Below are 54,066 nucleotides of genomic sequence, written 5' to 3' on the forward strand. Positions count from 1 at the left end.
CGCCGACCAGGCCCTGTACCAGGCCAAGCGCGACGGTCGTAACCGTTGCGCGGCGACCTGGGAGGATGCCGATGCCTGAGTTGCGGGTCGCCGAGCGGTGCCTGCAAGTCGCGCCAGCCCGTAACCTTCTCGATGCCTTGCTCGATGGCGGGGTCGCCGTGCCCTACAGCTGTCGGGCCGGCAGTTGCCATGCCTGCCTGGTGCGCTGCGTGCGCGGCGAACCCCTGGACGACAAGCCCGAGGCCCTCGATCAGGCCAGCCGCGAGCAGGGCTGGCGGCTGGCCTGCCAGTGCCGGATTGTCGATGATCTGGCGGTCGAGGTGTTCGACCCGCTGCGCGATGGTAGGCCCGCCCGGATCGCCGCATGCGACTGGCTGAGCCCGACGGTGCTGCGCCTGCGCCTGGTTGCGCAGCAGCCGCTGCGTTACCGCGCCGGTCAGCACCTGGTGCTGTGGACGGAGAGCGGGATTGCCCGACCCTATTCGCTGGCCAGCTTGCCGGCGGAAGATCCCTGGCTGGAGTTCCATCTGGACTGCCGGCTGAGCGGGGCCTTTAGCGACGCCGCCCGGCACCTGGTGCCCGGCGCTAGCCTGCGTCTGGGCGAGCTGCGTGGCGGTGCCCTGCACTACGATCCCGACTGGCAACAGCGCCCGCTCTGGCTGATGGCCGCCGGTACCGGCCTGGCCCCGCTCTACGGGGTGCTGCGCGAAGCCTTGCGCCAGGATCACCGGGGCGCTATTCGGGTTATTCATCTGGCCCATGAGGCTGGCGAGCATTACCTGGCCGACAGCCTGGGCGAACTGGCCGCCAGCCATCCCCAGGTGCAGGTCGAGCTGATCGCGGCGGCCGACTTGACGGCGGCTTTGGCCGAACTGCGTCTTGCCTCGCGGCAAACCATCGCCTTACTCTGCGGCCACCCAACGAGCGTCGAAGCCTTTGCGCGCCGCCTTTATCTGGTGGGGTTGCCGCGCAACCAGGTCTTCGCCGATGTGTTTTTGCCCCACGCCCGCTGATGGCGGCGTGGTGGTTCCGCGAGGATAGACGATGAGCGAGCATTTACAGGTTGAGCGCGAGCAGGGGCTGCTGACCCTGCGCATGCACCGCCCGGACAAGAAGAATGCCCTGACCCGCGCCATGTACAGCGGCATGGCCGAAGTGCTGCGGCAGGCCGATCAGGACACGAGCGTACGCGCCGTATTGATTACCGGCGGCGAGCAGTGCTTTACCAGCGGCAACGATGTGGCCGACTTTATCCAGGCCCCGCCCAGCGGTCTGAGTAGCGAAGTGTTCCAGTTCATGCTGGCGCTGTTCGAATTCAGCAAGCCGGTGGTGGCGGCGGTCAATGGTCCAGCGGTGGGTATTGGCACTACCTTGTTGCTGCACTGCGACCTGGTCTATGTCAGCCGCGCCGCGACCCTGAAGATGCCCTTCGTCAACCTCGGCCTGTGCCCCGAATACGGCTCCAGCCTGATCCTGCCGCGCCTGCTCGGCCATGCCCGCGCCGCCGAGCTGTTGCTGCTCGGGCAGAGCTTTACCGGCGAGCAGGCCGCCGCCTGGGGCATCGCCAATCAGGCCCTGGACGATGCGCCCGCGACCCTGGCCAAGGCCCGGGAAATGGCCCTGCGCTTTCAGCAGCTGGCCCCCGCTGCGGTGGCCGACAGCAAGCGCCTGATGCGCGCGCCGGATCGCGCCGAGCTGCGCCGGGTGATCGAGGAAGAGGGCGCGTTGTTTGGCCAGCGCCTGCGTTCGCCGGAGGCCATCGAAGCGCTGAGCGCCTTTATGCAACGGCGCACGCCGGATTTCAGCAAGTTCGCCTAGGGGGCACCGCGCGCACCCTACGGATAGCAAAAGGCCGCTCGATTGAGCGGCCTTTTGCATTGCGGTGCAGCGGTTATACGAGCGCTTCACCGACATGCAGCAGCTTCATGGTGTTGGTGCCGCCGATGGTGTGGTAGCTGTCGCCCTTGGTCAGGATCACCCAGTCGCCGGCCTGCACCACGCCGCGCTTGAGCAGCTCGTCCACCGCTGCCTGGCTGACTTCGCTTGGCTGCAGCGCCGCCGGGTCGAAGGGCACGGTGTAGACGCCGCGGAACATGGCCGCGCGGGCCTGGGTTTCGCGGTGCGGGGAGAAGGCGAAGATCGGCACCGAGGAGCGGATGCGCGACATGATCAGCGGCGTGTAGCCACTTTCGGTGAGGGCGATGATCGCCTTGACGCCGGGGAAGTGGTTGGCGGTGTACATGGCCGCCAGGGCGATGCTTTCGTCGCAACGCTCGAACTCGGTGCCCATGCGGTGGCTGGATTTCTTGCTGGTCGGGTGTTTTTCCGCGCCCAGGCAGATGCGCGCCATGGCTTGCACCGCTTCCAGCGGGTAGGCACCGGCGGCGCTTTCCGCCGAAAGCATCACCGCGTCGGTGTAGTCGAGCACGGCGTTGGCCACATCCGAAACTTCGGCGCGGGTCGGCATCGGGTTCTGGATCATCGACTCCATCATCTGGGTCGCCGTGATCACCGCCTTGTTGTGGCGGCGGGCATGCAGAATGATCTTCTTCTGAATGCCGCACAGTTCGGCGTCGCCGATTTCCACGCCCAGATCGCCACGGGCAACCATCACCGCATCGCTGGCGCGGATCAGGCCGTCGAGGGTCTCGTCATCGGCCACGGCTTCGGCGCGTTCGATCTTGGCCACCAGCCAGGCGCTGCCGCCGGCTTCGTCGCGCAGCTTGCGCGCGTAATGCATGTCTTCGGCATCGCGGGGGAAGGACACGGCCAGGTAATCCAGCTCCATTTCGGCGGCCAGCTTGATATCGGCCTTGTCTTTCTCGGTCAGGGCCGGGGCGGTCAGGCCGCCACCGCGGCGGTTGATGCCCTTGTGATCGGACAGCGGGCCGCCAATCAGCACGGCGCAGTGCAGGGCGTCGCCGGTGGCACTTTCCACGCGCATGACCACGCGACCATCGTCGAGCAGCAACTCGTCACCGACGCCGCAGTCCTTGACCAGGTCCGGGTAGTCGATGCCGACGATGTCCTGGGTGCCGGCCGTCAGCGGGTGGCTGGTGGAAAAGGTGAAGCGGTCGCCGACCTTCAGTTCGATGCGCTTGTCGGCGAACTTGGCGATGCGGATTTTCGGGCCTTGCAGGTCGCCGAGCAGGGCGACATGGCGGCCATGCTTGGCGGCCAGCTCGCGCACCAGCTTGGCGCGGGCCTTGTGTTCGTCGGGGGTGCCGTGGGAGAAGTTCAGGCGGGCCACATCGAGACCGGCGAGAATCAGTTGCTCGAGGACTTCGGGCGAGTTGCTGGCCGGGCCGAGGGTGGCGACGATTTTGGTGCGGCGAATGGTCATGCACTGACTCCTGAGTTGCGAATGAGCACGAGGCTACTATGGCGCAACCCTGTAGTCATTGTTCCTCTGCACTACCTCGGTAACTGGTTTTGTGGGCGGCTAAGTAGTCGGTGTTGTAGGCCGTGGGGTGGGAGCCAGTGCCTACCCGCATAAGCCGCGGGCTCTTGGCAAAGCCCTGTCCCGAGGTGGCATTGCTCAGCAATGCGCAGATTGCTCGGTGCGCACGGCGCACCCTACTGGAGCGGGTTGCTGGGCATTTATGCGCCGGCCGCCTGGGGCTAGAACGTGGCGCGGTTCAGCGCCTGGTCCAGATGGCGGGCGGCCTTGATGTTCAGCTCGCTCTGCGGGTACTGCACCAGCAGCCGGCGCAGGTAGGTGATGGCCTTGTCGCGGTTGGCGTTGGGGTTGTCGGGAGCCAGGAACATCAGGGCGAGCTGGTAGAGAGCCTTTTCCTTGATATCGGCAGGGATGCCGGCGTCGCTCAAGGCCAGAAGATAGAGCTCCTCGGCTTCGTCGACGCGGTTCTTCAATACGGCGCGGCGCGACAGCAGGGTCATGTCCGGGTCGAGACTGGGCTTGTACAGATCGAGTTGCTGGTTGGGTTTCCAGTGGGCGAGCAGCTCGCGTGAAGTTTTTTGCACCGGCTCATTGGCGCGTTGGCGAATTGTCACGATGCGCGCCTCGGCCCGTTCGGCCGCGCGGCTGGCGGGGAATTCGTTAAGTATCTGGGAAAAGTAGTTGAGGGCCTTGCTGTCATCACGCTGTTCGTTAAAGCGGTTCATATAGAGCAGGCCGCTCTGGTACAGGCTGATGGCGCGGACTTCGTTGCTGAGATTCTTGTCGTGGTAGCCGGTCAGGTAGAGTTGTTCGGCCTTTTCGCTTTTGCTATCGCGGATGGCCTGAGCGCTGTAGGTCAGCAGGTCACCTTCCTCTTCGATGGCGGCGAGCATGCGATTATTCTTCAGGGTCTTGTATTCCACCACTTCATGGGTGGCCACCTGGGCGATAAACAGTGGGGTGGTGGGGGAGCAGGCACTGAGCAGGCCGAGGCAGACCAGGGGCAGCAGGCGGTGGGCGATGGGCATGACAACTCCAGGGCGAATAGCCGGGTCGCGACAGTCTAGCCAGGCGCGGGTGACCGGGCCAGTCAGGACGGCCAAGACCCATCGGAGGATATGGGCCTGAAGAATTTTCCCTGGCGGTCGATACATTGCCCATGGAGGAGAAGGCTATGCGAATTCTAGTGATCATGGTGTTGCTGGTCAGTGTGCTGGGGTGCAGTCGCCACCGCTTGGACAGCAATCTGAACAACGCCTACCAGGCCTATGAGCGTGGCGAGTGCGAGGCGGTGATGCTCTATCTGTCCAAGGCCGAGCGCAACAGCCGTTCGCGCAGCTATATGCAGCCGGAAATTTCCCTGCTGCGAGGGCAGTGCCTGGAGCGTCAGGCATTGTTTGTCGATGCGCTGCAGACCTACCGGTTTATCGTCGCCCGCTACCCCTCCAGCGAATATGCCTACCGCGCCCGCGCACGCCTGGAAACCCTGCGCCAGCTTGGGCATGATAGCCCGGTCGAACCGGCCAAGATGTCTGCTGCAACCCCTTGACCGCTGGTCGACGAGTGCCGGAGCCCGCCGGGCCGGGCATTAAGCTTGGGACTTGATCGGGAGGGATTCCATGCGTGCGTTGTTATGCCTGTTGCTCGTGCCGGGGTTGGCGGCTGCGGAAATCTATCGCTGGACCGACGCCAATGGCCAGGTGCACTTCGGCCAGCGCCCCGCTGCGGCCGGTGCCGAGGTTATCGAGGTCAAGCCACAGGTGGTCGAGCGTGACGAGCTGACCCGCGAACGTGAAGCTCGCGCCAGCCGCTTTTATGAGGCGCGGCGCGATGAGCAGGCTCAGGCTTCGGCATCGGCGGCCCAGAGCCGGGCCGAGCGGGCGAACGAGTGCAGTAAGTTGCGCCGCATGCTCGCGGACATGCCCGAAGGTCTACGCTACTACCAGGAAACGGCGGACGGCCAGCGTAGCTACTTCAGCGACGAGGAACTCGATACCACTCGTCGTCAGTTGCGCGACCGGATGTCCGAGCGTTGTTCCTGAAACTGGTTTACCCGCAGTAGTGGGGCCATACTCAATGGCCATCCATAGCGATTTGCCACTATGTCTATGCATGTTCAGCGCCGCATCGAACGCCATCAGTTGCCGTACTACCTGAAGGTGTTCAATCGCATCACCGACAAGCCGATGGGCTACATCGGCAATGTGTCCCTCGACGGCCTGCTGTTGATCAGCCAGCTGCCGCTGCTGATCGGGGCGCGTTTCGACATGCGCCTGAAAATCCCCGGCCAGAACGAGCCGCACTTTATCGACTTTTCCGCTACCTGCCAGTGGTGCCGTGAGGATGTCACTCCGGGTTATTACGACTCGGGTTTTGCTCTGGTTGCGCCCCCCGCCGATTATGTGGAAATGGTCGACGCCCTGCGTCACTACTTCAGCTTCCATCCCCTGGCGGCGTCCGCTTAAGTCAGGCGAATACACACCCTACCCATTGCGGCCTGCGCAAGTAAGGTCATTCGTCCCCAGGCGGCCCGTGCAACACATATCTGCTACACGGCCATAAAAAAACCGCCCTGAGGGGCGGTTTTTTTGAGGGGCAAGCTTAGGCGTTGGCCGGTTGCTCCAGGGGTTCCAGATGCAGCAGCGCATCCGAGCGCGCCTGGACTTCGCGGTAGCGTTCGGCATCGCTGGCCAGCACCTCGCCCATGGCCGGGAAGATCTCGGCCAGCTTGGTCTGCCACTGCTCCGAAGCGAGCTGTTCAGGGAAGCAGCGCTGGATCAGGTCGAGCATGATCGACACAGTGACCGAGGCGCCTGGCGAGGCACCGAGCAGGGCGGCGATGGTGCCATCCTTGGCCGCCACCAGTTCGGTACCGAACTGCAGGATGCCGCCGTTTTTGGCGTCCTTCTTGATGATCTGCACGCGCTGGCCGGCCACCTCCAGGCTCCAGTCCTCGGCCTTGGCCAGGGGGTAGAAACCACGCAGGGTTTCCAGGCGCTGGGCTTCGGATTGCAGCACTTCCTTGACCAGATAGCGGGTCAGGTCGAAGTTGTCGCGGGCCACCGCCAGCATCGGGCCGATATTGTTGAAGCGGATCGACAGCGGCAGATCGAGGAACGAACCGCGCTTGAGGAACTTGGTGGTAAAGCCGGCGTAAGGGCCGAACAGCAGCGAGGTCTTGCCGTCCACCATGCGGGTATCCAGGTGCGGCACCGACATGGGCGGCGAACCGACCGCAGCCTGGCTGTAGACCTTGGACTGGTGCTGCCGAACCACGTCCTGGTTATCGCAGCGCAGCCACATGCCGCTGACCGGGAAGCCGCCGAAGCCCTTACCTTCCGCAATACCGGACATCTGCAGCAGCGGCAGTGCCGCGCCACCTGCGCCGAGGAAGACGAACTTGGCCTGAATTTCCCGGCTGCTGCCGTTTTGCTGATTCTTGATGCTGACTCGCCAGCCCTGGCCGTTGCGGACAAGGCCGACGACTTTCTGGCTGCAGGTGACCTTGGCTTGCGGTTGTTGACCGACATGAGTCAGCAGGCTCTTGGTCAGGTTGCCGAAATTGACGTCGGTACCGGCCAGTACGCGGGTGGCTGCAATCGGCTCTTTGGGATCGCGGCCCGGCATCATCAGCGGCATCCACTCCTGCAGGGTGGCGCGATCTTCGGTGTATTCCATGTCCGCGAAGGCATGGTGCACGGTCAGCGCCTTGAAGCGCTTCTTGAGGAAGTCGATACCTTTCTGGCCGCGGACGAAGCTCAGGTGAGGAATGGGGTTGATAAAGGACTGAGGCGTGCCGAAGCGACCTTTCTCGACCAGGTAAGCCCAGAACTGCTTGGATTCCTCGAACTGGGTGTTGATGGTCACCGACTTCTTGATGTCGAGCGAGCCATCGGCCGCTTCCGGGGTGTAGTTCAGCTCACACAGGCCTGCATGGCCGGTACCGGCATTGTTCCAGGGGTTGGAGCTTTCCAGTGCCCCGGCGTCCATCATCTCGAGCACTTCCAGCTTGATGCCAGGGTCGAGTTCCTTCAACAGCACGGCCAAGGTCGCGCTCATGATGCCGGCTCCCACCAGCACCATATCCATCGTTTCGTAATCGTTCTGCGCCATTACCACTTCTCCGCAAACCAGCACTCAATAGACGTTAGAAGGCCTGTGCATAAAACACGGCCGATCAGAAGTCGCCGAGATGCTCTGGATAAAAGGGAGTAAGGCCCAGGAAGCTGATGCCTGCCGCAAGATCGTTCATTTTCGCCACACTCTTGTGAAGTTTTTAAAACCGTTTTTTTCACGCTCTTTTGGAGCCGTGAACCTCAAAAAGCACGTCTGCGTGGGGTCGCCTTTGCGCCCGCGCAAAGCGGCCGCAGCCATGCTGCAGGCGTTTACGTTATGGGCGAAGGCGGCAACCGGAGGGGCAGCGCGAAGTGGGCGACTCTCTGGGGCGGTGGCCGATCAGTGCGGCATCGGCGCTATGGCAAGGCCCGATCAGGAGGCGTCCTTATAATCGGGGCGAGATTATAAGGGCAAAGCGGGAAAATTGATCGCCTGGCGTGACTTTTCTTCTTCCGCCGGTCAGGCCGGCAGCGCGGCGCGGGGGCGTGCCCGGACCCTGATTGGGGGAATTATGGCGCTGCCCGGCAGGGGCTGATTGAGCCAGCTGAGGTTGACCTGGGTCACCTCGATCCAGCCCGCGCCTAGTGGGACCTGGGCTGACTGGCGCAGGGCGCGGCAGATGCCCTGGCCGTTGAGCAGGGCGAAAGCGCGCAGGGGGCGTGCCGGGGCGAACAGGGCAGACAGTGAAAACATGGCAAATGACTCGCACTGGGGACGACTAAAGTCTTATGCCACGGGCGCATGACAAGGCTGTGACGGGAACCCCTTGCAGCGTAAATGGCTCCAAACAAGCAGCGCTGTCAGGCGTTTGCGCCGCGGTTATACTGCGCGCCACTTTCGCCCCTTTTATTGGAGAGATGAGCATGCATCGTCTACTGCTTGGCCTGATGGCTGTTGTCAGCCTGACTCTGGTTGGCTGCGCCCACAGCCCGCAACAACTCAGCCCGCAACCCAAGATCAACAGCCCACTGACGGCGGTCGGCCAGGGCCAGCCGGTGGTCGTGCGCGTGGCCGACGGGCGGCCCTCGCCGGTGCTGGGGACCCGTGGCGGCCTCTACCCGGAAACCAGCGCCATCAGCGTGACCGGCCAGGACATCCTGCCCAAGCTGCAGGCCCAGGCCGAGGCGGCCGTACGCCTGCTCGGCTTTACCCCCACCGCCAATGCCTACAATGCACCGCAGCTGACCCTGACCCTGGCCGAGTTGAAGTACCAGTCGCCGAAAGAAGGCCTATACGTCACCGAGGCGGATATCACCGCGACCTTCCGCGCCGATGTGCAGAACAGCAGTCGGCGCTACAGCGGCCGCTACGGCGCTTCGCTCAATCAGCGTTTCGGTATGGCCCCGAACCAGGCGACCAATACCAAGCTGATCAGTGACGTGCTGAGCGACGCCCTGACCCGTGCCTTCAAGGACCCGACCATCGGGCAAATGCTCCAGCAATAAAGGCGGCGGTTACGCCCATAAAAAACGCCCGGACTAATCCGGGCGTTTTTTATGGAGCTTGAGTACTGCGCCAGTCTCCTTGGACGGGCTCAGGCGGCCTGGCTGAAAAGCTCTGGCAGGCTGATGCCGGTCTGCTCATCGATTTCCGGCAGGGCGTAGTGTTCGTGCCCACCGAGGGCGCAATACACCAGCCAGTTGTGGTCTTGAACATTGAAGGACAGTTCGTCGATAACGGCGTCCACTTCGTCCAGCGAGTCAATCAGGTAGTCACGATCCTGGGGTTGAGCATGCAGCATGGGCCTGTTCCTCCGTGGCGGGTGTTTTCCGGCTCCGTGCAAGGTGCGCATAGAGCGAGTGTTAGACCATAGACCAGGCTTGTGACAATGTTTAGACCGACTGGTCATATCCTCTGCTGTTCGTCGGAAAGCAGCCCTGGCGCAAAGCCCCTTCGGTAGACTCCGCGCCGTATTTTGGTGGCCCGGGCACCTATTCGGGCGTGATGAATTTCAGCTGCGGTGGATCGCCGCATAGCTGCCGGAAATTGAGGTCGATCATGTCTGTGCAGACACTCTGGTCGTTATTTCTTGGCCAGCCGGGGCAGATGCTCAATGGCCTGGCCCTGTTCTTTGGCCTGGCCGGTGCATGGCTGCTGCTGGCCACCCGCATGCGCGAGCAGCGGGCGGTGGCGCGCCTGATCGCCGGCGGCGAAATCGACGATATGGCCGGGCAGGCCTGCGTCTGCGATGGGCCGACGTTGCGCCTGAATCGCTTCTTCTACGGCTTCGGCTACATCACTCTGGGCCTGGCGCTGCTACTGTCCTGGGTCAGTACAGGTCTTTAGGTCGCCTCGGTCGAGCCTTGCCGCAAGCGGGTGCGCCGGGCGCAGCCATTTACGACAAGGCTCGGTTGATTTAGAGCGGCAGGCCGGCCTTGACTCGGTACTGGTTTCGCACCGGGTTGGCATATTGCAGGATCAGGAAGGGTTGCTGTTCGCTCGGGCAGTTGTCCAGACGCTTGCGCCATTCGGCCTGAGCCGCCGACAGTTCCGCGGCTGAAAACAGCTCCGCGGCGTCGGGCACGTTCAGCTCGGGGTCGCGCTCGGCCCACATGGCGTAGGCCAGGTAGTGCACGGGAAATAGCCGGTAGCCGCCGAGGATCTGGCGATCCATCTCGGCGGCCAGCTGCTTGGTGTCTTCCAGGCCCTGGCTGACCACGCTGCCGAAGTGCACATGCACGCGACCTTTGTAGCCGGTGATGCCCAGGGCGATGCTCTGGTCGTCTTCACCCGTGGCCTTGCTGTAACTGCCGCTGCTGGCGCGGATAAACAGTTCGCGGGCTTTGGCCTGGTCGCAGGGGTCGTATTCGTAGCTGATCGACACCGGCGTCAGGCGCAGCGAGCTGATCACGTCGGCGAAGGGTTCGCCCTTGCGGCTCATATGGAACATCTTGAGGATCGCCGAATCGGTACGGTCGTCGCCGTCCTTGGCCCGGCCCTCGGCCTGGGCAATCCAGATCGACTCGCCGTCCGTGCGGATCGAGTGGTTGATATAGGCCGAGAGCAGCTGATAGGCCGCCAGCTTCTCCCGCCGGGCGCTGATCGAACGGTGCACGATAAAGCTCTTGTTCAGGCGCATCAGGTCGCTGACGAAGGGCTTTTGCAGCAGGTTGTCGCCAATCGCGATGCGCGGGGTCGGCAGCCCGGCGTGGTAGACCGCGTAGTTGACGAACGCCGGGTCCATGACGATATCGCGGTGGTTGGCGAGGAACAGGTAGGCGCTGCCGGCCTGCAGCTGTTCGATGCCGGAGTAAGTCACGCCGTCGGTCGCGCGCTCGATGGTGCGGTCGACATAGGTTTCGATTCGGGTCTGCAGCGCGGCGATCGAGTCGACATCGCGGAACTCAAGGCGCAGGCGATAGGCTATAAGTGGTTTAAGCAGCCAGCCTAATGGAGCCGCCAGGCGCGGGAAGCGGAACTGGGTGAGGATGTCGAGAAACACATCGTCGGCCAGCAGGCGCGCCAGAACGGCAGGGACTTCGGCGTCGGCGTAAGGTCGGATGGCATCGAATTCGCCCATCATGCTCTCTTGTCGTGGTTGGCTGTGGAGGAGCCCAGGCTGCGCTTGATTGAGTCGCGCAGGGCTGCAAGCAATGCTGTTCGCCCGCTGTCGGGCCAGCTATAGACCGGCGATTATACGCCCAAGTCACACGGAGGCTGCGATGCTGGAAAGTCAGGATTATCAATGCCCTTACTGCGGTGAGCAGGTCGAGGCCGTGCTGGATCTGTCGGCCGGTGATCAGGAGTATATTGAGGACTGCCCGGTGTGCTGCCGTCCGATCGTTTTTTCGCTGCACACCGATGGCGATGACTGGACGCTGGATGTGCGTGGGGAGAATGACTGATGCAGCGAGTCTATGAGCCGCAGGACCAGATGGAGGGCGAGTTGCTACTGAGCATGCTGGCCAGCGAGGGCATCGAGGCCCATCTGACGGGACAGCATCTGGCCGGAGCGGTGGGCGAGTTGCCGGCGTGCGGCCTGCTTGGCGTGCTGGTCGAGGATGAGCAGGCGCAGAGCGCACAAGCCCTGATCGCCGCGTACAATGCCGCGCAACCGCTCCCCGGCGAAGAGCCGGAGAGCTTTCAGGGCACGCTGCTCTGCTGAGCGGCCGCTGCCGGCGCGTTTCACCGGCACACCCGGCCCTTTCCCTGACTGCCCCCGAGTTACCTCATGTGTGGACGCTTTGCCCTGTTCCGTTGGACACCCGCCTTCGCGGCCATTCCCGGTTTCCCTGCCGACCAGTCGCCGCACTGGAGCATTTCGCCCAATGCCCAGGTATTGCTGGTGCGCAACGTCGACGGCGCGCGCCAGCTGGCACGGGTGCGCTGGGGGCTGACGCCGCCCTGGCTGACCGATCTGAGCAAGACTCCGGCCCAGGCCCGGGCGGAAACCCTGGCGGATCAGCCGATGTTCCGCCAGGCCTTTCGCCTGCGGCGCGGCCTGTTGCCGGCCAACGGTTTCTACGAATGGCGTGGCACGGCACGCAAGCGTCCCTACTGGCTGACGGGGGAGGCGAGTCCGCTGTATTTCGCGGCCCTGTGGGAAGCCTATCCGGTGGACGGCTGCGTGTACCTGAGCGCGGCGGTGGTGACCCAGGCGGCGGCCAGCCAGCGCCGGCCGTTGATTCTGGATGAAGCGGACCAGGCGGCCTGGCTGGCCGCCGATACGCCGCATGGCGACCTGCTGGCGCTGTTGGCTCGGCCGCAGCCGCAGCTGCGCGAAAGGGTGTTGGCCAATCTGGTCAATGATCCCAAACTCGATGGGCCTGAGTGCCTGACCCCGGCATAGAGCAGAAGAGATAAACCATAGGCCGATGGGCCGGGGTGGAGATAATCCGTAATTGCCGTGTCCAATCAGGGGCTGCTTGCCGACGTAGAGCAAGCGCGTCGTTGTTGGTCTGGCGCGGCGACCGAGGGTTCTGTTGCCGTTTTATCGTGCGCTTGTGCTGAAACTGCAACAGCCCCTAGGATGTAGCGGTTTTTACGAGGAGCTTTACCATGGCCAAATTGTTATCCCTTAGCGCCCTGAGCGTGGCCCTGTTACTGGCGGGATGCCAGGCGGTGAATACCACCAGCGGTGGCGCGGTGGGGGTCGAACGCAAGCAGTACATGTTCAGCATGCTGTCGTCCCAGGAAGTCAATCAGATGTATGCCCAGTCCTATCAGCAGACCCTGGGTGAGGCCTCGAGCAAGGGGGTGCTGGACAAGACCAGCCCGAATGCCAAACGTCTGCAGACGATTGCCAGTCGGCTGATCAAACAGGCACCACGTTTCCGCCCCGATGCCGCGCAGTGGCAGTGGGAAGTCAATCTGATCAAGAGCCCCGAGCTGAACGCCAACTGCGGGCCGGGTGGCAAGATCATCTTCTACAGCGGGATCATCGAGAAGCTGCAACTCACCGACGATGAGATCGCCGCGATCATGGGCCACGAAATGGCCCATGCCCTGCGCGAACACAGCCGCGAGGCGATGTCCCGGGCCTATGGCGTGGCTCTGGCCAAGCAGGGCGCGGGTGCCTTGCTCGGCCTGGGTGAGGGCGGTATGGCCATGGCCGATACGGTGGCGCAGTACAGCCTGACCTTGCCCAATAGCCGCGGTAACGAGAATGAAGCCGATCTGCTGGGGCTGGAACTGGCGGCCCGTGCCGGTTACAACCCCAATGCGGCCGTCAGCCTGTGGCAGAAGATGGCGCGTGCTGGTGGTGGCGCGCCGCCTGAGTTTATGAGCACTCACCCTTCGTCAAGCAGCCGAATCGCCGCCTTGCAGGCCGCCATCCCCAAGGTGATGCCGCTCTACGAACAGGCACGTTAAACCGACCGCAGTAAGCATAAAGCCCTCTGTTGAGGGCTTTATTGTTTGTGCTGTGCGTAGGGTGAACAAGTCGTTGAAAAATGTAGGCGAGGCAGCCGAGCCTGTTTTTAACGCCCCTATCGTTTCAAGAACAGGGGCAGCGTAGGCAGTTTTTCAACGGCCTGTTAGGGCAGGGCCTTGGCGGCAAAGGGCTGCGTGGCCAGGCCGAGCTGCGAGCGGAAGCTCTCCATGTCGAACATGGTGCAGATTTCCTGGATTTCGTTGGCCGGGTTTAGGGTCCAGAAGGCCATGGCCGAGATGCTGAGAATCTTGTCGCTCGGCGGATAACCCAGGGCGGGTTTCTGGATGGTGCCGATCAGGGTGCTCCAGGTGACCACCTTATAGCCTTCGGCAATGCACTCCTCGATGACCACCTGCAGGTCGGGCATGGCGAGGCGGATGTCGAGCACCATCTGGGTGAAGGCCGGGCTGCTGAGCGGGCGGCCGATAAAGGAACTCTTGTAGAGAAAATCCTTGCTGTGCAGCTGTTCCGCCAAGGCCAGGCGGCCTTTGTTCCACGACAGATCGATATGGTGGCGTACCACCTTTTTTCGGTCATCCAGCGACATGTTCGTCTCCCTGACTGCTGGCTATGGTGAGCAACATTCGGCGCACTTTAGCAGCGTCAGGGGCTAATCCTATTGGCCGAAACGCCAGCGGTGTGGCGTCAAGCCGCTGTCATGTCAGGCCGCTGAGGACCAGCGCCTGATAGCCGGCATACACGGCCAGGGCCGCAAAGGCCATGGCTGCCAGCCGACGAATCAGGTTCAGGGGCAGGCGCTCGGCGGCGAAATTTCCGGCCAGTACCACCGGCACGTTGGCGATCAGCATGCCCAGGGTGGTGCCGAGTACCACCAGCAGGAAGTGCGGGTATTGCGCCGCCAGCATCACGGTGGCGATCTGGGTCTTGTCGCCCATTTCCGCCAGGAAGAAGGCGAACAAGGTGGTCAGAAACGGGCCGTAGCGCTTGAGGCTTGAGCTTTCGTCGTCATCCAGCTGGTCGGGGATCAGGGTCCACAGGGCCACCGCGACAAAACTGGCGGCGAGTACCCAACTCAGGGTGGCGGGGGAGAAGAGGCCGGCCACCCAGTTGCCCATCGCACCGGCGAGGAAGTGGTTGGCCAGGGTGGCGACCACGATACCGCTGATGATCGGCCAGGGCTTGCGAAAGCGCGCCGCCAGTAACAGGGCAAGCAACTGCGTCTTGTCGCCGATTTCGGCCAGGGCCACGATCAGGGTGGGAACAAACAGGGATTCGAACATCAGGCTTTCCTAAAGGGGCGGGTCGACATGGCTATGACACGTACAGCCTTCCCGCCCCGGGTAAGGTGTGCGTGTCATAGGTCTGGTCAAACCGCAGGCCCCACTGGGTGGGCCTTGGGTCGCACGCGCCATGCTCTGTGGAGCAAGTATGTTGACGGGTGCCGGGCGAGCTGGCGCTCGCGGGAGACTACTCCCCTAGAACGGGCGCATTCTGCCCGCTAGGTGGGTATTGGGCAAGTCAGTTTTTCACCGCGCGGTAGACGCGAAAGCCCTTGGCTTCGGCCAGGGTCTGGCAGGGGCCGAGGTGTTGCTCGATCAGTGGCGGGTATTTGAGGAAGCTGTTGGCCACCAGACGCAGTTCGCCCTTGGCCTGCAGATGCCGGCTGGCCTGGCGAAGCAGGTGTTCGCTGGCTTGGTAGTGGGTATGCACGCCCTGATGGAAGGGCGGGTTGCTGAGGATGGCGCTCAGGCCCATGGGGGCGGCATCGATGCCGTCGCTGCTGATCACCTCGGCTTGCAGGTCGTTGGCAGCCAGGGTCAGGCGGCTGCTCTCGACGGCAAAGGCGTCCACGTCCAGCAGGCTGATCTGGCTGTCCGGGTAGCGCCGTTTCAGGGTCGCGCCGAGGACCCCGGCCCCGCAGCCGAAGTCCAGCAGGTGCCCACTCGGCAGGCCCTCCAGATGCTCCAGCAGCAGGGCGCTGCCCAGGTCCAGGCGGCCGTGGCTGAACACCCCGGGCAGGCTGATCACCGTCAGCGGCCCGTCGCTGAGCGGCAGTTGATAGCGTTGCGCCAGGCTGTGCAGATCCGGCACCGCCGGTGCCTGGGTCACCCGGACCTGCCAGAGTTGGCAATGGCGGGCGCTGTCGAGCTTGCGTGGCTGGCCGAAGGCGGCCAGGTGTTTGGCGGCGCGCTCGATGCCGGCGCGTTTCTCCCCGACCAGAAACAGCTCGCGACCGTCCAGGTGCGCGGCCAGGGCGTTGAGCAGGTATTCGCTCAGTTCGCGGGATTTGGGCAGAAATACCACCGCGGCCGCGAAGTCGCTCTCAGGCGGGCGGGTGTCGAAGTGGCAGCGTCCGGCGAAACGCGTCTCGAGCAGGCTCTGTTCGCCGGCGTGCCAGCTCCAGCCATGGGCTTCGGGCAGCTGGCCGAGCAGGTCGTCGGCCGGCAGGCCGGCAAGCAATAGCGGGCCCTTGAACAGTTCAGCCTGGCGCAGCAGTACTTCGCTTCGCGGGTCCATGGGTGCTCCTCGAAAAAAGTCGCGTAGCTTAGGGTCTGTTGCCGTTTCAGCGCAAACCGCGTTGAAACGGCCCGCTAGTCGACAACGCGTATGGCTGCGCCGTTGAAAAATGCCAAAGCGTTTTCGCTTATCTGCGCGACGATGCGCTGCCGCGCCTCGCGGCTGCCCCAGGCGCTGTGCGGGGTGATGATCAGGCGCGGGATATCGGCGGCGAGCAACGGGTTGTCGTCCCGCGGCGGCTCGTGGGTCAGTACGTCGGTGGCTGCGCCGCCCAGATGGCCGGCGCGCAGGGCGTCGGCCAGGGCCTGTTCGTTGACCAGGCCGCCGCGGGCGGTATTGATCACGAAGGCGGTGGGTTTCATCAGGCCGAGTTCGCGGGCGCCGATCAGGTTCAGGGTGTCGCGGTTCAGCGGGCAATGCAGGGTCAGGGCATCGACCTGCGGCAGTAGTTTATCCAGCGGCAGGCGGTCAGCCCGTGGCGGCCGGCCCGGCAACTGGCCGAGCAGCACGCGCATGCCGAAGGCTTCGGCCAGCCTGGCCACCGCGCTACCCAGCTCGCCGTGGCCAAGCAGGCCGAGGGTCTTGCCATGCAGTTCGATGATCGGGTGGTCGAGCAGGCAGAACTGTCGCGCCTGCTGCCAGCGGCCGGCGCGGACATCCTGCTGGTAGTCGGGCAGGCGGGTGGCCAGGGCGAGCAGCAGCATCAAGGTGTGCTGAGCCACCGAAGGGGTGCCGTAGCCCTGGCAGTTACACACCACCACGCCATGGGCGCGGGCAGCGGCCAGGTCGAAGGGGTTGGTACCGGTGGCGGCGACCAGTACCAGCTTGAGGTCGGGGCAGGCGGCAAACACCTCGGCGTCGAGGGGCACCTTGTTGCTGATGGCCACCTGAGCACCCTGCAGGCGTTCGATGGCCTCGGCCTTGCTGCTCTGCGGGTACAGCTGCAGTTCGGCAAAGCACTGCTTGAGGTTCGAAAGGTCGAGGTCGCCCAGGTCGAGGGAGCTGTGGTCGAGAAATACCGCACGGGGACTGTTGCTCATCAGCTGTATCTATCCTGCAAGTATGGGCTGGGAGTATGGTGGCGAGCCTAGCAGAATCATTTCGACGCGCGGAGCCGCTTATGTACTGGAGCGAATTTTTAGCTGTGGCCCTGATCCACTTGCTGGCGGTGGCCAGTCCAGGGCCAGATTTCGCGATTGTGGTGCGCGAAAGTGTCGCCCATGGACGGCGTGCCGGCATCTTCAGTGCAATAGGCGTGGGCTGCGGGATCTTTATCCATGTGGCCTATTCGCTGTTGGGTATCGGCCTGATCGTGTCGCAGTCGATCGTGCTGTTCAATGCCCTGAAGTGGCTGGCCGCCGCCTACCTGCTGTATATCGGCATCAAGGCGCTGCGCGCCAAGCCGGCCCGTCCGGACGAGGCCGAGCTGAGCCTGGGCGAGGGTGTGCGTTCGCCTCGAGCTGCCTTTGTTGCTGGCTTTGTGACCAATGGTCTGAACCCCAAGGCCACGCTGTTCTTCCTCTCGCTGTTTACCGTGGTGATCAACCCGCATACGCCATTGTCGGTGCAGGCGGGCTACGGGGTTTACCTGGCCGTGGCGACCGCGTTGTGGTTCTGCATGGTCGCACAGCTGTTCAGCCACCAGCGGGTACGCGCCGGCTTCGCGCGCATGGGCCACTGGTTCGATCGGCTGATGGGCACCGTGCTGGTGGGGCTGGGCGTTAAGTTGGCGTTTACTGAATTGCGCTAAGAACTTGTCCAACGCCTGCTGCGCGTCGGCCCTGCTGCGTTAAAAACAGGCTCGGAATGCTCATGTACAGCTCGTACACTCCGCTTCCTCGCCTGTTTTTGCCTTGCATGGCTCTAGCTCGCAAGGCGTTAAACAGGTTCTGGGTCGAGCGCTGAAACAACAACGCCCCGCATCTGCGGGGCGTTTTTTCTGGTGCGGTGCGGGCTTAGTCGTCTTTGCCTTTGCTGCGCATAGCCCGCTGCACTTCGCGGTCGGCGTCGCGTTCCTTCTCGGTGTGGCGCTTGTCGAAGTCCTTCTTGCCTTTGGCCAGGGCGATCTCGCACTTGATCAAGTGCGCTTTCCAGTAGATCGACAACGCTACGCAGGCATAGCCCTTCTGCTGTACGGCACTGAACAGCTTGTCCAGTTCGCGTTTGTTCAGCAGCAGCTTGCGGGTGCGCGTCGGGTCGGCGATCACATGGGTGCTGGCCGCCGTCAGTGGGGTGATGTGGCAGCCCATCAGCCAGGCTTCGTCGTTCTTCAGCAGCACGTAGCTGTCGACCAACTGGGCCTTGCCGGCGCGCAGACTCTTCACTTCCCAGCCGGCCAGGACCAGGCCCGCCTCGAACCTGGATTCGACGAAATAGTCGTGCATCGCCTTCTTGTTCTGGGCGATGGTGCCTTGCGGATGTTTCTTTTGTTTAGCCATAGGGCGCGCATTATAGGGAGTCACTGGCGCGGGCGCCATGTGCTGAACAGGGCAAAACGCGGGATTGCGTCCGTCATGGCTACTGGCTATTTCGGCTGCGCTTGAGCCGTTCCGGGTAATCCCCGACAATGCGCGATCTTTTGCAAGCAGAGCGGGCTAGCCGAACATGGCGAACGACAAGGTCTCGATACACGGTGCCTGGGCCAGCCGGTGGGTGTTTATTCTTGCCGCGACCGGCTCGGCGGTCGGCCTGGGCAATATCTGGAAGTTCCCCTATATGACCGGGATGTACGGCGGCGGTGCCTTCGTGGCCATGTACCTGCTGTGCATCGTGCTGGTCGGGGTGCCGATCATGCTGGCGGAAACCCTGATCGGTCGCCGCGGCCGGCAGAGCCCGGTCAACGCCATGAAGAGCCTGGCGCTCGAGGCGGGCGCGTCCAGGCACTGGTCGCTGGCGGCGCTGGTCGGGCTGGTGGCGGCCTTGCTGATTCTGTCCTTTTACAGTGTGGTGGCCGGCTGGTCGCTGGATTACATCATCGGCATGGGCCGTGGCGACTTCCGCGGGATCAGCGCCGAGGGGGCGGGAGCCGCGTTCGGTGGTTTGACCAGCGACCCCTGGCGGCTGACCCTGTGGCACAGCCTGTTTATGCTGGTGACCGCCATCGTCATCGGCAAGGGAGTGGTGGCCGGTCTGGAGCGCAGCCTGCGGATCATGATGCCGCTGCTGTTCGTGCTGTTGCTGGTGCTGCTCGGCTACAGCCTGACCACCGGCCATTTTATGCAGGGCTTCGATTTCCTCTTCCACTTCGATCCGAGCAAGGTGCAGGACGGTATTCTCGCGGCCATGGGCCATGCCTTCTTCACCCTCAGCGTCGGTGTGGGCTCGATCATGGTCTATGGCTCCTATATGCCGAAGAAGGCCTCGATCGGCAGCACGGTCATCGCCGTTGGCCTGCTCGATACCCTGGTGGCGCTGACGGCCGGCCTGGCGCTGTTCCCCATCGTTTTCGCTGCGGGCCTGGAGCCGGGTGGAGGGCCGGGGTTGATGTTCGTGACCCTGCCCATCGCCTTTGGCACCATCGCTTTCGGTCAGATCGTGGGGTTGGTGTTCTTCGTGCTGGTGGCGATAGCCGCCTGGAGTTCGTCGATCTCCATGCTCGAGCCGGCGGTGGCTTACTTTGTCGAACGCAGCGGGCGCAGCCGGGCACTGGTGACCGGTATGCTGGCGCTGTTCTGCTGGGTGGTCGGCATGGGTACCGTGCTGTCGTTCAATATCGGCGCGGAGGCCAAGTTCTTCGTCTTCGCCGAGGACGGCTTTCACCTCTACCAGTGGGGGGCCGAGGGCGGGCGCAATTTCTTCGATAGCATCGATTACCTGACCAGCCGCATCCTGCTGCCCCTGGGTGGCCTGGCCTTTGCCCTGTTCGCCGGCTGGGCGATGAACCGCGAGGCGGTGCGCGACGAGTTGGCGATCAAGAGCCCGCTGTTGTTCAATCTGCTGTACTGGCTGGTGCGGGTTGTCGCACCTGTCGGCGTACTGATCGTATTTATTGCGGAGCTGAGCAAGTGACAGCCTGCTACCTGAGTGAAACCATAGCGTTATGAGCACCCATATTCAGCGTTCGGCTTTATTGCCTTATCCGGCCCAGGCGCTTTTCGATCTGGTCAACGATGTCGCCAGCTATCCGCAGTTCCTGCCCTGGTGTTCGGCCAGCGAGGTGCTGGAGGTCAGCGAGACCCATATGCGCGCCAGCCTGGCGGTGGCCAAGGGCGGCCTGAGCCAGCGCTTCGTCACGGTCAACACCCTGGTGCCGGGACAGATGATCCGGCTGAGTCTGGCCGAGGGCCCCTTTAGCCAGCTCCATGGGCATTGGGAGTTCAAGGCCCTCGGCGATACGGCCTGCAAGATCAGCCTGGACCTGACCTTCGATTATGCCGGCCCGCTGGTGCGCGCCACCCTCGGGCCGCTGTTCAATCAGGCGACCAACACCCTGGTCGATGCCTTCTGTCAAAGGGCCAAGCAGCTTTATGGATAAGCAGAACATCGTGGTCGAAGTGGTCTATGCCCTGGCCGATAAGCAGAAGTTGCTGCGTCTGAGCCTGCCTCACGGCACCACGGTGCGCCAGGCGGCGCTGCAATCGGGGATGCAGGCGCATTTCCCGGACCTGGATTTACAGAGCAGCCCGCTGGGGATCTTTGGCAAGGCGGTCGCCAAGCCGGATGAGCGGGTGTTGGAAGACGGCGAGCGGGTGGAGATCTATCGTCCGCTGATCGCCGATCCGAAAGAGGTGCGCAAGCAACGCGCGGCCAAGGCGGCCAAAGCCAAGGCGGGCGACGAAGAGGGGTAGCGAGCGTTTTGCCGCGCACAAAAAAGCCCGGACGTGTCCGGGCTTTTTTCTGTGTTGGCGTTACTGCGGGCTGGTTTCCAGCGGTTCCGGGGTCGGTACCGGGACGCTTTGCACGCTGTCGACTTCGCGCTGGATCTGTTCCAGCAGCGAGCCGGGGGCTGGCTTGTCTTCGACTGTCGGACGCGGCGTGGCGGGTGCTGTGGTCACGCCGCTGTCTTCGCCGAGGATGGCCTGATCGCGGCTGACGCCTGGCATAAAGTCGCCGGATAGGCCTACCAGTTGATCGTCGGCGCTGAAATTGACGCTGATGCGCTCCTGCAGGCGCTGTCCACCGCCGGGCTGGATGCTGTACAGATAGTCCCAGCGATTGGTGTGGAAGGTGTCGGTCAGCAGCGGGTTACCCATGATAAACCGCACTTGCCGGCGGGTCATTCCTGGGCGCAACTGGTCTATCATGTCTTGCGTAACGACATTGCCCTGTTGGATGTCGATTTTATAAACCCCGGGGAATGAACAACCGGCGAGTGCGAATAGCCCTGTAAGGGTAAGGCTGGTCAGCAGGAGCTTGGTTTTTTGCATCGGTGGGCGACTTCCACTATCTTGGCTGGGCAATATAAACCCGGATCATACCCGCAATAAAGGAAGCTGCGAAGCCGCTTCCGTGAGAAAGCAGACCATGGTTGAAAATAGCGAACTACGCAAGGCTGGCCTGAAAGTGACCCTGCCGCGGGTCAAGATTCTGCAAATGCTTGACTCCGCCGGTCAGCGTCACATGAGTGCAGAGGATGTCTACAAGGCACTGATGGAGGCGGGCGATGATGTGGGGTTGGCCACCGTCTATCGCGTGTTGACCCAGTTCGAGGCCGCAGGTCTGGTGGTGCGACACAACTTTGACGGCGGTCACGCCGTGTTCGAATTGGCCGACGGTGGTCATCACGATCATATGGTCTGTGTCGATTCGGGTGAGGTGATCGAGTTCTTCGATGTCGAGATCGAAAAACGTCAGAAAGAGATCGTCAAAGAGCACGGCTTCGAGCTGGTCGATCACAATCTGGTGCTCTATGTGCGCAAGAAAACCTGATTGATGTAGGCATAACATCGATGCCGGTATGACAAAGGCGACCCAAGGGTCGCCTTTGTGCTTTCTGTGGTCTGCTCGATCAGACCTGGACGCTGCCGACCATCTGTCGGGCGTGGGCCAGGGATTCTTCGGTCAGGTCGACGCCGCCGAGCATGCGGGCGATTTCCTCGACCCGCTGCGTGGGGCTCAGCTTGCTCACGGCGGTGCGGGTGGCATCGCTGTCGCGCACCTTGTGTACGAACAGGTGCTGGTGACCTTGCGCCGCCACCTGTGGCAGGTGGGTGACGGTCAGCACCTGGCCGCGTTCGCCGAGGCGGCGCAGCAGCTGCCCGACCACTTCGGCGGTGGGGCCGCCGATGCCGACGTCGACTTCGTCGAAGACCAGGGTCGGTACCCGTGAGGTTTGTGCGGTGATCACCTGGATTGCCAGGCTGATGCGTGACAGTTCGCCGCCCGAGGCGACCTTGGCCAGGGCTTTCAGTGGTTGCCCGGGGTTGGCGCTGACCAGAAACTCCAGTTGCTCCAGGCCGTTGGGGTGCGGCTCGCTGTTGGGATTGGCACTAAGCTTGATGCTGAAGCGCCCGCCGGGCATGCCCAGGTTCTGCATTTCCAGTTCCACCGCCGCGGCCAGTGCGCTGGCGGCCTTATGCCGCAGTTCACTTAGCTCCGTGGCCTTTTCCTGGTAATGGCGTTCGAAGGCACCGAGTTCTTCGCCCAGGCGTTCGGCGGCCTGATCGTCGGCATTGAGCCCTTCCAGTTCTTCGAATAGCTGCTGTTGCATGGCGATCAGCTCGCCGGGATGGATGCGGTGCTTGCGTGCCAGGGTGTAGATGGCGTCCAGGCGCTCTTCCATCTGCTGCAGGCGCTCGGGATCGGCGTCAAAGTGGTCGAGAAAGCGGTTCAGCTCGCCGACCGCTTCCTCGACCTGGATCTGCGCGCTGGCCAGCAGGTTGGTGGCTTCGCTCAGGGCACCGGGCTGGCCCTGGAAGGCACCGAGGCGGTTGAGGCTGCCGGTCAGGGCTGAGAGTACGTTGCCGGCGTCGTTCTCGCTGCACTGCTCGATCACCAGGCGGCAGGCGCTGAGCAGGCTTTCGGCGTTGGTCAGGTTCTTGTGCTCCTGCTCCAGTTGTTCCAGCTCGCTCTCGCCCAGGGCCAAATTGTCGAGCTCTTCGAGCTGGTAGCTGAGCAGTTGGTGACGGGCGCGCTGTTCGTCGCCGATGCTGGAGATGCGCTGCAGTTCGCTTTTGGTCTGTTTCCAGCGCTGTGCGGCGAGCTGCACCTGGCGCGCCAGTTCCTGGCTGCCGGCATATTCGTCGAGCAGGCGGCGGTGGGTGTCGGCCTTGAGCAGCGACTGGTGTTCGTGCTGGCTGTGGATATCGATCAGTCGCTCGCCCAGGGCCTTGAGGTCGCCTTGAGGGCAGGGCGCGCCATTGATGTAACCGCGGGAGCGGCCTTCGGCGGTGATCACCCGGCGGAGGATGCACGGCCCATCGTTGTCCAGGTCGCGCTCGGCCAGCCAGGCACGCGCTTCCGGGATGTCGTCTAGGTCGAAGCTGGCGAGAATATCCGCCTTGTCCGCCCCCGGGCGCACCACGCCGCTGTCCGCGCGGTCGCCCAGGCACAGGCCGAGGGCGTCGAGCATGATCGACTTGCCAGCCCCGGTTTCGCCGCTGATCACGCTCATGCCGGCGTCCAGTTCCAGGTCGAGGTGTTCAACAATGGCGTAGTTGTGTACGGACAGGTGCACCAGCATGGCGAGGGCCTCCCAAGTTCATGTCTGGTTATTTATACAGTGTTTTTTTGTGGGCTGACAATCCGTCTGCTGTCCTTGAAACCACATTTTTTGGCCCCATATAGCGGTCAGGCACGTGAGTTGAGGCTCGCGTCGGATTTTAAGAGGAGAGACGCATGGCTGACGAACAGACCCTGGATACGCAGAACCCCGATGTACAGACAGCTGCCGAAGCGGCTGCGGGCGATGACCTGGTTGCCCGCGTGCAAGCGCTGGAAGAGCAACTGGCCACTGCGCAGGATCAGTCGCTGCGCATGGCTGCCGATCTGCAGAATGTGCGCCGCCGCGCCGAGCAGGATGTGGAGAAGGCGCACAAATTCGCCCTGGAGAAATTCGCCAACGACCTGCTGCCGGTGATCGATAGCCTGGAGCGCGGTCTCGAGCTGTCCAGCCCGGACGACGAGGCGATCAAGGCCGTGCGCGAAGGCATGGAGCTGACCCTCAAGCTGTTCGGCGATACCCTCAAGCGCCATCAGCTGGAGGCGCTCGACCCCGAGGGCGAGCCCTTCAATCCGGAGCACCACCAGGCCATGGCGATGCAGGAGAGCGCCAGCGTCGAGCCCAATAGCGTGCTCAAGGTGTTCCAGAAGGGCTATCTGCTCAACGGTCGCCTGCTGCGCCCCGCCATGGTGGTGGTCAGCAAGGTACCGGCGGACGCGCCGCCATCAATCGATGAGCAGGCTTGAAATTCGGCGAATAGCCCCCATTAAACAGTCAAGCGTTTTAGTGCTACCGCGGCTGACAACGATCGGCGGCGGGATTATCAAAGTTTCGGGAGAGTGAAGATGGGCAAAATTATCGGTATCGACCTGGGGACCACCAACTCCTGTGTCTCCATTCTGGAAAACGGTAACGTCAAGGTTATCGAGAACGCCGAAGGCGCTCGTACTACGCCGTCGATCATCGCCTATGCAGGCGACGGCGAGATTCTCGTCGGCCAGTCGGCCAAGCGTCAGGCGGTGACCAATCCGCACAACACCCTGTACGCGGTGAAACGTCTGATCGGTCGTCGTTTCGAAGAGGATGTCGTGCAGAAAGACATCCAGATGGTGCCTTACAAGATCGTCAAGGCCGACAACGGCGACGCCTGGGTCGAAGTCAACGGTCAGAAGATGGCACCGCCGCAGATCTCCGCTGAGATTCTGAAGAAAATGAAGAAGACCGCCGAAGACTACCTCGGCGAGGCGGTCACCGAAGCGGTTATTACAGTTCCTGCCTACTTCAACGACAGCCAGCGTCAGGCCACCAAAGACGCCGGTCGCATCGCCGGTCTGGACGTCAAGCGCATCATCAACGAGCCGACCGCAGCCGCTCTGGCCTACGGTATGGACAAGGCCAAGGGCGACCACACCGTGATCGTCTATGACCTGGGTGGCGGTACCTTCGACGTTTCCGTGATCGAAATCGCCGAAGTCGATGGCGAGCACCAGTTCGAAGTGTTGGCCACCAACGGTGACACCTTCCTCGGTGGTGAAGACTTCGATATCCGTCTGATCGACTACCTGGTCGACGAATTCAAGAAAGAAAGCGGGATGAACCTCAAGGGCGATCCGCTGGCCATGCAGCGTCTGAAAGAAGCCGCTGAGAAAGCCAAGATCGAGCTGTCCTCGAGCCAGTCGACCGACGTCAACCTGCCGTATATCACCGCGGATGCCAGCGGTCCCAAGCACCTCAACGTGAAGATTTCCCGCGCCAAGCTGGAATCGCTGGTCGAAGACCTGGTGCAGCGCACCATCGAGCCGTGCCGCATCGCCCTGAAAGACGCCGGTATCGATGTCGGCAAGATCAACGATGTGATCCTGGTCGGCGGTCAGACCCGCATGCCGCTGGTGCAGAAGCTGGTAACCGACTTCTTCGGTAAGGAAGCGCGCAAGGACGTCAACCCGGACGAAGCCGTGGCCATGGGTGCAGCCATCCAGGGTGCGGTACTGGCCGGCGACGTCAAGGACGTGCTGCTGCTCGACGTATCGCCGCTGACCCTGGGTATCGAAACCATGGGCGGGGTGATGACCGCGCTGATCGAGAAGAACACCACCATCCCGACCAAGAAGTCCCAGGTGTTCTCCACTGCCGACGACAATCAGGGTGCGGTGACCATTCACGTGCTGCAGGGCGAGCGCAAGCAAGCCGCGCAGAACAAGTCCCTGGGCAAGTTCGACCTGGCCGAGATTCCGCCGGCACCGCGCGGCGTGCCGCAGATCGAAGTGACCTTCGACATCGACGCCAACGGCATCCTGCATGTCGGCGCGAAAGACAAGGCCACCGGCAAGACTCAGTCCATCGTGATCAAGGCCAACTCTGGCCTGTCCGAGGAAGAAATCCAGCAGATGGTGCGTGATGCCGAGGTCAACGCCGAGGAAGATCGCAAGTTCGAAGAGCTGGCCACTGCGCGTAACCAGGGCGATCAGCTGGTGCATGCCACCCGCAAGATGATCACCGAGGCGGGCGACAAGGCCACTGCCGATGAGAAGGCCGCCATCGAAACCGCTTTGAGCGCGCTGGAAGTGGCGATCAAGGGTGACGACAAGGCGGATATCGACGCCAAGATGAATGCCCTGTCCGAGGCCACCGCCCCGCTGGCGCAGAAGATGTACGCCGAGCAGCCGCAGCCGGGCGCACAGGCCCAGGACGGCGAAGAGGCCAAGGACGCAGCGGACGACGTAGTCGACGCCGAGTTCGAAGAGGTCAAGGAAAACAAGTAAGCGCGAGCTTATGCCGCTCTGGCCGGGCGTGACGCGAGTCGCGTCCGGCATGTTTCGCCGCGCGGGAGCTTGCTCCCGCGTTGGCGTGTCTGGAGCAGACGATTTGAAGGTATTGAAGACTTATGGCTAAACGTGACTATTACGAGGTGCTCGGTGTCGAGCGCGGTGCCAGCGAAGCGGAGCTGAAAAAGGCCTACCGTCGCCTGGCCATGAAGCATCACCCGGACCGTAATCCCGACGATAAAGACTCGGAAGAGAAGTTCAAGGAGGCCAACGAGGCCTACGAAGTTCTCTCCGATGCCGGCAAGCGCTCGGCTTACGATCAGTACGGTCATGCCGGGGTCGATCCGCAGATGGGTGGCGGCGGTGCCGGTTTTGGCGGTGCCAATTTCTCCGATATCTTCGGCGACGTATTCAGCGATTTCTTCGGCGGTGCCGGCGGTCGTGGCGGTCAGCGGGGCGGCGCGCAGCGCGGCAGTGACCTGCGCTACACCCTGGAGCTGGATCTGGAAGAAGCGGTGCGTGGCACCACGGTGACCATTCGCGTGCCGACCCTGGTGGGTTGCAAGACCTGCGACGGTTCGGGGGCGAAGAAGGGCACCAGTCCGGTGACCTGTACCACCTGTGGCGGTATTGGTCAGGTGCGCATGCAGCAGGGCTTCTTCTCGGTGCAGCAGACCTGTCCGCGCTGCCACGGCAGTGGCCGGATGATCACCGATCCCTGTGGCTCCTGTCATGGTCATGGTCGGGTGGAAGAGCACAAGACCCTGTCGGTGAAGGTGCCTGCGGGCGTCGATAGCGGCGACCGCATTCGTCTGTCCGGCGAAGGCGAGGCCGGGGCCATGGGTGGTCCGGCGGGCGACCTGTATGTGGTGGTCAATGTGCGCGAGCACGCGATCTTCCAGCGTGACGGCAAACATCTGTACTGCGAGGTGCCGATCAGCTTCGCCGACGCGGCCCTGGGCGGCGAGCTGGAAGTGCCGACCCTGGATGGTCGGGTCAAGTTGAAGATTCCGGAAGGCACCCAGACCGGCAAGATGTTCCGCCTGCGTGGCAAGGGTGTGGCCCCGGTGCGCGGCGGCGGTGCCGGCGACCTGATGTGCAAGGTGGTGGTGGAAACCCCGGTGCATCTGGACAAGCGTCAGCGTGAGCTGCTGGACGAGTTCCGCATGTCCCTGGAGGGCGACAGTTCGCACTCGCCGAAGGCCAATGGCTGGTTCGAGGGCGTAAAGCGCTTCTTTGGCGACCTGTAAATTTCGCTGACAGGCTGTGCGGTCGCTGGACGGCGGCTGCAACCTGTCGCGACAGCTTGGAGCTGATAGCTATGCAACGTATCGCAGTAATGGGCGCCGCCGGGCGCATGGGCAAGACCCTGATCGAAGCGGTGCAGCAGGCCGAGGATGCGCAACTGAGCGCGGCCATCGATCGTGCCGATAGCAGCCTGGTCGGTGCCGACGTCGGTGAGCTGATCGCCCAGGGCAAGATTGGCGTCGCCCTGGTGGGCGATCTGCAGGCGGTATTGGATCGTTTCGATGTGCTGATCGACTTCACTCATCCGTCGGTCACCCTGAAAAATCTGGAAATCTGTCGCCAGGCCGGCAAGGCCATGATCATCGGCACCACCGGCTTTTCCCCGCAGGAGAAGCAGTTGCTGAATGATGCCGGCAAGCAGATTCCGATCGTGTTTGCCGCCAACTTCAGCGTCGGCGTCAATCTGTGCCTGAAGTTGCTGGATACCGCGGCGCGGGTGCTGGGCGACGAGGTGGATATCGAGATCATCGAGGCCCATCACCGGCACAAGGTCGATGCGCCGTCCGGCACTGCGCTGCGCATGGGCGAGGTGGTCGCCAATGCCCTGGGGCGCGACCTGCAGAAAGTCGCGGTCTACGGGCGTGAGGGTCAGACCGGTGCGCGGGAGCGCGAGACCATAGGGTTCGCCACCGTGCGTGCCGGCGATGTGGTGGGTGATCACACCGTACTGTTCGCCGCCGAGGGCGAGCGGGTGGAAATCACCCACAAGGCTTCGAGCCGCATGACCTTCGCCAAGGGCGCGGTGCGCGCGGCGCTGTGGCTGCAGGGGCGACAGCCTGGTCTGTACGACATGCAGGATGTGCTGGGTCTCACTTGACTGGGGTTCAATTAAGCGGCCTGTCAGGCGTCGGATGCCTTTTTGCGAGTTGCTCGCATCTTGCGGTGGACCAAAAAGGCATTTTTCTGTAAGCTTCCCGCTTTAGTGTGTCCACTAAAGTTGCGCAGAATGAATCAGATAAAAAAGCGGGGTGACGGTTGATACGTCATCCCGCTTTTTTACAATCTGCGTTTGCTTCACGTTTCGATCTTCGGAGGTTTTCTTGAGTAAGCCAGCCCTTAAACCTGCCATCCTGGCTCTAGCAGATGGCAGCATTTTTCGCGGCGAGGCCATCGGTGCCGATGGCCAGACTATTGGAGAGGTGGTTTTCAACACCGCCATGACCGGCTATCAGGAAATCCTTACCGATCCTTCCTATGCCCAGCAGATCGTCACCCTGACCTACCCGCACATCGGCAATACCGGCACCACGCCGGAAGACGCCGAGTCCAATCGGGTCTGGGCCGCCGGCCTGATCATTCGTGACCTGCCGCTGACCTCCAGTAACTGGCGCAACAAGCAGCCGCTGGATGAATACCTGAAGGAAAACGGCACGGTCGCCATCGCCGGCATCGATACCCGTCGCCTGACCCGGATCCTGCGCGAAAAGGGTTCGCAGAACGGCTGCATCCTGGTCGGCGATGACGCCACCGAAGAGAAGGCCCTGGACCTGGCGCGCAGCTTCCCCGGCCTCAAGGGCATGGACCTGGCCAAAGTGGTCAGCTGCACCGAGCGCTACGAGTGGCGCTCCAGTGTGTGGAATCTGAAAGACGACAGCCACCCGGAAATTCCGGCCAGCGAGTTGCCGTACCACGTGGTCGCCTACGACTACGGGGTCAAGCTGAACATCCTGCGCATGCTGGTCGAGCGCGGTTGCCGGGTGACCGTGGTGCCGGCGCAGACGCCTGCTGCCGAGGTGCTGGCGCTGAATCCCGATGGCGTGTTCCTGTCCAACGGCCCGGGTGATCCCGAGCCATGCGACTACGCGATCCAGGCGATCAAGGATGTGCTGGAAACCGATATCCCGGTCTTCGGCATCTGCCTCGGTCACCAGTTGCTGGCCCTGGCCTCCGGTGCCAAGACCCTGAAAATGGGCCACGGCCACCACGGTGCCAACCACCCGGTGCAGGACCTGGACACAGGCGTAGTGATGATCACCAGCCAGAACCACGGTTTCGCCGTGGACGAGGCCAGCCTGCCGAGCAATGTGCGGGCGATTCACAAGTCGCTGTTTGACGGTTCCCTGCAGGGCATCGAACGGACCGACAAGGACGCCTTCAGCTTCCAGGGTCACCCCGAAGCGAGCCCCGGCCCAGCCGATGTGGCCCCGCTGTTCGACCGTTTTATCGAAGCCATGGCCAAGCGCCGCTAAACCTCGCCGACCGACCCAAGGATTCGAGTAACCGCTATGCCAAAACGTACAGATATCAAAAGCATCCTGATCCTCGGTGCCGGGCCGATCGTTATCGGCCAGGCCTGCGAGTTCGATTACTCCGGTGCCCAGGCTTGCAAGGCGCTGAAGGAAGAGGGTTACCGGGTCATCCTGGTCAACTCCAATCCGGCCACCATCATGACCGACCCGGCCATGGCCGACGCCACCTATATCGAGCCGATCAAGTGGTCCACCGTGGCCAAGATCATCGAGAAGGAGCGTCCGGACGCCCTGCTGCCGACCATGGGCGGCCAGACCGCGCTGAACTGCGCGCTGGACCTGGAAAAACACGGCGTGCTTGAAAAGTTCGGTGTGGAAATGATCGGTGCCAACGCCGACACCATCGACAAGGCCGAAGACCGTTCGCGCTTCGACAAGGCGATGAAAGACATCGGCCTGGCCTGCCCGGTTTCCGGCATCGCGCATAACATGGAAGAAGCCTACGGCGTGCTGGAGAAGGTCGGCTTCCCCTGCATCATCCGTCCGTCCTTCACCATGGGCGGCACCGGCGGCGGTATCGCTTATAACCGCGAAGAGTTCGAAGAGATCTGCGCCCGCGGTATCGATCTGTCGCCGACCAGCGAACTGCTGATCGATGAATCGCTGATCGGCTGGAAGGAATACGAGATGGAGGTGGTCCGCGACAAGAAGGACAACTGCATCATCGTCTGCGCCATCGAAAACTTCGACCCCATGGGTGTGCACACCGGCGACTCGATCACCGTGGCTCCGGCGCAAACCCTGACCGACAAGGAATACCAGATCCTGCGTAACGCATCGCTGGCGGTGCTGCGCGAGATCGGCGTGGAAACCGGCGGCTCCAACGTGCAGTTCGGCATCTGCCCGAACACCGGGCGTATGGTCGTCATCGAGATGAACCCGCGCGTATCGCGTTCCTCGGCACTGGCTTCCAAGGCCACCGGCTTCCCGATCGCGAAGATCGCCGCCAAGCTGGCCGTCGGTTACACCCTCGACGAGCTGAGCAACGACATCACCGGCGGCCGCACCCCGGCCTCCTTCGAGCCGGCGATCGATTACGTCGTCACCAAGATCCCGCGTTTCGCCTTCGAGAAATTCCCCAAGGCTGACGCCCGCCTGACCACCCAGATGAAATCCGTCGGCGAGGTGATGGCCATCGGTCGTACCTTCCAGGAATCCATGCAGAAAGCCCTGCGCGGTCTGGAAGTCGGCGTGTCCGGCTTCGATCCGATGCTCGATCTGAACGATCCCGAAGCGGAAAGCACGCTCAAACGCGAGCTGATCGTGCCGGGTGCCGACCGCATCTGGTACCTGGCCGATGCCTTCCGCGCCGGCAAGACGGTCGAAGAAGTCTTCGAACTGACCCGTATCGACGAGTGGTTCCTGGTGCAGATCGAAGATCTGATCAAGGACGAAGAGCGGATCAAGACCCTGAGCCTGGCCAGCATCGACCGCGATCAGATGTACAAGCTCAAGCGCAAGGGCTTCTCCGATATCCGCCTGGCCAAGCTGCTCGGCATCTCCGAGAAGAGCCTGCGCAGCCACCGCCACAAGCTGAAAGTGCTGCCGGTGTACAAGCGCGTCGATACCTGCGCCGCCGAATTCGCCAGCGACACCGCCTATATGTACTCGACCTACGAGGAAGAGTGCGAGGCTAACCCGTCCACGCGCGACAAGATCATGATCCTCGGCGGCGGCCCCAACCGCATCGGTCAGGGCATCGAGTTCGACTACTGCTGCGTACACGCCGCCCTGGCCCTGCGTGAAGACGGTTACGAGACCATCATGGTCAACTGCAACCCGGAAACCGTCTCCACCGACTACGACACTTCCGACCGCCTGTACTTCGAGCCGGTAACCCTGGAAGACGTGCTGGAAATCGTCCGCGTCGAGCAGCCCAAAGGCGTGATCGTGCAGTACGGCGGCCAGACCCCGCTGAAGATCTGTCGCGCCCTGGAAGAAGCCGGCGTGCCGATCATCGGCACCTCGCCGGATGCCATCGATCGCGCCGAAGACCGCGAGCGCTTCCAGCAGATGGTTCAGCGCCTGCACCTGCGTCAGCCGCCTAACTGCACCGCGCGCAGTGAAGAAGAGGCTCTGGCCGCTTCCAAGGTCATCGGTTATCCGCTGGTGGTGCGCCCGTCCTATGTACTGGGCGGCCGGGCGATGGAAATCGTCTACCAGGAAGAAGAACTCAAGCGCTATATGCGTGAAGCGGTGAAGGTGTCGAACGACAGCCCGGTGCTGCTCGACCACTTCCTCAACTGCGCTATCGAAGTCGATATCGATGCCATCTGCGACGGCGAGACCGTGGTGATCGGTGCGATCATGCAGCACATTGAGCAGGCTGGCGTGCATTCCGGCGACTCGGCGTGCTCGTTGCCGCCGTATTCGCTGCCGGCGCATATCCAGGACGAGATCCGCGACCAGGTCAAGAAAATGGCCCTGGAGCTCGGCGTGATCGGCCTGATGAACGTGCAGATGGCGGTGCAGGGCGAGGACATCTTCGTTATCGAAGTCAATCCACGCGCCTCGCGTACCGTGCCGTTCGTCTCCAAGTGCATCGGCATCTCCCTGGCGATGCTCGGTGCCCGGGTGATGGCCGGCAAGACCCTGGCCGAAGTCGGTTTCACCGAGGAAATCATTCCCAATTTCTACAGCGTCAAGGAAGCGGTATTCCCCTTCGCCAAGTTCCCGGGCGTCGATCCGATCCTCGGCCCGGAAATGAAGTCCACCGGTGAGGTCATGGGGGTCGGCGACAGCTTCGGCGAGGCCTTCGCCAAGGCCCAGCTGGGTGCCAGCGAGATTCTGCCCAACGCCGGCGTGGCCTTTATCAGCGTGCGCGAGGACGACAAGCCGCAAGCGGTTCAGGTCGCTCGCGATCTGGTCGAGCTGGGCTTCGAGGTGGTCGCCACCGCCGGCACCGCCAAGGTGATCGAGGCGGCTGGCTTGCCAGTGCGCCGGGTCAACAAGGTCACCGAAGGCCGTCCGCACGTGGTCGATATGATCAAGAACGACGAAGTCACCCTGATCATCAACACCACCGAAGGGCGTCAGTCCATCGCGGACTCCTACTCCATCCGTCGTAACGCTCTGCAGCACAAGATCTACTGCACCACCACCATCGCGGCGGGGCAGGCGATCTGTGAGGCGCTGAAGTTCGGTCCCGAGAAGACCGTGCGTCGCCTGCAGGATCTGCATGCAGGAATCAAGGCATGATCAAATACCCCATGACCGTCCAGGGCGCGCGTGCCCTGGAAGAAGAACTGGCCCACCTGACCAAGGTGGTGCGCCCCAAGCTCAGCCAGGACATCGGTACGGCGCGTGAGCTCGGCGACCTCAAGGAAAACGCCGAATACCATGCCGCCCGCGAGCAGCAGGGTATGGTCGAGGCACGTATCCGCGATATCGAGGGTCGCCTGCAGAATGCGGTGGTGATCGATGTCACCGGCATCGAGCACACCGGCAAGGTGATTTTCGGCACCACCGTGGAGATCGCCAACGTAGAAACCGACGAGAGCGTGACCTACCAGATCGTTGGCGAGGATGAGGCCGATATCAAACAGCGCAAGCTGTCGGTCGGCTCGCCTATCGCCCGCGCCCTGATCGGCAAGGAGGAGGGCGATGTGGTGATGGTCAAGACGCCGAGCGGTGCGGTCGAGTATGAGATCGTCGAGGTCCGCCATCTCTAAGCCCGCTGCGCGCGATGCCGGGGCGATCAGCTGGCTGCTGGCCCAGACCCTCTGGGTTGGCGGTCTCTGGTTGTTGCATTTCCTGCTGTTGCCGGCCATCGCCAAGACCGGCCTGGCTTCACTTTTGGTCGAGACGCTGAGCGATACCCTGCGTCCGCTGCTGGTAGGGTTGGCGGCGGCTTGCGCTGGTGTGCAGGTGCTGGTACTGGTGCGTGGCGAAGGGCTGGCGAGTCTGTGGCGGGATATGCGCGGGCAGTTACTGCTGATGGTGCTGCTGATGGCTGCCTGTTATCTGAGTGCGCAGCGCCTTATGCCCGAGACGGCCGGACTCTGGCTGATGTTCAGCTATCTGGTGATGGCGTTCTGCGGCTTGCTGCTGGTGTTGCAGCCTGTTCCGGGCGGTCCCGGCGCTAAGCTGCATGCCTCCCCCGGGGGTAAGAAGCATGCAGCTTGAAGCTGTCAGCCGTGCTGGCGGTGGATATTCGACAGGTTCTTGTTCGGCTTGGGGTTCTTGCGGTAAATCAGGGCCATCTTGCCGATAACCTGCACCAGATCGGCATGACCGGCCTTGCACAGTTCGTTGATGGCCGCCAGGCGAGCTTCGCGCTCGACGATGCGCAGTTGCACTTTAATCAGTTCATGATCGCTCAGGGCGCGCTCCAGTTCGGCCAGCACGCCTTCGGTCAAACCATTGTCGGCCACGATCAATACGGGTTTCAGGTGGTGGCCGATAGATTTGAATTGTTTCTTCTGCTCTTGAGTGAGCGGCATAATCTGATTCCTGCATTTAATCTGGTAAAAACGGCGGCTAGTTTACCCGAGCGTCCCGTGACCCGCCCAGATATTCATGCTTTGTAAAGTTCGAGGTGTTGCGTGGCCCGTTCCAAGACCAGTCAAGGTTGGCTGAAAGAGCATTTCAATGATCCCTACGTGAAAATGGCGCAGAAGGACGGCTACCGTTCGCGCGCCAGCTACAAACTGCTGGAGATCCAGGAAAAGGATCGAATCCTGCGCCCGGGCATCACCGTGGTCGATCTGGGGGCCGCGCCTGGTGGCTGGTCCCAGGTCACCAGTCGAGTGATCGGCGACAAGGGCCGGCTGATCGCGTCAGATATCCTGGAGATGGACAGCATCCCCGATGTCACCTTCGTGCAGGGCGACTTTACCGACGATGCGGTGTTCGCGCAGATCCTCGAGGCGATTGGCAATCAGCCGGTAGACCTTGTGATTTCCGATATGGCCCCCAATATGAGTGGGGTAAGGGAGTCGGATCAGCCGCGCGCCATGTACCTGTGCGAGCTGGCCCTGGATCTGTCGACCCGGGTATTGCGTCCGGGCGGGGATTTTCTGATCAAGATCTTCCAGGGTGAAGGTTTCGATCTGTACCACAAGCAGGTACGGCAGATGTTCGACAAGGTGCAGATGCGCAAACCCTTGTCCTCGCGCGACCGCTCCCGCGAGCAATATATGCTGGCCCGCGGTTTTCGCGGGCTTTGAGTGGCATGCAACCATGCGTCGTCAGGCCAGTCCAAGGCTGTATGGGCGACGTGCTGCGGGTTGCCGGCAAATAAAGGGTTACAGACGGCGTCTGCCAGGTGCGGGCGTTGTGTAGTAAGTTAGATCGGTACATAACTGGTCGTCATGCGAAGCACGCTTCGAGACGAGGCCTGCTGCAGAGGGTAGCTAATTGAACGACATGGCAAAGAATCTGGTCCTGTGGCTGATCATCGCCGCCGTCTTGGTGACGGTGATGAACAATTTTTCCAGCCCGAGTGAGTCGAACAAACTCAACTACTCGGAGTTTATCCAGCAGGTCCAGGATGGCACCGTCAAGCGGGTGACCGTCGACGGCTTTATCATCAGCGGCGTGCGCGGCGATGGCTCTTCGTTCGAGACCGTGCGTCCGGCGATCCAGGACAACGGCCTGATCAAGGACCTGATCGACAACAATGTCGAAATCGTCGGCAAGCAGCCCGAGCAGCAGAGCATCTGGACCCAGTTGCTGGTCGCCAGCTTCCCTATCCTGGTGATCATCGCGGTGTTTATGTTCTTTATGCGCCAGATGCAGGGTGGTGCGGGCGGCAAGGGCGGGCCGATGAGCTTCGGCAAGAGCAAGGCGCGCCTGCTGTCCGAAGACCAGGTCAAGACTACCTTCGCCGACGTCGCCGGCTGCGACGAGGCCAAGGAAGAAGTCAGCGAACTGGTGGAATTCCTCCGTGATCCGGGCAAGTTCCAGCGCCTCGGCGGGCGTATTCCCCGTGGCGTACTGATGGTTGGCTCGCCGGGTACCGGTAAGACCTTGCTGGCCAAGGCGGTTGCCGGTGAAGCCAAGGTGCCGTTCTTCACCATTTCCGGCTCGGATTTCGTCGAGATGTTCGTCGGTGTCGGTGCGTCCCGCGTACGCGATATGTTCGAGCAGGCGAAGAAGCATGCGCCCTGCATCATCTTTATCGACGAAATTGACGCCGTCGGTCGTCATCGTGGTGCGGGTATGGGCGGCGGTCACGACGAGCGCGAGCAGACCCTCAACCAGTTGCTGGTGGAGATGGACGGTTTCGAAATGAACGATGGCATCATCGTCATCGCCGCTACCAACCGCCCTGACGTGCTCGACCCCGCGCTGCTGCGCCCGGGCCGTTTCGACCGCCAGGTGGTGGTCAGCCTGCCGGATATCCGCGGTCGCGAACAGATTCTCAAAGTGCATATGCGCAAAGTGCCGATGGGCGAAGATGTCCAGCCGGCGATGATTGCTCGCGGCACCCCGGGCTTCTCCGGTGCCGATCTGGCCAACCTGGTTAACGAAGCCTCCTTGTTCGCTGCCCGCGCCGGCAAGCGCGTGGTGGAGATGAAGGAGTTCGAGCTGGCCAAGGACAAGATCATGATGGGTGCCGAGCGCAAGACCATGGTCATGTCGGACAAGGAAAAGCTCAACACCGCCTTCCATGAAGCCGGTCACGCCATCGTGGGCCGTCTGGTGCCCGAGCATGACCCGGTCTACAAGGTATCGATCATTCCCCGTGGCCGCGCTCTGGGTGTGACCATGTTCCTCCCGGAAGAGGACCGTTACAGCCTGAGCAAGCGCGCCTTGATCAGTCAGATCTGCTCGCTGTTCGGTGGCCGTATCGCCGAGGAGATGACCCTGGGCTTCGATGGTGTCACCACCGGTGCATCCAACGACATCATGCGTGCCACCCAGCTGGCCAAGAATATGGTCACCAAGTGGGGACTGTCGGAAAAGCTCGGTCCGCTGATGTATGCCGAGGAGGAGGGCGAGGTGTTCCTCGGTCGCAGCATGGGCAGCCCGCAGAGCAATGTCTCGGCCGACACCGCCAAGCTGATCGACCAGGAAGTGCGCAGCATCATCGACGAGTGCTACGGCACCGCCAAGCAGCTGTTGCAGGAAAATCGCGACAAGCTGGATGCCATGGCGCAAGCGCTGATGAAGTACGAAACCATCGATGCCGAGCAGATCGAGGACATCATGAACGGTCTTGTACCGCGCGAGCCCAAGGGCTGGCAGGGTGGCGACGATAATAACGGTACGCCCACCGCGCCTGTTGAGGTCCCCGAGTCCGCAGATAAACCCATTGGTGGCCCGGCCGCCGAGCACTAAGGTTCGACATGTCTGCCGTACCAACCTTTGACCGGCTGCCCTGTGGTAGCCGGTTTCTTGATTTAAGTCGTCCGCAAGTGATGGGCATCCTCAATGTAACCCCCGATTCATTCTCCGACGGCGGGCGTTTCAGTCAGCGCGATGCGGCCCTGCGCCATGCCGAGGCGATGCTGAGCGCCGGGGCGAACCTGATCGATATCGGTGGCGAGTCGACTCGCCCCGGTGCCCGTGCGGTTTCCCCGGTCGAGGAGCTGGAGCGGGTTGCGCCGATTGTCGAGGCCATTGCCGCCGAACTGGATGTGATCATCTCGGTGGATACCTCGACGCCTGCGGTGATGCGCGAAACTGCGCGTCTGGGGGCCGGGTTGATTAACGACGTGCGCTCGCTGCAGCGCGACGGTGCCCTGGATGCGGCGGCCGATAGCGGCCTGCCGGTGTGTCTGATGCATATGCGCGGCGAGCCGACCACCATGCAGCAGAATCCGCACTATGCCGATGTGCTGCTTGAGGTGGGGGATTTTCTCCGCGGGCGCATGGTCGCCTGTGCGACGGCTGGTATAGCCGCCGAGCGGCTGATCCTCGATCCAGGCTTTGGTTTCGCCAAGGCCCTGGAGCACAATCTCCGCCTGTTCAAGCATATGGAAACCTTGCATGGCCTGGGTCGCCCCCTGCTGGTCGGGGTTTCGCGCAAAAGCATGATCGGCAAGGTGCTCGGGCATGAGGTTGGTGGGCGGCTGTATGGCAGCCTGGGCCTGGCGGCTCTGGCCATCACCAAGGGCGCACATATCCTGCGGGTGCATGATGTCGCCGAAACGGTCGATGTGGTGCGCATGCTGGCCGCAGTTGAGGCGGCCGAATAAGTATTCAAGGAATCCGAGTCATGGCTAGAAAATATTTTGGTACCGATGGTATTCGCGGGCGTGTTGGCGACTTTCCGATTACCCCGGACTTTATGCTCAAGCTGGGTTGGGCGGCGGGCATGGCCTTTCGCAAGCAGGGCAAGTGCCGCATCTTGATCGGCAAGGACACGCGGATCTCCGGTTATATGTTCGAGTCGGCGCTTGAGGCCGGCCTGGCCGCCGCCGGTGCCGATGTGCAGTTGCTCGGGCCCATGCCTACCCCGGCCATTGCCTACCTGACGCGCACCTTCCAGGCCGACGCCGGGATCGTCATCAGTGCCTCGCACAACCCCCATGACGATAACGGCATCAAGTTCTTCTCCAGTCAGGGTACCAAGCTGCCGGACGAGGTCGAGCTGATGATCGAGGAATTGCTCGATCAGCCGATGACCGTGGTCGAGTCGGCACAGATCGGCAAGGCCTCGCGCATCAACGATGCGTCCGGGCGCTATATCGAGTTCTGCAAGAGCAGCGTGCCGAGCAATACCAGCTTCGCCGGGCTGAAGATCGTTATCGATTGCGCCCATGGCGCGGCCTACAAGGTGGCCCCCAGCGTATTTCGCGAACTGGGGGCTGAGGTGCATGTGCTGTCGGCGCAGCCGGACGGGCTGAATATCAATGCCGGTTGCGGCTCTACCCATATGGAGACGCTGCAGGCCGAGGTGGTGGCGCGTCATGCGGATCTGGGGATCGCCTTCGACGGCGATGCCGATCGGGTGTTGATGGTCGATCACACCGGTACCCTGGTCGATGGCGATGAGCTGCTGTTTATCATCGCCCGGGATCTGCACGAGCGCGGCAAGCTGCAGGGCGGTGTGGTCGGTACTCTGATGAGCAACCTGGGGCTGGAGTTGGCCCTGGCCGATCTGGGCGTTCCCTTCGTGCGCGCCAAGGTGGGCGACCGTTATGTGATCGCCGAGTTGCTGGCGCGCAACTGGCAGCTGGGCGGCGAGGGCTCGGGTCACCTGGTGTGCTTCCAGTACACCACCACCGGGGATGCGATCATCGCGGCGCTGCAGGTGCTGATGGCGCTGAAGCGCCGCGAGCAGACCCTGGGCGAGGCGCGCCAGGGCATGCAGAAGTGTCCTCAGGTGCTGGTCAACGTGCGTTTCGCCGGTGGTGTCGATCCGCTTGAGCATGCCGCCGTGCAGGAGGCCAGTGCGCGAGTGACCGAACAGATGGCGGGGCGCGGGCGGGTGCTGTTGCGCAAATCCGGTACCGAGCCACTGGTGCGAGTCATGGTCGAAGGTGACGATGAAGGCCAGGTGCGCGGCTATGCCGATGAATTAGCTAAGGTTGTTGCGCAGGTATGTGCTTGATTCGGCTTGCCAGTCCTGAATCCGTTGGGTAACATCTGCGCCCTCTTTGACCGACGAGGTAAAGCATGCGTCGCCCAATGGTAGCTGGTAACTGGAAAATGCACGGTACCCGCGCCAGCGTCGCAGAGCTGATCAACGGTCTAGATCGTCAGGTGTTGCCTGATGATGTCGAGATAGCAGTGTTTCCCTCCAGTGTGCACCTTGTGCAGGTGAGCGCTGAGTTGGCAGGCAAGGCGGTTGTGGTGGGTGCGCAGGATTGTGCGACTGAGCCGCAGCAAGGTGCCCTGACTGGTGAAGTCGCCGCGTTTCAGTTGCTGGATGCGGGCTGCTCACTGGTGTTGGTGGGGCACTCCGAGCGCCGCTTGTTGCTCGGTGAGTCTGATGCGGTTGTCACGCGCAAGTTTGCTGCGGCGCAGTCATGCGGTTTGATCCCGGTGTTGTGTGTAGGGGAAACCCTGGCGCAGCGCGAGGCGGGCGAAACGCTGGCGGTGGTGGCGGGGCAGTTGGCTGCTGTTGCGGACGAGTTGGGTGTGCAGGTGTTTGAGCGTGCCGTGATTGCCTATGAGCCGGTTTGGGCGATAGGCACCGGGCTGACGGCTTCGCCGGAGCAGGCCCAGGAAGTGCACGCGGCGATTCGCGCCCAGCTTGCGACGCAAGATGCCGAGTTGGCTGGTGGGGTAAGAATTCTTTATGGCGGCAGTGTCAAGGCCGCCAGTGCTGCCGAGTTGTTCGGTATGCCGGATATCGATGGGGGGCTTGTGGGTGGAGCCTCTCTGAATGCGGATGAGTTCGGTGCGATCTGTCGCGCCGCAGGAAGCTGACATGATGCTGGAAACAGTCGTAGTAGTTTTTCATCTGCTGGGTGCGATCGGTGTGGTTGCGCTGGTTCTGCTGCAGCAGGGTAAGGGTGCCGATGCTGGCGCGTCTTTCGGTTCGGGTGCTTCCGCTACTGTTTTCGGTAGCCAAGGTTCCTCTACCTTTTTGAGTCGCGTTACTGCTATACTCGCCACCGCTTTTTTCATGACTAGCTTGGGCTTAGCGTACGTAGCTAAAGACAAAGCTGATGGCATGGCTCAGGTTGGTTTGCCTGATCCGGCAGTCCTGGAAGTTCAGCAGGCCAAGCCGGCTGTTGAAGATGTACCAGTTTTGGAAGCCACTACGCCGGCTGTTGAAGCGGCGGATGTACCTCAGGCCCCAGAGCAGCAGTAAGTAGTAGGCAGTAAACGATTTTGCCGAGGTGGTGGAATTGGTAGACACGCTACCTTGAGGTGGTAGTGGCCATAGGCTGTAGGGGTTCGAGTCCCCTCCTCGGTACCAATTTACAAGCAAGCCCGCTACATGCGGGCTTTCTTGTTGCTGGAGCTTCGGTTGACCCCCTGTGGGGTTCGGTCGTATACTTCGGCCCCAGCTTTGATGCGGGATAGAGCAACAAGGTCGCTCCTCGGGAGGTTTCCCGAAGATGGCTGGTTAAGTCCAGCCCCCCGCAATCAGATGTAGCGGAGCCCCTTTTCAGGGGCTTTTTGCTAGCTGGGTGACAGCTTTGCCGGCCTTTAGAGGGCGGTTCGATGATGGGCGCTTCGCCCATTTTTTATTTGCACAGCATGCGCGAGGGGTTCAGGTGTCGAGCAAGCTAGAACAGTTGCAGGCCTTGGTGGCCCCGGTAGTCGAGGCTCTTGGCTATCAATGTTGGGGTGTCGAGTTCCTGTCGCAGGGGCGGCATTCCCTGCTGCGAATTTATATTGATAAACAGCCTGATGGCGTAGTGATCGAAGACTGTGAAATTGTCAGTCGGCAGATCAGCGGCGTCCTCGATGTCGAGGATCCGATCAGTGCCGAGTACACCCTTGAGGTGTCCTCGCCAGGCATGGATCGGCCCCTGTTCACGCTGGAGCAGTTCGCCGCTCATGCGGGTGAGCAGGTAAAGATCAAGCTGCGTTCGCCTTTCGAGGGGCGACGCAACTTTCAGGGCCTTCTGCGCGGCGTGGAAGAGCAGGATGTGGTGGTGCAGGTGGACGACCACGAATTCCTGTTGCCGGTCGACTTGATCGACAAGGCCAATATCATCCCCAGATTTGATTGAGACGCGGATCCCGCGAGAGCTGCGCGGATTGCGCAGGATCCAATGGATTGCGAAAGGCGAGGCGTACGATGAGCAAAGAAGTACTGCTGGTTGTTGAGTCGGTGTCCAACGAAAAGGGCGTGCCGGCGAGTGTGATTTTTGAGGCGCTGGAACTGGCCCTGGCCACGGCGACCAAAAAGCGTTTTGAAGACGAAGTCGAGTTGCGTGTGGCGATCAACCGCCAGACCGGCAACTATGAGACTTTCCGCTGCTGGACGGTGGTCGAGGAAAGCGACTTCGACGACCCGGCCCATCAGGTCACCACCGACATGCCGCGTGCCGTTGAAGCCAACGCAAAAGTCGGTGACGTGCTGGAAGAGAAGATCGAGTCGATCGAGTTCGGCCGTATCGCGGCGCAAACCGCCAAGCAGGTCATCGTGCAGAAAGTACGCGAAGCCGAGCGTGCGCAGGTGGTTGAAGCCTATCGCGAGCGCCTGGGGGAAATCATCTCCGGCACCGTGAAGAAGGTCACCCGCGACAGCGTGATCGTCGACCTGGGTAACAATGCCGAAGCACTGTTGGCCCGTGAAGACATCATCTCCCGCGAGACTTTCCGCGTCGGTGTGCGTCTACGCGCCCTGCTCAAGGAAATTCGCACCGAGAACCGCGGCCCGCAGCTGATCCTGTCGCGTACCGCGCCGGAAATGCTGATCGAGTTGTTCCGCATCGAAGTGCCGGAAATCGCCGAAGAGCTGATCGAAGTCATGGGCGCGTCCCGTGATCCGGGTTCGCGCGCCAAGCTGGCCGTGCGTTCCAAGGACAAGCGTATCGATCCGCAGGGTGCCTGTATCGGCATGCGCGGTTCGCGCGTGCAGGCCGTATCGGGCGAATTGGCGGGCGAGCGTGTGGACATCGTGCTGTGGGATGACAATCCCGCGCAGTTCGTGATCAACGCCATGTCGCCGGCTGAAGTGGCCGCCATTATTGTCGACGAAGATGCCCATGCCATGGACATCGCCGTTGGCGCAGACAACCTTGCTCAGGCCATTGGCCGCGGCGGTCAGAACGTGCGTTTGGCCAGTCAGTTGACTGGCTGGACCCTGAACGTGATGACCGAGGCGGACATCCAGGCCAAGCAGCAGGCGGAAACAGGCGACATCCTGCAGAACTTTATCGACGAGCTGGAAGTTGATGAAGAACTGGCCCAGGTGTTGGTCGAGGAGGGCTTCACCAGCCTTGAAGAAATTGCCTACGTACCGATGGAAGAAATGCTCAGCATCGATGGTTTTGACGAGGATATCGTCAGCGAGCTTCGCGCTCGTGCCAAAGATCGCCTGCTGACTAAAGCCATCGCCAACGAGGAAAAGCTGGCAGATGCCCACCCAGCCGAAGACTTGCTCTCGCTTGAGGGGATGGATAAGGCGCTTGCGCATGAACTGGCAGTGCGCGGCGTTATTAACCGCGAAGACCTGGCCGAGCAGTCGATTGATGACCTGCTCGACATCGACGGTATCGACGCTGAGCGTGCCGGCAAGTTGATCATGGCCGCCCGAGCCCATTGGTTCGAGTAAGTAGTTGCGGCCTGAGGAGAGGAATACATGACGCAAGTCACGGTGAAAGAACTGGCCCAAGTGGTCAATACGCCGGTTGAACGCCTGCTGCAGCAAATGAGTGAGGCAGGTTTGCCGCACAAAAGTGCCGAGCAAGCGGTGACCGACAGCGAGAAGCAGGCCCTGTTGGCCCATCTCAAGAGCAGCCACGGCGACAAGGTGGAAGAGCCGCGCAAGATTACCTTGCAGCGCAAGACCACTAGCACCCTGCGGGTTGCCGGCAGCAAGACCATCAGCGTCGAAGTGCGCAAGAAGAAAACCTTCGTCAAGCGCAGTCCTGAAGAAATCGAAGCGGAAAAGCAGCGTGAGCTGGCCGAGCAGCGCGCGGTGGCGGAAGCTGCGCGTCTGAAGGCTGAAGAAGAAGCCAAGCGTCGCGCCGCCGAAGAAGCTGCGCGCCCTGGCGCTGCGCCCGACGCGCCTGCAGCGGCGGCACCGGTTGCCGCTGTGGAGCTGCCAGTGGTTGCCGCTCCGGCCGTTGAAGAACGCAAGAAGGACGAGCCGCGTCGCCCGGACAAGGCGCGCAATGACGACGCCGATCGTCGTGGCGGTGAGCGCAAGACCACCCAGCATCGCCCAACCGTCAAGGAAAAGGCCCCTGCTCCACGTGTTGCTCCGCGCACCACTGACGAGGAAAGCGATAGCTTCCGTCGTGGCGGCCGAGGCAAGGGCAAGTTGAAGAAACGTAATGCTCACGGTTTCCAGAGCCCAACCGGGCCAGTGGTACGTGATGTAGCGATTGGCGAAACCATCACTGTGGGCGATTTGGCTCAGCAGATGTCGGTTAAAGCCGCCGAAGTGATCAAGTTCATGTTCAAGATGGGCACTCCGGTGACCATCAACCAGGTCCTGGATCAGGAAACTGCCCAGTTGATCGCCGAAGAGCTGGGCCACAAGGTCAAGCTGGTCAGCGACAACGCCCTGGAGGATTCACTGGCCGAGTCCCTGAAGTTTGAGGGTGAGTCGTTCTCTCGTGCACCGGTTGTGACCGTAATGGGTCACGTTGACCACGGTAAAACCTCGTTGCTCGACTACATCCGTCGCGCCAAGGTGGCTGCTGGCGAAGCCGGTGGTATCACCCAGCATATCGGTGCCTACCACGTAGAAACCGAGCGTGGCATGGTTACCTTCCTCGACACCCCGGGCCACGCCGCGTTTACCGCGATGCGTGCTCGTGGTGCCAAGGCGACTGACATCGTGATTCTGGTGGTTGCAGCGGACGACGGCGTGATGCCGCAGACCATTGAAGCCGTTCAGCACGCTGTTGCTGCGGGCGTACCGCTGGTGGTTGCAGTAAACAAGATCGACAAGCCAGGTGCTGACCTCGATCGCATCCGTAGCGAGCTGTCGGTGCACGGCGTGACTTCGGAAGAGTGGGGCGGTGATACGCCGTTCGTGCCTGTGTCGGCGAAAGTCGGTACTGGTGTTGACGAGCTGCTCGAAGCCGTACTGCTGCAGGCTGAGATCCTCGAACTGAAAGCTACGCCGTCGGCCCCGGGCCGTGGTGTGGTGGTTGAGTCGCGCCTTGATAAGGGTCGTGGCCCAGTTGCTACCGTGCTGGTTCAGGACGGTACTCTGCGTCAAGGCGACATGGTGCTGATCGGTTCCAACTACGGTCGTATCCGCGCCATGCTTGACGAGAACGGCAAGCCAATCAAGGAAGCCGGTCCGTCGATCCCCGTCGAGATTCTCGGCCTGGACGGCACTCCGGATGCTGGCGACGACATGAGCGTACTGGCTGACGAGAAGAAAGCCCGTGAAGTTGCACTGTTCCGCCAAGGCAAATTCCGCGAAGTGAAGCTGGCCCGTGCGCATGCCGGCAAGCTGGAAAATATCTTCGAGAACATGGGGCAGGAAGAGAAGAAGACGCTGAATATCGTCCTCAAATCCGACGTCCGTGGTTCGCTGGAAGCGCTGCAAGGTTCGCTTGGCGGCCTGGGTAACGATGAAGTGCAAGTGCGTGTGGTCGGTGGCGGCGTCGGTGGTATCACCGAATCCGATGCCAACCTGGCGCTGGCCTCCAACGCTGTACTGTTCGGCTTCAACGTGCGTGCCGATGCTGGTGCGCGCAAGATCGTCGAGCAGGAAGGTCTGGATATGCGTTACTACAACGTGATCTACGACATCATCGAAGACGTCAAGAAAGCCCTGACCGGTATGCTCGGCAGCGATGTTCGCGAGAATATCCTGGGTATCGCCGAAGTGCGTGACGTGTTCCGCTCGCCGAAGTTCGGTGCGATTGCCGGTTGTATGGTGGTTGAAGGTACGGTTCACCGTAACCGTCCAATCCGCGTACTGCGTGACGACGTGGTGATCTTCGAAGGCGAGCTGGAATCCCTGCGTCGCTTTAAAGACGATGCTGCTGAAGTGCGTAACGGCATGGAGTGCGGTATCGGCGTGAAGAGCTACAACGACGTCAAGGTCGGCGACAAGATCGAAGTGTTCGAGAAAGTCCAAGTGGCTCGCAGCCTGTAACAGGCATGTAGCAGCGAGTTGCAATATGCAGCGCCCGGCCCCGTTTATGCGCGGCCGGGCGTTTGCCGCTTTTAGGTCCGATGCGCTTAGCGGCATCGTGGCGAGTGAAGGTAGTAGAAATGGCCAAAGAATTTAGCCGGGCTCAGCGCATCGGCGACCAGATACAGCGCGAACTGGCGCAGTTGATTCGCATGGAAATCAAGGACCCGCGTCTCGGCGGCCTGGTGACCGTGACCGCGGTGGAAGTCAGTCGCGACTCCAGCCACGCCAAGGTGTTCGTCACCTTTATGGGTGGTGAGCCTGAAGAGGGTGTGGACGTCGTGGCGCAGAGCCTCAAGGTGCTCAACGATGCCAGCGGCTTCCTGCGTATGCAGTTAGGGCGGGCGATGAAGCTGCGCAGCGTGCCGAACCTGCGCTTCCATTACGACGAGAGTGTGATTCGCGGTGCGCAGTTGTCGGCGCTGATTGAGCGTGCGGTCAGTGAAGACCGTCAGCACGGCGATGAGCCTGCCGAGGTCAAGGAGTAAGCCGTGGCCCAGGTGAAACGTATTCGTCGTGCGGTCGATGGCATCATCCTGCTGGATAAGCCCAAGGGCTTCAGCTCCAACGCCGCCTTGCAGAAGGTGCGCTGGCTGCTCAATGCCGAGAAGGCCGGCCACACCGGCAGCCTCGATCCCTTGGCCACCGGCGTGCTGCCGCTGTGCTTCGGCGAGGCGACCAAGTTCTCCCAGTACCTGCTGGACGCCGACAAAGGCTACGAGACCCTGATGCAGCTGGGCGTCACCACCACCACTGCCGATGCCGAAGGCGAGGTGCTGGAACGTCGCCCGGTGACCGTTGGTCGCGCCGAGATCGAAGCCGTGCTGCCGCGTTTTCGTGGTGAAATCAGCCAGATACCGCCGATGTACTCGGCGCTCAAGCGTGACGGCCAGCCGCTCTACAAGCTGGCCCGTGCCGGCGAAGTAGTGGAGCGCGAGCCGCGTTCTGTTACTATTGCGCGCTTGGAATTACTGGGCTGCGAGGCGGGGCAGGCGCGCCTGGCGGTCGATTGCAGCAAGGGCACCTATATTCGCACCCTGGTCGAAGACATCGGCCAGCTGCTCGGTTGCGGTGCCCACGTTGCAGAGCTGCGCAGAACCAAGGCCGGCCCCTTCGATCTGAGCCGCACCGTGACGCTCGAAGAGCTGGAGCGGGTGCATGGCGAAGGTGGCAATGAAGCGGTCGATCAGTTCCTGTTGCCAGCGGACAGTGGCCTGCAGCATTGGCCGTTGTTGCAGTTCTCCGAGCACAGTTCGTTCTACTGGCTGCAAGGGCAGCCGGTACGCGCCCCGGAAGCGCCAAAGTTCGGCATGGTACGGGTGCAGGACCACAACGGTCGCTTTATCGGTATCGGTGAAGTGAGCGAAGACGGGCGCATTGCGCCGCGTCGTTTGATTTCGACCAAGGCTTAGCCTGGGTTGCGGCTGTAGGTCTTAGGCCTGCGGTGCAGGATTCGGTCAGCAAGACCGTAGCGCAGACAAGGGGTTTCGGCTCTGGTCTGCGTGTATCGAGGGTGGCTGTTAATAGGCGCGGTCATACCTCACTTTAAAAACACGGGAAGCGATTCCCGGCCTATTGCGACTGTTTCGGCAGTTGCCTAACTGAGAGGATTGCCCCATGGCACTCAGCGTTGAAGAAAAAGCCCAGATCGTAACTGACTACCAGCAAGCTGCTGGCGACACCGGTAGCCCGGAAGTGCAGGTTGCACTGCTGTCCGCCAACATCAACAAGCTGCAAGGCCACTTCAAGGCCAACGGTAAGGACCACCACAGCCGTCGTGGTCTGATCCGTATGGTTAACCAGCGCCGCAAGCTGCTGGATTACCTGAAGGGCAAGGACGTTAGTCGTTACAGCGCCCTGATCGGTCGCCTGGGTCTGCGTCGCTAAGCAATGCTTATGCGTAGCTGACTGCCGAAGCTGGAAGTGGGGTTTGCCCCTGCTTCCAGCTTTTGCTTTTCTGCTTTAGCTGTTTTGGACGATAGCGGGTCCGATTCCCGTAACCGCCCACAGATTCTGCAAGACCCGTTTTGTTCACCTTGAAGTGATGGAACGGTTGCAAGAAACGCTTTCCCCAAGGGCAACAAAGAGAAGGAAAACACCGTGAACCCGGTAATCAAGAAGTTCCAGTTCGGTCAATCGACCGTTACCCTCGAGACTGGCCGTATCGCCCGTCAAGCCTCCGGCGCAGTGCTGGTCACCGTTGACGACGACGTCGCCGTACTGGTCGCCGTAACCGGTGCCAAGACCGCCGACCCGAGCAAAGGCTTTTTCCCGCTGTCCGTGCACTACCAGGAAAAGACCTACGCAGCCGGTAAGATCCCCGGCGGTTTCTTCAAGCGTGAAGCGCGCCCGAGCGAGAAAGAGACCCTGACCTCGCGCCTGATCGACCGTCCGATCCGCCCGCTGTTCCCGGAAGGTTTCCAGAACGAAGTGCAGGTCATCTGCACCGTGATCTCCACCAGCAAGAAGACCGATCCGGACGTCGCTGCGATGATCGGTACCTCGGCTGCCCTGGCTATCTCCGGCATTCCGTTCAACGGCCCGATCGGTGCCGCGCGCGTGGCTTTCCACCCGGAAACCGGCTACCTGCTGAACCCGACTTACGAGCAACTTAAGGCTTCCAGCCTGGACATGGTCGTAGCCGGTACCAAAGACGCCGTGCTGATGGTCGAATCGGAAGCCAAAGAGCTGACCGAAGACCAGATGCTGGGTGCCGTACTGTTTGCCCATGACGAGTTCCAGGCCGTGATCCAGGCTATCACCGAGCTGGCAGCCGAAGCCGCCAAGCCGACCTGGGACTGGCAGCCGAAGCCGGAGAACACCGAGCTGCTCACTGCTATCCGCAGCGAATTCGGCGAAGAAATTTCCAAGGCTTACTCGATCATCATCAAGCAGGACCGCTACGCGCGTCTGGGCGAGTTGAAAGATCAGATCGTTGCCAAGTTCTCCGGCGAAGAAGGCCAGCCTTCTGCCAGCGAAGTGAAGAACGCCTTCGGCGAAATCGAATACCGCACCGTGCGCGAGAACATCGTCAACGGCAAGCCGCGTATCGACGGCCGCGACACCCGCACCGTGCGCGGTCTGAACATCGAAGTCGGTGTGCTGGCCAAGACCCACGGTTCGGCGTTGTTCACCCGCGGCGAAACCCAGGCCCTGGTGGTTGCCACCCTCGGTACCGCGCGTGACGCCCAGCTGCTCGACACCCTCGAAGGCGAGAAGAAAGACCCCTTCATGCTGCACTACAACTTCCCGCCGTACTCGGTCGGTGAGTGTGGTCGCATGGGCGCTACCGGTCGCCGCGAAATCGGTCACGGCCGCCTCGCCCGCCGTTCCGTAGCGGCCATGCTGCCGAGCGCCGACGAGTTCCCGTACACCATTCGCGTGGTTTCGGAGATCACCGAATCGAACGGTTCCAGCTCCATGGCTTCGGTTTGCGGTGCTTCCCTGGCGCTGATGGATGCCGGTGTGCCGATGAAGGCACCGGTGGCCGGTATCGCCATGGGCCTGGTCAAGGAAGGCGAGAAATTCGCCGTTCTGACCGACATCCTCGGCGACGAAGATCACCTCGGCGACATGGACTTCAAGGTAGCCGGTACCGCCAAGGGCGTGACCGCGCTGCAGATGGACATCAAGATCCAGGGCATCACCGAAGAGATCATGGAAATCGCTCTGGGCCAGGCCCTGGAAGCGCGCCTGAATATCCTCGGCCAGATGAACCAGGTGATCGCCCAGTCGCGTACCGAACTGTCGGCCAACGCACCGACCATGATCGCGATGAAGATCGACCAGGACAAGATTCGCGACGTGATCGGCAAAGGTGGCGCGACCATCCGTGCCATCTGCGAAGAAACCAAGGCTTCGATCGATATCGAAGACGACGGCACCATCAAGATCTTCGGCGAAACCAAGGAAGCGGCCGAGGCTGCGCGTCAGCGCGTACTGGGCATCACCGCGGAAGCCGAGATCGGCAAGATCTACGTCGGCAAGGTTGAGCGCATCGTCGACTTCGGTGCCTTCGTCAACATCCTGCCGGGCAAGGACGGTCTGGTGCACATCTCGATGCTGAGCGACGCTCGGGTTGAGAAGGTCACCGACATCCTGAAAGAAGGTCAGGAAGTCGAAGTACTGGTACTGGACGTGGACAACCGCGGCCGTATCAAGCTGTCGATCAAGGACGTTGCTGCTGCCAAGGCGTCGGGCGTTTAATCGCCGAGCTGCTTTGCGCTAGATAAGAGGGCCCTTCGGGGCCCTCTTTTTTTGCCTGGAATATGCGCTGGGCGCGAGTTTTCTCAGGCCACCGGCCAATAAGCCGTGCTGGCGATCTGCCGCGAGTCGGGCCGTGCAATATGCCTTGGTGCAAATGCCAAAGCATGCAGATTGCACGAAAGCGGTGTTCGGTTTTTATTTGCAATGCATTGATTTATAAGTGATTAAATTATTTTTTTGGCTTGGCACAGGAGTTGCGATAGCCCTGTTGAGGCTGCAGCTTGGAATGGTTGCAGATGATCCCTAACGAAACAGGAGCCCTACCCATGAAAAAGCCTATAAGCCATTTTGTCGTTGCCGCCGTAAGTGCGGGCGTCCTCAGCCTGTCCCTGGCTGGTGCTGCCTTCGCCGTCGACAACTCCGCGCTGCAGCCGCTTCAAGTGGCAGAAAACAGCAGCATGGATCAGGCCGGGGAAGCGGTGACTGATACCTGGATCACCAGCAAGGTGAAGTCGACCTTTCTCGCCGAGCCGGGCCTGAGCGGTATGGACATCAAGGTTGAAACCAATCAGGGCGTGGTCTCGCTCTCGGGGGTTGTGGCCAGCGATGCCGAGCGTGAGCTGGCAATTGCCAAGGCTAGCGAGATCAAAGGCGTTACTGCGGTTTCCGCCGACGGCCTGAAAACCGAGCAATAAGGCAATCGATGCACGCCGGACCTGTCGGTCCGGCGTTACTCAAGGATAAGGACAGACAAATGAATGCCGATGTAATCAAAGGTAAGTGGAAGCAGATCAATGGCCGCATCAAGGAGCGTTGGGGCAATCTGACCGACGACGATCTGGATGTCGCCGAAGGCCATAGCGAATACCTGGCCGGCAAGCTGCAGGAGCGCTACGGCTGGACCAAGGAAAAAGCCCAAGAGGAGTTGCGCGACTTCAGCAGCAAGCTGTAAGCGCAGTCCGCAATAACCAGGCCCCGCCGGTTCTGCCCGCGGGGCTTTGGCGTGGCTGGATTACTTTGCCGGGGGCGGCGCGCGTCTGGGCTCAGTCAGCCGCAGGGCGTGTTTAATTGCCGCGTTTGCTGTCGATCTTGATCAGGCGGTTACCTTCGAAGCGCAGGTAGTGGTACATGCCGTTGCGCGGGCCGTAGGACCACTCTTCGACACTGACCTCGTTGCGAAAGCCGTACTCGTCGATCACCTCGCGGTAACCGAGAAAGTCGCGGCTCAGGGGCTCGCCACATTTGCTGCTGACCACGCTGGTGGAATCGTTGGTGCTGATCAGGCCCTGGCCGCAGCGCAGGGTCGAAGAAGCCTGGGCGCAGAGCGGCAGGAGGATCAGCAGGGCACTGAGCAGTCGTTTCATCGCTAATGCATGTCCAGAGTGATCGCCGTTAGGGTTTAGCGGGTGCGTCTGCGCTCGATCGAGCGTAGACGGTTACCCTCGAAGGTGAGGATGCTCAGCATGCCGTTGTCGGGGCCGTAGACCCATTCCTCGATCTTGTATTCGCGTCGCTCGTAGGCCCCTAGGCTATAGCCGACCAAGTCGCGGAAGGCCGGCTCGCCACACTTCTGCTGCACCTCGAAGCTGCGGTCGCCTAGGGAAATCAGCTGGCTGCCGCAACGCAGGGTGTCTGCCTGGGCGGCAAACGGAGCGCAGAGCGCCAGTAGGATCGTCAGGGTTGCCAGTGAGAAGCGCATGGGGGCTTACCTTATTCGCTGTCCAGGTGCAGCGGCGTGGCCACGCGGCCATCGCTGTCTGCCTGGCCCAGACTAACATCGAGCAGGTAGATGCGCTCGCCCGCCAGTCCGCCCTGATCGACCAGATAGTCCTTGATCGCCGCGGCCCGGGTTTGCGCCAGCTGGCGTTGCAACAACTGGCTTTTTCCCCAGGACTGCACCACGGCCTCGCGCAGCTTGGCCATGCGTTCTTCGTCGTCCAATTCCTTCCATTCGGCCGGTGGTTGCTGTTTCAGACGGGTGCGGTAAATGCCTTCGAGCAATGGTCCCTGTTCATCTTCCGGTACCTGCAACTGACTGGTTTCCTCCGGCACCGTATCACCCCGACGTTGCAGGATGCGGTAGTAGATGCTCTGGTATTCGCGCTGCAGGCGCTGCTCGGCCAGGGGCAGGCCATCGCTGCTCTGGGCGCTCAGGCCTTCGATCTCCAGACGCAGAACCGGGCGCTCCTGCAGGGCGCTGGCCAGGGTGTTCAGAGCGCTTTGTGCCTCCCCATCCAGGGCACTGCTGCCAGGGGCGAAGCGCACGGTACTCAGGTCCATCTGCGAGCCGCCGCTGACCAGCCCGCCGATAAACTTGAAGGGCGCTTGAGCGGCGCGCAGCACCAGGTTGCGCAGGGTTTGCCAGACAATCGGCATCACGCTGAATTGCGGGCTATTCAGATCGCCGCTAACCGGCAGGTTGATGGCGATCTTGCCCTCGGTGTCCTTGAGCAGGGCCACCGCCAGGCGAATCGGCAGGTCCACCGCGCTGGGGCTGTCAACCTTTTCACCGAGCTGCAACTGTTCCACCACCACACTGTTTTCGGCCGTCAGCTGGCCCTTGCTGATCTGGTAGTGCAGGTCCAGGTTGAGCCGGCCCTTGCGGATGCGATAGCCGGCGAACTTGCCGGAGTAGGGGGTCAGGGTGGTCAGTTCGACTTGCTTGAACTGGGTATGGATATCCAAGCTGTCCAGCGGATCGAAGGGGTTCAGGCTGCCCTTGACGCTGACCGGAGCATAACGGTCGACCTTGCCGGCGATATCCACGCTGGCGGGTTTCTGCGTCTGGTTGTCGAGGGTGCCGATACGCCCCTCGAGTTGCTGGATGGCGGTGGCGAAGTTGGGGGTCAGGCTGAAATCGGCAAAGTTGGCCGAGCCGTCCTTGAAGCTGATTTCGCCGATATGAATCGCCAGTGGCTTTTCCGTCGTACTGGCAGCGCTTTGTGCAGTGCTTTGCGGCGTGGCCGGTTGTGGAATTATCAGGTCGCTGACGTTGGTGCTGAGGTCTTCGTTGACGATAAAGCGCGCATAGGGCTGGTCCAGCTGCACCTTGTCGATGCTCAGGCGGTCGCCGTGTTGGTAGTTCAGGCCGAGCAGGTCGAGTTGCTGCCAGCGCAGGAAGTCGCGCTCCTTGATGGTGTCCAGGGTATGCAACTGGCTGACCTGGGCCTTGCCGCTGATGCTGAGGGCCAGCGGCTCGGTGCTGCTCAGCTGGACGTCGAGATCGCTGCCGAGCAGGCCGTTGCGCAGTTCGATGCGCACGTAGGGGCTGAGGTAGGCCTGGGCCACCCGCAGGTCGATGGCGCTACTGATGACATTCAGGCTGGCCGTGGTCGGGTTCAGCTGGACCTGGCCGCTGGCCTGCAGCTTGCCCTGCTTGCCGACGCCGGTATCCAGCTTGAGGCTGAAGGGCGAGGTGCCGAGGCTGTCGAAATCTGCCAGGTCGAGGTTGAGCGGGCCGAGCTCGATGGCCACCTCCTGCTCCGGCACGCGGTCGGCCAGATGCACCCGATAGTCGCGCAGTTGCGCATCGCGCAGCAGCACCTGCCAGGGTTTGTCTGGCGCGTCTGACTGGCCTGCGCGGGCCGTTTCCGGAGCCGAAGATTGCTCCGCGCTGATCGCCTCGGCGGTGTCTGCTGTCGCCTCGAGTTCTGTTGTCGCGGTGGAGCCTGTGCCCTTCTCATCTGGAGCTGGAGCTGGAGCTGGAGCTGGAGCAGGTTTGGCAGGTTGGCTGGCCAGCAGCTTCTGCCAGTCGAGCTGGCCATCGGCCTCGCGTGCAGCCCAGGTTTCCAGCTTCCGGCTACGAATCTTGCCGACTATGACCTGCTGTTTGGCCAGGTCCACGCTGGTTTCGCTGATATCCAGGCTTTCCAGGCGCAGCAGCGGTTGGTCGGTCGGGCTCTTGATGGCGAAGTTGCTGACGCTGAGCCGAGTGTTGCTCAGCAGCAGCTCGGTGTCTGTGGCCAGGTCCAGGTTGTAGTCGCTGCTGAGGTTGACGCTGCCGTCTTCCAGAGTCAGGGGTACGGCATCGCGCACATAGGGCCAGAAGGCTTTCAGCTTGCCGTCCGTGACTTTCAGGCTGCCGCTGGAACTGAGTGGCACCAGGCTGAGGTTGCCGCTCCAGTCGATACGGCCGCCGTGGGGACCGGTGGCGATCAGGGTCATCTCGGCACTGTCGCCTTGCAGGGTGCTGAGGTTGTGCAGTTCGAAGCTGAGGTCGTCGTAGAGAAATTCGATTGGCTCGCTGGGGCGCAGGTCCTGAAAGTGAACGTTGCCACCGCTCAGCTTGATCCGCGCGATACGCAGTGGGAACGGCTCGCCGGTGGGCTCTTCGGCCGCCGGCTGCGGGCTGGCGGGCAGCCTGAACAGCTGGGTCAGGTTGAGCGTGCCG

58 protein-coding genes and 1 tRNA gene (2 of these 59 only partly in view) are annotated in these 54,066 nt (G+C 61.9%); 42 read left to right on the top strand and 17 right to left on the bottom strand.

Features of this window, described 5'->3' with window-relative positions; translation table 11 throughout:
• The 3 genes in view from AACY13_RS11395 to AACY13_RS11405 are tightly spaced (at most 31 nt apart) and all read left to right on the top strand, a layout consistent with a single transcriptional unit that may run on beyond the window.
• A protein-coding gene (locus tag AACY13_RS11395; RefSeq protein WP_339461561.1) for a GGDEF domain-containing protein crosses the window boundary here: on the top strand, window positions 1–79 show its 3' portion. 1,049 nt of this gene lie to the left of the window's left edge; the window shows 79 of its 1,128 coding nt (coding positions 1,050–1,128); the start codon falls outside the window, past its left edge; the stop codon is at window positions 77–79.
• Window positions 72–1,013, top strand: a complete 942-nt coding sequence (locus AACY13_RS11400; protein ID WP_339461563.1) for an iron-sulfur-binding ferredoxin reductase — start codon at window positions 72–74, stop codon at window positions 1,011–1,013. The genes AACY13_RS11395 and AACY13_RS11400 overlap by 8 nt, the downstream gene beginning before the upstream one ends.
• A gap of 31 nt (window positions 1,014–1,044) precedes the next feature.
• Window positions 1,045–1,818 carry an enoyl-CoA hydratase gene (locus AACY13_RS11405; RefSeq protein WP_339461564.1) on the top strand — a complete coding sequence of 258 codons (774 nt, stop codon included), beginning with the start codon at window positions 1,045–1,047 and terminating at the stop codon, window positions 1,816–1,818.
• 73 nt (window positions 1,819–1,891) lie between these two features.
• Here the strand turns inward: AACY13_RS11405 and pyk are convergent, their stop codons facing one another.
• Window positions 1,892–3,343, bottom strand: coding sequence for a pyruvate kinase (pyk, locus tag AACY13_RS11410; RefSeq protein WP_339461566.1), 1,452 nt, complete (start codon window positions 3,341–3,343; stop codon window positions 1,892–1,894).
• A 278-nt stretch (window positions 3,344–3,621) separates the two neighbouring features.
• Window positions 3,622–4,428, bottom strand: coding sequence for a tetratricopeptide repeat protein (locus AACY13_RS11415; protein ID WP_339461568.1), 807 nt, complete (start codon window positions 4,426–4,428; stop codon window positions 3,622–3,624).
• A gap of 146 nt (window positions 4,429–4,574) precedes the next feature.
• Here AACY13_RS11415 and AACY13_RS11420 point away from each other — a divergent pair, with 146 nt between their 5' ends.
• The 3 genes from AACY13_RS11420 to AACY13_RS11430 all read left to right on the top strand — a co-directional run bounded on the left by AACY13_RS11420 (window position 4,575) and on the right by AACY13_RS11430 (window position 5,865).
• Window positions 4,575–4,949: a tetratricopeptide repeat protein gene (locus AACY13_RS11420; protein ID WP_339461570.1), complete on the top strand. Its 375-nt coding sequence runs from the start codon at window positions 4,575–4,577 to the stop codon at window positions 4,947–4,949.
• A gap of 70 nt (window positions 4,950–5,019) precedes the next feature.
• Window positions 5,020–5,442, top strand: coding sequence for a DUF4124 domain-containing protein (locus AACY13_RS11425; protein ID WP_339461572.1), 423 nt, complete (start codon window positions 5,020–5,022; stop codon window positions 5,440–5,442).
• A 66-nt stretch (window positions 5,443–5,508) separates the two neighbouring features.
• Window positions 5,509–5,865: a PilZ domain-containing protein gene (locus AACY13_RS11430; protein ID WP_339461819.1), complete on the top strand. Its 357-nt coding sequence runs from the start codon at window positions 5,509–5,511 to the stop codon at window positions 5,863–5,865.
• Between the two features lie 136 nt (window positions 5,866–6,001).
• On the opposite strand, the gene mqo is transcribed toward AACY13_RS11430, so the two are convergent.
• Window positions 6,002–7,513, bottom strand: coding sequence for a malate dehydrogenase (quinone) (gene mqo / locus AACY13_RS11435; RefSeq protein WP_339461575.1), 1,512 nt, complete (start codon window positions 7,511–7,513; stop codon window positions 6,002–6,004).
• 79 nt (window positions 7,514–7,592) lie between these two features.
• On the opposite strand from mqo, the gene AACY13_RS11440 reads away from it, so the two are divergent.
• Entirely contained in the window at window positions 7,593–7,907 is a 315-nt protein-coding gene (locus tag AACY13_RS11440) for a hypothetical protein (protein ID WP_339461577.1), read from the top strand.
• Window positions 7,908–7,975: 68 nt separating this feature from the next.
• Here the strand turns inward: AACY13_RS11440 and AACY13_RS11445 are convergent, their stop codons facing one another.
• Complete coding sequence (locus AACY13_RS11445) at window positions 7,976–8,209, bottom strand: hypothetical protein (protein WP_339461578.1); 234 nt, start codon at window positions 8,207–8,209, stop codon at window positions 7,976–7,978.
• 170 nt (window positions 8,210–8,379) lie between these two features.
• On the opposite strand from AACY13_RS11445, the gene AACY13_RS11450 reads away from it, so the two are divergent.
• Window positions 8,380–8,961, top strand: coding sequence for a YajG family lipoprotein (locus tag AACY13_RS11450; RefSeq protein WP_339461580.1), 582 nt, complete (start codon window positions 8,380–8,382; stop codon window positions 8,959–8,961).
• 89 nt (window positions 8,962–9,050) lie between these two features.
• Here the strand turns inward: AACY13_RS11450 and AACY13_RS11455 are convergent, their stop codons facing one another.
• Window positions 9,051–9,257: a hypothetical protein gene (locus AACY13_RS11455; protein ID WP_325503181.1), complete on the bottom strand. Its 207-nt coding sequence runs from the start codon at window positions 9,255–9,257 to the stop codon at window positions 9,051–9,053.
• A 257-nt stretch (window positions 9,258–9,514) separates the two neighbouring features.
• Here AACY13_RS11455 and AACY13_RS11460 point away from each other — a divergent pair, with 257 nt between their 5' ends.
• Entirely contained in the window at window positions 9,515–9,802 is a 288-nt protein-coding gene (locus AACY13_RS11460; protein WP_339461585.1) for a hypothetical protein, read from the top strand.
• 70 nt (window positions 9,803–9,872) lie between these two features.
• On the opposite strand, the gene AACY13_RS11465 is transcribed toward AACY13_RS11460, so the two are convergent.
• Complete coding sequence (locus tag AACY13_RS11465) at window positions 9,873–11,036, bottom strand: 1-acyl-sn-glycerol-3-phosphate acyltransferase (RefSeq protein WP_339461587.1); 1,164 nt, start codon at window positions 11,034–11,036, stop codon at window positions 9,873–9,875.
• A 142-nt stretch (window positions 11,037–11,178) separates the two neighbouring features.
• Here AACY13_RS11465 and AACY13_RS11470 point away from each other — a divergent pair, with 142 nt between their 5' ends.
• The 4 genes from AACY13_RS11470 (at window position 11,179) to AACY13_RS11485 (ending at window position 13,327) form a co-directional block, all read left to right on the top strand.
• Window positions 11,179–11,361, top strand: a complete 183-nt coding sequence (locus AACY13_RS11470) for a CPXCG motif-containing cysteine-rich protein (RefSeq protein WP_339461589.1) — start codon at window positions 11,179–11,181, stop codon at window positions 11,359–11,361.
• Entirely contained in the window at window positions 11,361–11,621 is a 261-nt protein-coding gene (locus tag AACY13_RS11475; protein ID WP_339461591.1) for a putative signal transducing protein, read from the top strand. Before AACY13_RS11470 ends, AACY13_RS11475 begins: the two co-directional genes overlap by 1 nt.
• Window positions 11,622–11,687: 66 nt before the next feature.
• A complete protein-coding gene (locus tag AACY13_RS11480) occupies window positions 11,688–12,305 on the top strand; it encodes an SOS response-associated peptidase (RefSeq protein ID WP_339461592.1) in 618 nt (205 codons plus the stop codon).
• Between the two features lie 209 nt (window positions 12,306–12,514).
• A complete protein-coding gene (locus AACY13_RS11485; RefSeq protein ID WP_339461593.1) occupies window positions 12,515–13,327 on the top strand; it encodes a M48 family metallopeptidase in 813 nt (270 codons plus the stop codon).
• Between the two features lie 164 nt (window positions 13,328–13,491).
• Here the strand turns inward: AACY13_RS11485 and AACY13_RS11490 are convergent, their stop codons facing one another.
• The 4 genes from AACY13_RS11490 to AACY13_RS11505 all read right to left on the bottom strand — a co-directional run bounded on the left by AACY13_RS11490 (window position 13,492) and on the right by AACY13_RS11505 (window position 16,906).
• Entirely contained in the window at window positions 13,492–13,935 is a 444-nt protein-coding gene (locus AACY13_RS11490; RefSeq protein WP_339461595.1) for an ester cyclase, read from the bottom strand.
• A gap of 109 nt (window positions 13,936–14,044) precedes the next feature.
• Entirely contained in the window at window positions 14,045–14,629 is a 585-nt protein-coding gene (locus tag AACY13_RS11495; protein ID WP_339461596.1) for a TMEM165/GDT1 family protein, read from the bottom strand.
• A gap of 238 nt (window positions 14,630–14,867) precedes the next feature.
• Window positions 14,868–15,866, bottom strand: a complete 999-nt coding sequence (locus AACY13_RS11500) for a class I SAM-dependent methyltransferase (RefSeq protein WP_339461597.1) — start codon at window positions 15,864–15,866, stop codon at window positions 14,868–14,870.
• A 74-nt stretch (window positions 15,867–15,940) separates the two neighbouring features.
• On the bottom strand, window positions 15,941–16,906 hold the full coding sequence (locus AACY13_RS11505; RefSeq protein WP_339461599.1) for a 2-hydroxyacid dehydrogenase: 966 nt from the start codon (window positions 16,904–16,906) through the stop codon (window positions 15,941–15,943).
• Window positions 16,907–16,986: 80 nt separating this feature from the next.
• On the opposite strand from AACY13_RS11505, the gene AACY13_RS11510 reads away from it, so the two are divergent.
• Window positions 16,987–17,616, top strand: a complete 630-nt coding sequence (locus tag AACY13_RS11510) for a LysE family translocator (protein ID WP_339461601.1) — start codon at window positions 16,987–16,989, stop codon at window positions 17,614–17,616.
• 205 nt (window positions 17,617–17,821) lie between these two features.
• On the opposite strand, the gene smpB is transcribed toward AACY13_RS11510, so the two are convergent.
• The gene (gene smpB, locus AACY13_RS11515) at window positions 17,822–18,304 is read right to left on the bottom strand and encodes an SsrA-binding protein SmpB (RefSeq protein WP_339461602.1); all 483 of its coding nucleotides are present in this window, start codon (window positions 18,302–18,304) and stop codon (window positions 17,822–17,824) included.
• A 166-nt stretch (window positions 18,305–18,470) separates the two neighbouring features.
• On the opposite strand from smpB, the gene AACY13_RS11520 reads away from it, so the two are divergent.
• From AACY13_RS11520 to AACY13_RS11530, 3 genes are read left to right on the top strand one after another with little or no spacing between them, the layout of a single operon-like run.
• The gene (locus AACY13_RS11520; protein ID WP_339461604.1) at window positions 18,471–19,874 is read left to right on the top strand and encodes a sodium-dependent transporter; all 1,404 of its coding nucleotides are present in this window, start codon (window positions 18,471–18,473) and stop codon (window positions 19,872–19,874) included.
• A gap of 31 nt (window positions 19,875–19,905) precedes the next feature.
• Window positions 19,906–20,340, top strand: a complete 435-nt coding sequence (locus tag AACY13_RS11525; RefSeq protein WP_339461606.1) for a type II toxin-antitoxin system RatA family toxin — start codon at window positions 19,906–19,908, stop codon at window positions 20,338–20,340.
• Window positions 20,333–20,653, top strand: coding sequence for an RnfH family protein (locus AACY13_RS11530; protein WP_339461607.1), 321 nt, complete (start codon window positions 20,333–20,335; stop codon window positions 20,651–20,653). The genes AACY13_RS11525 and AACY13_RS11530 overlap by 8 nt, the downstream gene beginning before the upstream one ends.
• Before the next feature lie 60 nt (window positions 20,654–20,713).
• On the opposite strand, the gene AACY13_RS11535 is transcribed toward AACY13_RS11530, so the two are convergent.
• On the bottom strand, window positions 20,714–21,232 hold the full coding sequence (locus AACY13_RS11535; protein ID WP_339461609.1) for an outer membrane protein assembly factor BamE: 519 nt from the start codon (window positions 21,230–21,232) through the stop codon (window positions 20,714–20,716).
• A 97-nt stretch (window positions 21,233–21,329) separates the two neighbouring features.
• On the opposite strand from AACY13_RS11535, the gene fur reads away from it, so the two are divergent.
• Window positions 21,330–21,734 carry a ferric iron uptake transcriptional regulator gene (gene fur / locus AACY13_RS11540; RefSeq protein WP_325503147.1) on the top strand — a complete coding sequence of 135 codons (405 nt, stop codon included), beginning with the start codon at window positions 21,330–21,332 and terminating at the stop codon, window positions 21,732–21,734.
• Between the two features lie 79 nt (window positions 21,735–21,813).
• On the opposite strand, the gene recN is transcribed toward fur, so the two are convergent.
• A complete protein-coding gene (gene recN, locus AACY13_RS11545; protein WP_339461611.1) occupies window positions 21,814–23,487 on the bottom strand; it encodes a DNA repair protein RecN in 1,674 nt (557 codons plus the stop codon).
• A gap of 155 nt (window positions 23,488–23,642) precedes the next feature.
• Here recN and grpE point away from each other — a divergent pair, with 155 nt between their 5' ends.
• From grpE to AACY13_RS11585, 8 genes are all read left to right on the top strand, one after another.
• Entirely contained in the window at window positions 23,643–24,212 is a 570-nt protein-coding gene (grpE, locus tag AACY13_RS11550; RefSeq protein WP_339461613.1) for a nucleotide exchange factor GrpE, read from the top strand.
• Window positions 24,213–24,311: 99 nt separating this feature from the next.
• Window positions 24,312–26,228: a molecular chaperone DnaK gene (dnaK, locus tag AACY13_RS11555; RefSeq protein ID WP_339461615.1), complete on the top strand. Its 1,917-nt coding sequence runs from the start codon at window positions 24,312–24,314 to the stop codon at window positions 26,226–26,228.
• Window positions 26,229–26,350: 122 nt separating this feature from the next.
• Entirely contained in the window at window positions 26,351–27,481 is a 1,131-nt protein-coding gene (dnaJ, locus tag AACY13_RS11560) for a molecular chaperone DnaJ (RefSeq protein ID WP_339461616.1), read from the top strand.
• A 71-nt stretch (window positions 27,482–27,552) separates the two neighbouring features.
• Window positions 27,553–28,356 carry a 4-hydroxy-tetrahydrodipicolinate reductase gene (gene dapB, locus AACY13_RS11565; RefSeq protein WP_339461618.1) on the top strand — a complete coding sequence of 268 codons (804 nt, stop codon included), beginning with the start codon at window positions 27,553–27,555 and terminating at the stop codon, window positions 28,354–28,356.
• Between the two features lie 223 nt (window positions 28,357–28,579).
• A complete protein-coding gene (carA, locus tag AACY13_RS11570) occupies window positions 28,580–29,728 on the top strand; it encodes a glutamine-hydrolyzing carbamoyl-phosphate synthase small subunit (RefSeq protein ID WP_339461620.1) in 1,149 nt (382 codons plus the stop codon).
• A 36-nt stretch (window positions 29,729–29,764) separates the two neighbouring features.
• Window positions 29,765–32,986, top strand: coding sequence for a carbamoyl-phosphate synthase large subunit (gene carB / locus AACY13_RS11575; RefSeq protein WP_339461622.1), 3,222 nt, complete (start codon window positions 29,765–29,767; stop codon window positions 32,984–32,986).
• Window positions 32,983–33,459 (top strand): transcription elongation factor GreA, encoded by a 477-nt coding sequence (gene greA, locus AACY13_RS11580; protein WP_339461624.1) that lies wholly within the window; start codon window positions 32,983–32,985, stop codon window positions 33,457–33,459. Before carB ends, greA begins: the two co-directional genes overlap by 4 nt.
• Complete coding sequence (locus tag AACY13_RS11585) at window positions 33,431–33,913, top strand: DUF4149 domain-containing protein (protein WP_339461625.1); 483 nt, start codon at window positions 33,431–33,433, stop codon at window positions 33,911–33,913. Before greA ends, AACY13_RS11585 begins: the two co-directional genes overlap by 29 nt.
• Before the next feature lie 5 nt (window positions 33,914–33,918).
• Here AACY13_RS11585 and yhbY read toward each other — a convergent pair whose 3' ends face one another.
• Window positions 33,919–34,230: a ribosome assembly RNA-binding protein YhbY gene (yhbY, locus tag AACY13_RS11590; RefSeq protein ID WP_339461627.1), complete on the bottom strand. Its 312-nt coding sequence runs from the start codon at window positions 34,228–34,230 to the stop codon at window positions 33,919–33,921.
• 102 nt (window positions 34,231–34,332) lie between these two features.
• On the opposite strand from yhbY, the gene rlmE reads away from it, so the two are divergent.
• The 16 genes from rlmE (at window position 34,333) to AACY13_RS11670 (ending at window position 50,628) form a co-directional block, all read left to right on the top strand.
• Window positions 34,333–34,956 carry a 23S rRNA (uridine(2552)-2'-O)-methyltransferase RlmE gene (rlmE, locus tag AACY13_RS11595; protein WP_339461628.1) on the top strand — a complete coding sequence of 208 codons (624 nt, stop codon included), beginning with the start codon at window positions 34,333–34,335 and terminating at the stop codon, window positions 34,954–34,956.
• 199 nt (window positions 34,957–35,155) lie between these two features.
• Entirely contained in the window at window positions 35,156–37,072 is a 1,917-nt protein-coding gene (gene ftsH, locus AACY13_RS11600; protein WP_339461630.1) for an ATP-dependent zinc metalloprotease FtsH, read from the top strand.
• A gap of 8 nt (window positions 37,073–37,080) precedes the next feature.
• On the top strand, window positions 37,081–37,932 hold the full coding sequence (gene folP, locus AACY13_RS11605; RefSeq protein WP_339461632.1) for a dihydropteroate synthase: 852 nt from the start codon (window positions 37,081–37,083) through the stop codon (window positions 37,930–37,932).
• Window positions 37,933–37,952: 20 nt separating this feature from the next.
• Window positions 37,953–39,290 (top strand): phosphoglucosamine mutase, encoded by a 1,338-nt coding sequence (glmM, locus tag AACY13_RS11610; RefSeq protein ID WP_339461633.1) that lies wholly within the window; start codon window positions 37,953–37,955, stop codon window positions 39,288–39,290.
• 65 nt (window positions 39,291–39,355) lie between these two features.
• The gene (tpiA, locus tag AACY13_RS11615) at window positions 39,356–40,111 is read left to right on the top strand and encodes a triose-phosphate isomerase (RefSeq protein ID WP_339461635.1); all 756 of its coding nucleotides are present in this window, start codon (window positions 39,356–39,358) and stop codon (window positions 40,109–40,111) included.
• Window positions 40,112–40,115: 4 nt separating this feature from the next.
• Window positions 40,116–40,499 carry a preprotein translocase subunit SecG gene (secG, locus tag AACY13_RS11620; protein WP_325503284.1) on the top strand — a complete coding sequence of 128 codons (384 nt, stop codon included), beginning with the start codon at window positions 40,116–40,118 and terminating at the stop codon, window positions 40,497–40,499.
• A gap of 22 nt (window positions 40,500–40,521) precedes the next feature.
• Window positions 40,522–40,607, top strand: a tRNA-Leu gene (locus AACY13_RS11625).
• Window positions 40,608–40,908: 301 nt separating this feature from the next.
• On the top strand, window positions 40,909–41,370 hold the full coding sequence (gene rimP, locus AACY13_RS11630) for a ribosome maturation factor RimP (protein ID WP_339461820.1): 462 nt from the start codon (window positions 40,909–40,911) through the stop codon (window positions 41,368–41,370).
• A 68-nt stretch (window positions 41,371–41,438) separates the two neighbouring features.
• On the top strand, window positions 41,439–42,920 hold the full coding sequence (gene nusA, locus AACY13_RS11635) for a transcription termination factor NusA (protein WP_339461636.1): 1,482 nt from the start codon (window positions 41,439–41,441) through the stop codon (window positions 42,918–42,920).
• A 27-nt stretch (window positions 42,921–42,947) separates the two neighbouring features.
• Complete coding sequence (gene infB, locus AACY13_RS11640; RefSeq protein WP_339461638.1) at window positions 42,948–45,431, top strand: translation initiation factor IF-2; 2,484 nt, start codon at window positions 42,948–42,950, stop codon at window positions 45,429–45,431.
• A 119-nt stretch (window positions 45,432–45,550) separates the two neighbouring features.
• The gene (gene rbfA, locus AACY13_RS11645) at window positions 45,551–45,958 is read left to right on the top strand and encodes a 30S ribosome-binding factor RbfA (protein WP_339461639.1); all 408 of its coding nucleotides are present in this window, start codon (window positions 45,551–45,553) and stop codon (window positions 45,956–45,958) included.
• 3 nt (window positions 45,959–45,961) lie between these two features.
• Complete coding sequence (truB, locus tag AACY13_RS11650; protein WP_339461641.1) at window positions 45,962–46,882, top strand: tRNA pseudouridine(55) synthase TruB; 921 nt, start codon at window positions 45,962–45,964, stop codon at window positions 46,880–46,882.
• Window positions 46,883–47,087: 205 nt separating this feature from the next.
• A complete protein-coding gene (rpsO, locus tag AACY13_RS11655) occupies window positions 47,088–47,357 on the top strand; it encodes a 30S ribosomal protein S15 (protein WP_275961681.1) in 270 nt (89 codons plus the stop codon).
• A 213-nt stretch (window positions 47,358–47,570) separates the two neighbouring features.
• Window positions 47,571–49,676 carry a polyribonucleotide nucleotidyltransferase gene (gene pnp / locus AACY13_RS11660; protein WP_339461643.1) on the top strand — a complete coding sequence of 702 codons (2,106 nt, stop codon included), beginning with the start codon at window positions 47,571–47,573 and terminating at the stop codon, window positions 49,674–49,676.
• Between the two features lie 326 nt (window positions 49,677–50,002).
• Window positions 50,003–50,371, top strand: a complete 369-nt coding sequence (locus AACY13_RS11665) for a BON domain-containing protein (protein ID WP_339461645.1) — start codon at window positions 50,003–50,005, stop codon at window positions 50,369–50,371.
• Window positions 50,372–50,430: 59 nt separating this feature from the next.
• Complete coding sequence (locus tag AACY13_RS11670; RefSeq protein WP_339461647.1) at window positions 50,431–50,628, top strand: CsbD family protein; 198 nt, start codon at window positions 50,431–50,433, stop codon at window positions 50,626–50,628.
• A 112-nt stretch (window positions 50,629–50,740) separates the two neighbouring features.
• Here AACY13_RS11670 and AACY13_RS11675 read toward each other — a convergent pair whose 3' ends face one another.
• The 3 genes in view from AACY13_RS11675 to AACY13_RS11685 are tightly spaced (at most 35 nt apart) and all read right to left on the bottom strand, a layout consistent with a single transcriptional unit that may run on beyond the window.
• The gene (locus AACY13_RS11675) at window positions 50,741–51,040 is read right to left on the bottom strand and encodes a DUF2845 domain-containing protein (protein ID WP_339461649.1); all 300 of its coding nucleotides are present in this window, start codon (window positions 51,038–51,040) and stop codon (window positions 50,741–50,743) included.
• 35 nt (window positions 51,041–51,075) lie between these two features.
• On the bottom strand, window positions 51,076–51,375 hold the full coding sequence (locus tag AACY13_RS11680; RefSeq protein WP_339461651.1) for a DUF2845 domain-containing protein: 300 nt from the start codon (window positions 51,373–51,375) through the stop codon (window positions 51,076–51,078).
• Between the two features lie 11 nt (window positions 51,376–51,386).
• On the bottom strand, window positions 51,387–54,066 hold the 3' portion of the coding sequence (locus tag AACY13_RS11685; protein ID WP_339461653.1) for a DUF748 domain-containing protein. Its footprint extends 341 nt past the window's final position; 2,680 of the gene's 3,021 nt are visible here — the last part of the coding sequence; its start codon lies off the right edge, out of view; the stop codon is at window positions 51,387–51,389.

This window comes from Pseudomonas sp. EA_105y_Pfl2_R69, assembly GCF_963970915.1.
In the GTDB taxonomy this organism is placed as follows: Bacteria; Pseudomonadota; Gammaproteobacteria; order Pseudomonadales; family Pseudomonadaceae; genus Aquipseudomonas.

Excerpts from the sequence above, each read along its gene's own strand:
- AACY13_RS11400 (WP_339461563.1), top strand. The coding sequence starts at position 72 with ATGCCTGAGTTGCGGGTCGCCGAGCGGTGCCTGCAAGTCGCGCCAGCC.
- AACY13_RS11405 (WP_339461564.1), top strand. The coding sequence starts at position 1,045 with ATGAGCGAGCATTTACAGGTTGAGCGCGAGCAGGGGCTGCTGACCCTG.
- pyk (WP_339461566.1), bottom strand. The coding sequence starts at position 3,343 with ATGACCATTCGCCGCACCAAAATCGTCGCCACCCTCGGCCCGGCCAGC.
- AACY13_RS11415 (WP_339461568.1), bottom strand. The coding sequence starts at position 4,428 with ATGCCCATCGCCCACCGCCTGCTGCCCCTGGTCTGCCTCGGCCTGCTC.
- AACY13_RS11420 (WP_339461570.1), top strand. The coding sequence starts at position 4,575 with ATGCGAATTCTAGTGATCATGGTGTTGCTGGTCAGTGTGCTGGGGTGC.
- AACY13_RS11425 (WP_339461572.1), top strand. The coding sequence starts at position 5,020 with ATGCGTGCGTTGTTATGCCTGTTGCTCGTGCCGGGGTTGGCGGCTGCG.
- AACY13_RS11430 (WP_339461819.1), top strand. The coding sequence starts at position 5,509 with ATGCATGTTCAGCGCCGCATCGAACGCCATCAGTTGCCGTACTACCTG.
- mqo (WP_339461575.1), bottom strand. The coding sequence starts at position 7,513 with ATGGCGCAGAACGATTACGAAACGATGGATATGGTGCTGGTGGGAGCC.
- AACY13_RS11440 (WP_339461577.1), top strand. The coding sequence starts at position 7,593 with ATGCTCTGGATAAAAGGGAGTAAGGCCCAGGAAGCTGATGCCTGCCGC.
- AACY13_RS11445 (WP_339461578.1), bottom strand. The coding sequence starts at position 8,209 with ATGTTTTCACTGTCTGCCCTGTTCGCCCCGGCACGCCCCCTGCGCGCT.
- AACY13_RS11450 (WP_339461580.1), top strand. The coding sequence starts at position 8,380 with ATGCATCGTCTACTGCTTGGCCTGATGGCTGTTGTCAGCCTGACTCTG.
- AACY13_RS11455 (WP_325503181.1), bottom strand. The coding sequence starts at position 9,257 with ATGCTGCATGCTCAACCCCAGGATCGTGACTACCTGATTGACTCGCTG.
- AACY13_RS11460 (WP_339461585.1), top strand. The coding sequence starts at position 9,515 with ATGTCTGTGCAGACACTCTGGTCGTTATTTCTTGGCCAGCCGGGGCAG.
- AACY13_RS11465 (WP_339461587.1), bottom strand. The coding sequence starts at position 11,036 with ATGGGCGAATTCGATGCCATCCGACCTTACGCCGACGCCGAAGTCCCT.
- AACY13_RS11470 (WP_339461589.1), top strand. The coding sequence starts at position 11,179 with ATGCTGGAAAGTCAGGATTATCAATGCCCTTACTGCGGTGAGCAGGTC.
- AACY13_RS11475 (WP_339461591.1), top strand. The coding sequence starts at position 11,361 with ATGCAGCGAGTCTATGAGCCGCAGGACCAGATGGAGGGCGAGTTGCTA.
- AACY13_RS11480 (WP_339461592.1), top strand. The coding sequence starts at position 11,688 with ATGTGTGGACGCTTTGCCCTGTTCCGTTGGACACCCGCCTTCGCGGCC.
- AACY13_RS11485 (WP_339461593.1), top strand. The coding sequence starts at position 12,515 with ATGGCCAAATTGTTATCCCTTAGCGCCCTGAGCGTGGCCCTGTTACTG.
- AACY13_RS11490 (WP_339461595.1), bottom strand. The coding sequence starts at position 13,935 with ATGTCGCTGGATGACCGAAAAAAGGTGGTACGCCACCATATCGATCTG.
- AACY13_RS11495 (WP_339461596.1), bottom strand. The coding sequence starts at position 14,629 with ATGTTCGAATCCCTGTTTGTTCCCACCCTGATCGTGGCCCTGGCCGAA.
- AACY13_RS11500 (WP_339461597.1), bottom strand. The coding sequence starts at position 15,866 with ATGGACCCGCGAAGCGAAGTACTGCTGCGCCAGGCTGAACTGTTCAAG.
- AACY13_RS11505 (WP_339461599.1), bottom strand. The coding sequence starts at position 16,906 with ATGAGCAACAGTCCCCGTGCGGTATTTCTCGACCACAGCTCCCTCGAC.
- AACY13_RS11510 (WP_339461601.1), top strand. The coding sequence starts at position 16,987 with ATGTACTGGAGCGAATTTTTAGCTGTGGCCCTGATCCACTTGCTGGCG.
- smpB (WP_339461602.1), bottom strand. The coding sequence starts at position 18,304 with ATGGCTAAACAAAAGAAACATCCGCAAGGCACCATCGCCCAGAACAAG.
- AACY13_RS11520 (WP_339461604.1), top strand. The coding sequence starts at position 18,471 with ATGGCGAACGACAAGGTCTCGATACACGGTGCCTGGGCCAGCCGGTGG.
- AACY13_RS11525 (WP_339461606.1), top strand. The coding sequence starts at position 19,906 with ATGAGCACCCATATTCAGCGTTCGGCTTTATTGCCTTATCCGGCCCAG.
- AACY13_RS11530 (WP_339461607.1), top strand. The coding sequence starts at position 20,333 with ATGGATAAGCAGAACATCGTGGTCGAAGTGGTCTATGCCCTGGCCGAT.
- AACY13_RS11535 (WP_339461609.1), bottom strand. The coding sequence starts at position 21,232 with ATGCAAAAAACCAAGCTCCTGCTGACCAGCCTTACCCTTACAGGGCTA.
- fur (WP_325503147.1), top strand. The coding sequence starts at position 21,330 with ATGGTTGAAAATAGCGAACTACGCAAGGCTGGCCTGAAAGTGACCCTG.
- recN (WP_339461611.1), bottom strand. The coding sequence starts at position 23,487 with ATGCTGGTGCACCTGTCCGTACACAACTACGCCATTGTTGAACACCTC.
- grpE (WP_339461613.1), top strand. The coding sequence starts at position 23,643 with ATGGCTGACGAACAGACCCTGGATACGCAGAACCCCGATGTACAGACA.
- dnaK (WP_339461615.1), top strand. The coding sequence starts at position 24,312 with ATGGGCAAAATTATCGGTATCGACCTGGGGACCACCAACTCCTGTGTC.
- dnaJ (WP_339461616.1), top strand. The coding sequence starts at position 26,351 with ATGGCTAAACGTGACTATTACGAGGTGCTCGGTGTCGAGCGCGGTGCC.
- dapB (WP_339461618.1), top strand. The coding sequence starts at position 27,553 with ATGCAACGTATCGCAGTAATGGGCGCCGCCGGGCGCATGGGCAAGACC.
- carB (WP_339461622.1), top strand. The coding sequence starts at position 29,765 with ATGCCAAAACGTACAGATATCAAAAGCATCCTGATCCTCGGTGCCGGG.
- greA (WP_339461624.1), top strand. The coding sequence starts at position 32,983 with ATGATCAAATACCCCATGACCGTCCAGGGCGCGCGTGCCCTGGAAGAA.
- AACY13_RS11585 (WP_339461625.1), top strand. The coding sequence starts at position 33,431 with ATGAGATCGTCGAGGTCCGCCATCTCTAAGCCCGCTGCGCGCGATGCC.
- yhbY (WP_339461627.1), bottom strand. The coding sequence starts at position 34,230 with ATGCCGCTCACTCAAGAGCAGAAGAAACAATTCAAATCTATCGGCCAC.
- ftsH (WP_339461630.1), top strand. The coding sequence starts at position 35,156 with ATGGCAAAGAATCTGGTCCTGTGGCTGATCATCGCCGCCGTCTTGGTG.
- folP (WP_339461632.1), top strand. The coding sequence starts at position 37,081 with ATGTCTGCCGTACCAACCTTTGACCGGCTGCCCTGTGGTAGCCGGTTT.
- glmM (WP_339461633.1), top strand. The coding sequence starts at position 37,953 with ATGGCTAGAAAATATTTTGGTACCGATGGTATTCGCGGGCGTGTTGGC.
- tpiA (WP_339461635.1), top strand. The coding sequence starts at position 39,356 with ATGCGTCGCCCAATGGTAGCTGGTAACTGGAAAATGCACGGTACCCGC.
- secG (WP_325503284.1), top strand. The coding sequence starts at position 40,116 with ATGCTGGAAACAGTCGTAGTAGTTTTTCATCTGCTGGGTGCGATCGGT.
- nusA (WP_339461636.1), top strand. The coding sequence starts at position 41,439 with ATGAGCAAAGAAGTACTGCTGGTTGTTGAGTCGGTGTCCAACGAAAAG.
- infB (WP_339461638.1), top strand. The coding sequence starts at position 42,948 with ATGACGCAAGTCACGGTGAAAGAACTGGCCCAAGTGGTCAATACGCCG.
- rbfA (WP_339461639.1), top strand. The coding sequence starts at position 45,551 with ATGGCCAAAGAATTTAGCCGGGCTCAGCGCATCGGCGACCAGATACAG.
- rpsO (WP_275961681.1), top strand. The coding sequence starts at position 47,088 with ATGGCACTCAGCGTTGAAGAAAAAGCCCAGATCGTAACTGACTACCAG.
- AACY13_RS11665 (WP_339461645.1), top strand. The coding sequence starts at position 50,003 with ATGAAAAAGCCTATAAGCCATTTTGTCGTTGCCGCCGTAAGTGCGGGC.
- AACY13_RS11670 (WP_339461647.1), top strand. The coding sequence starts at position 50,431 with ATGAATGCCGATGTAATCAAAGGTAAGTGGAAGCAGATCAATGGCCGC.
- AACY13_RS11675 (WP_339461649.1), bottom strand. The coding sequence starts at position 51,040 with ATGAAACGACTGCTCAGTGCCCTGCTGATCCTCCTGCCGCTCTGCGCC.
- AACY13_RS11680 (WP_339461651.1), bottom strand. The coding sequence starts at position 51,375 with ATGCGCTTCTCACTGGCAACCCTGACGATCCTACTGGCGCTCTGCGCT.